The organism is Geodermatophilus sp. SYSU D01186, from assembly GCF_054050215.1.
This window is the reverse complement of record NZ_JBJGYW010000021.1, coordinates 1-55,651: the sequence shown is the minus strand read 5'-3', so window position 1 is coordinate 55,651 and position 55,651 is coordinate 1. Positions and strand designations below refer to the sequence as shown.

Here is a 55,651-nt window from a genome sequence, read left to right as displayed (position 1 = left end):
CCAGCCAGCGGGTCACCTCGTCGCGGCCGTAGAGGTCCAGCAGCCGGGCCAGGTCGTCGCGGCGGGTGCTCCAGGGCCGCAGCCGCAGCCGGGCGGTCTGCAGCACCCCGTCGGCGGCCGTCATCCGCCCTGCCTACCCCCGGGCGTCCCCGGCGGCCACTCGTGGCAGCGGCGTCAGTCGGCCAGGGACGCCGCCCGCGACGCGGCGGCCGCGCGGTCGGCCGCGACCGGATCCACCCCGCGGGCCCGCCACCACGCCCGTCCGCTCTCGGGGAGGGTCGCGATGGGGTCGTAGTAGGTGTAGCGGCGGTCGAGGGCGTCCTCGTCGTCCCGCTCGATGCCGGTGCGGTAGTTCTTCGTCCAGTAGCTGATGCCGCGCTCGCGGTCGTACTCGGCGACCTGGTGCACCCAGCGCTTCCCGACGTAGGGGACGTCGCAGACGATCCGCGGGGTGGCGAACCCGGGCAGGTAGCCCATCAGGTCGTGCTGCAGCGTCTGGGCCTCGGCCAGGGACACCCGCCAGTGCTCGGCGCTGGGCACCATGTCGCACATGTAGAAGTAGTAGGGCGTGATGCCCGCGCCGTCGAGCAGGGCGAAGCACAGGTCCAGCAGCGCCGGTGCGGTCGCGTTCACCCCGCGCAGGAGCACCCCCTGGTTGCGCACGTCGCGCACCCCGGCCGCGAGCACCGCCTGCGCCGCCTCGGCCACCAGCGGCGTCACCTGCTGCGCGGCGTTGACGTGCGTGTGCACGGCCAGCGACACCCCGCGCGCCCGCGCCGTCGCCGCCAGCCGGGTCATGCCCGCCACGACGTCGTCCTGCAGCCAGTGCTGCGGCAGGCCCATGAGCGCCTTGGACGCCAGCCGGATGTCCCGGATCGACTCGATCTCCAGCAGGCCGGAGACGAACGCCTCGAGGCTGCGGAACGGCAGGTTGGCGACGTCCCCACCGGAGACGACGACGTCCCGGACGCCGGGGGTGACCCGGAGGTAGTCGAGCATGGCGCCGTGCCGGTCGACCGGCTTGAGCGCGAAGCGGAGCTTGGCGACGGCGGGCGTGGAGTTGCCCACCAGGTCCATCCGGGTGCAGTGACCGCAGTACTGCGGGCAGGTGGGCAGCAGCTCGGCCAGCACCTTGGTGGGGTAGCGGTGGGTGAGCCCCTCGACGGCCCACATCTCGTGCTCGTGCAGGGAGTCGCGGGCGGCGTAGGGGTGGCTGGCCGCGTCGCCGGGCAGCCGGTCGGAGGCGACCGGCAGCATGTAGCGGCGAACCGGGTCGGCGCGCATCGCGGCGGCGGTCGGCACGGCTGTCCCGTCCCCACCCGCCGCCATCGTGTTGAGCATCTGCGGCGGCAGCAGCAGCGACATCGTGGCGCGGCCGGCCTGGTCGGCCGCGACGTCGGCGTAGAACGCCTCGTCGAGCAGGTCGCCGTAGACGCCGCGCAGCTGCCGCACGTTCTTCACGCAGTGCGCCCGCTGCCACTGGGCGCTGCGCCACTGCTGCCCCGTGACGTCGGCGAAGCCGGGCAACCGGCGCCAGTCGGGCTCGACGAGGGCGCGGGCGGTGTACTCGTAGGGCTGTTCCAGCACAGGGGTGCCTCCTGGTCTCCGCTCTCCCGCCGACCATACGGGAGGATTTCCCGTTCGAGGGCTTGAACGCGATAGGTTCTCCGGGATGGACGCGATGACGCACGCAGAAGTGCTGCCGACGGCGCGGGCCCTGGGTGTCCACCGGGTGCTCGAGCCGCCCGGCGTACTGCCCCAGGCGGCCACCCGGCTCGACGCCGACCCGGCGATCGGCGCCGACGAGGTGCGGATCGCGGTACAGCGACTGAACCTCGACGCGGCGTCCTTCCGGCAGCTGGCGGAGTCCTGCGGCGGCGACGGCGGCGCCGTGCGGGCGGCGGTGCTGAGGATCGTGGCCGAGCGCGGCAAGATGCAGAACCCCGTGACCGGCTCCGGCGGCATGCTGATCGGGGTCGTCGACGCGGTCGGGCCGCAGTCGCCGCTGGGCCTCGCCGTCGGCCAGCGCGTGGCCACCCTCGTCTCCCTGACGCTCACGCCGCTGTCGATCACCGACGGGCTGGCCCGCTGGGACGGCCGCAGCGAGCAGGTGCCGGCCGCGGGGACGGCGATCCTGTTCGCCCGCTCCATCGCCGCCGTCCTGCCCGGCGACCTGCCCGACGCGGTCTCCCTGGCGCTGCTCGACGTGTGCGGGGCGCCGGCGGCCACCGCGCGGGTGGTCCGGCGGTCGGGCGCGCGGTCGGTCGTCGTCCTGGGTGCGGCCGGGAAGTCCGGGTGCCTGAGCCTGGCCGCGGCGCGGGCGGCCGGGGCGACCGCGCTGACCGGCCTGGTACGCGACGAGCGGGAGGCGGCAGCGCTGTCCGCGGCCGGGCTCGCCGACCGCGTCGTCGTCGCCGACGCCACCGACCCGCTGGCCGTGGCCGCCGCCGTCGGCACCCCGGCCGAGGTCACCGTCGTGTGCGTCGACGCGCCGGGCGCCGAGCACGGAGCGGTCCTCGCGACGGCCGGCGGGGGCACCGTGGTCTTCTTCTCCATGGCGACGTCGTTCGCGCAGGCGGCGCTCGGAGCGGAGGGGATGGCGGCGGACGTGACCATGCTGATCGGGAACGGCTACACGCCGGGGCACGCCGCCCTGGCCCTGGACCTCTACCGGTCCACGCCGGGGGTGCGGGCGCTGGTGGACCCGCGGGTGTCCGGATGAGCCTGCTCGTCACCGACGTCACCGTGGGCGACCGGCCCGGCCGGGCCGTGCGGGTGGAGGAGGGCCGGATCGCCTGGCTGGGCGACGCCGCCGACGCCGCGCCGGCCGACCGGGTCGTCGCGGGCGAGGGGGCGCTGCTCACCCCGGCGTTCGTCGACGCCCACGTGCACGCCACCGCGACCGGGCTCGCCCTCACAGGGCTCGACCTCCACTCGAGCGTGAGCCTCCAGTTGGCGGTGGAGTCTCTCACCGCCCACGCCCGGACCGCGGCCGACGGCGTCCTGCTCGGCACCGGGTGGGACGAGACGGGCTGGCCGGAGGGCCGCGGGCTGACCCGGCACGACCTGGACGCCGTCGTCGGCGACCGGCCGGCCTACCTGGCCCGCGTCGACGTCCACTCCGCCACGGTCTCCACCGCACTCCTGGACCGGGTGCCGGGCATCGCCGCCCTGCCCGGCTTCGCCTCCGACGGCCGGCTGCGGCTCGACGCGCACCACGCCGCGCGGCGGGCCGCCTACGGCGCGGTCGACGCCGGCCGGCGCCGCGCGGCCCAGCGGGCCACGCGCGAGGCGGCCGCCGCCCTGGGCATCGGCAGCCTGCACGAGATGGCCGGCCCCGAGGTGTCCGGCGCCGACGACCTGGCCGGGCTGCTCGCCCTCGCCGCCGAGGAGCCCGGGCCGCTGGTCCTCGGCTACTGGGGCGAGCTGGCCGAGCGCGGCGGGCTGGCCGTCGTGCGCGAGCTGGGGCTGACCGGCGCCGGGGGCGACCTGTTCTGCGACGGCGCCTTCGGCTCCCACACCGCGGCGCTCACCGCCCCGTACGCCGACCGGCCCGACACCGCCGGCAGCCTGCGGTTCGAGACCGCGTCGCTGGTGCACCACGTGCGCGCCTGCACGCTGGCCGGGGTGCAGGCCGGCTTCCACTGCATCGGCGACGCCGCCGTCGAGCAGGTGCTCGCCGCCGTGGGCACCGTCGTCGAGGAGCTGGGCGCCGCCGCGGTGCGGGCCTGCCGGCACCGGCTCGAGCACGTGGAGATGGCCGGCCCGGCGGCGGTGGACCGGATGGCCGACTGGGGGATGGTCGCCAGCGTGCAGCCCGGCTTCGACGCGGCGTGGGGCGGGGGCGAGGGCATGTACGCCGAACGGCTGGGCGTGGTCCGCGCCCGGGACTGCAACCCGTTCGCCGACCTCTCCGACGCCGGCGTCGCGCTCGCGCTGGGCAGCGACGCCCCGGTCACCCCCATGGACCCCTGGGGCGGGGTGCACGCCGCCGTCGACCACCGCACGCCCGCCTCCGGCCTGCGGCCGTTCGACGCGTTCGACGCCGCCACCCACGGCGGCTGGCACGCCGTGCGCGCCGAGCACCCGCAGGGCCCGCTGGCCGTCGGCGCGCCCGCGCACCTGGCGCTGTGGGAGACGGCGCAGACCCTCTCCGCGGTCCTCGCCGAGCGGTCCCGCCCGGCCTGCCGCGCGCTCCTCGTCGACGGCCGGGAGGTCCTGTGACGCCCCTGCAGCTGGACCCGGTGCTCGTGGCGCGGGCGCGTGAGCTCGCCGTCCGCGCGGCGCAGCCGGTCGTCGACCTCGCCCGGCGGCACACCACCGTCTCCGTCGAGCGGGCCGTGCTGCGCCTGGCCGGGCTCACCGGCACCGACCCGGTCACCGGCGACGGCGCCGTGACCGACCGGGTGCCGTGGGTGAACCGCGTGGTGGACGCCGTCCGGGAGCAGGTGGGCCTGGAATCCGGCGTCGCGCTGCCGGTCTGGCACGCGCTGGCCGGCGGCGGCACCCTCGCGGACCTGGCCGAGCAGGTCGGGGCCGGGACGGCGCGCTTCACCGTCCCCACCGGGGCCGACGCCGAGCGCGCCCGGGAGGCCGCCCGGGCGGCGGTCGCCGGGGGCCTGGCCCGCATCGACGCCAACCGCGCCCGCCGCGAGGAGCTGGTCGCCACCCTCGGCGACCCACCGCGGCGGCCGTGGATCTACCTGATCGTGGCGACCGGGGACATCCACGAGGACATCCCGCAGGCCCAGGCCGCCGCGCGCGCCGGCGCCGACGTCATCGCCGTCATCCGCTCCACCGGGCAGTCGCTGCTGGACTACGTGCCCGAGGGCGCCACCCGCACCGGCTACGCCGGCACCTACGCCACCCAGGAGAACTTCCGGCTCATGCGGGCCGCCCTGGACGACGTCGGCGCGGAGCTGGGCCGCTACGTGCGGCTGACCAACTACGCCTCCGGCCTGTGCATGCCCGAGATCGCCGTCCTCGCCGGGCTGGAGCGGCTGGACATGATGCTCAACGACGCGATGTACGGGATCCTCTTCCGCGACATCAACCCGCAGCGCACCTTCGTCGACCAGCGGTTCAGCCGGATGGTGCACGCCCGCGCCGGGATCATCATCAACACCGGCGAGGACAACTACCTCACCACCGCCGACGCCGTCGACGAGGCGCACACCGTCACCGTCAGCCAGCTGCTCAACGAGACCCTGGCCAAGGAGGCGGGCCTCGCGGACTGGCAGCTGGGCCTCGGCCACGCCTTCGAGATCGACCCCGACCGGCGGGAGTCCTTCCGGCTGGAGCTCGCGCACGCGCTGCTGGCCCGCGCGCTGTTCCCCGGCGCGCCGCTGAAGTGGATGCCGCCGACCAAGCACATGACCGGCGACGTGTTCCGCGGCTACCTGCTCGACGGGTTCTTCAACCTGGCCGGGGCGCTCACCGGCCAGGGCATCCTGCTGGTCGGGATGATGACCGAGGCCGTGGTCACCCCGTGGCTGTCCGACCGGGACCTGGCCCTGCGCAACGTCCGCTACGTGCTCGACGCCGCCGGCGGCCTGGTGGAGGACTTCGCCCCTCCGCGGGGCGGGTTCATCGACCGCCGCGCGCACACCGTGCTCACCGAGGCGGTGCAGCTGCTGGAGAAGATCGCCGACGAGGGGCTCCTGCAGGCGATCGCCGACGGCACCTTCGGCATCACCAAGCGGCCGCCGGACCGCGGCAAGGGTCTGGACGGCGTCGTCCGGCTCGGCGCCGACGCGTACAACCCGGCGCTGGAGCTCCTGGAGCGTGAGGTGACCCGTGCCTGAGGGGATCGTGCGCCCGTACGGCGACACCACCGGCGACGGGATGGTGCAGCTGTCGTTCACCCTGCCCGTCGCCCCCGGCCCGCGGGCGGACGGCGCGGCGCTGCAGCTGGCGCGGAAGATGGGCCTGGACCCGGCGATGGTCGTGCACAGCCACGGGATGGGGGAGGGCTTCACCTTCTTCGTCGTCTACGGCAGCACCCGGCACCTGGTCGACCTGGACGCGGTGCAGGTGGAGGAGCGGGCCTATCCGCTGCTGTCGTCGTCGGAGATCAACGCGGCGATCCGCAGCGGGCTGCGCCGCAAGCTCGTCGTGCTGGGTGCGTGCATCGGCACCGACGCGCACACCGTGGGCATCGACGCGATCCTCAACCTCAAGGGGTTCGCGGGGGAGAAGGGCCTGGAGTACCACCGGGAGCTCGCCGTCACCAACCTGGGTGCGCAGGTGAGCGTGCCGGAGCTGGTCGCCCGGGCGCGGGCCGAGCGGGCCGACGCCGTCCTGGTCTCCCAGGTGGTCACCCAGAAGGACGCGCACCTGCGCAACACCCGCGAGCTCGCCGCCGCGTTCCGCGAGGCGATGGGGGACTCCCGCCCGCTGCTGGTGGTCGGCGGCCCCCGCTTCGACCCCGCGATGGCCGCCGACCTCGGCGTCGACAAGGTCTTCGGCCGCGGCACCACGCCCGGCGAGGTGGCCAGCTACCTCGTGTCCGCCCTCGTCCCCGCAGGAGCCGCGCAGTGACCGACCCGCGCCTCGGCCTCACCGTCACCCACCGCCGGTACGTGCCGCACGCGCACGCCCACTACGGCGGCAGCCTGGTGGACGGCGCCTACACCCTCGGCCTGTTCGGGGACGTCGCCACCGAGGTCGCGATCGTCCTGGACGGCGACGAGGGCCTGCTGGCCGGCTACACCGAGGTCCGGTTCCTCGGCCCGGTGCGTGCCGGCGACGTCCTGGAGGCCACCGCGGAGGTGGTGCGGATCGGCCGGCGCAGCCGCGAGCTGCGCTGCACCGCGCGGGTGGTGGCGCGGGCCGAGCCGGAGCGCGGCCCGTCCGCGGCGCGGGTGCTGGAGCCGCCGCAGACCGTCGTCGAGGCCACTGCCACGCTCGTCGTCCCAGGGCCAGCCGCCACGCCGTAACGAACAGGTCACGGTTCGTCACTGACCCCTCGGGGGCGGTCGCGGGCGACGGCGCGCTTCCTACAGTGCCTGCAGTTCCACTCCGGGAGCACCGGCACGTGCTCCTCCGGACCAGTCGCGCGGGCCCCCCGGCCGCGCGGACGGCGACCGCCGCCCGCGCCCCGGGTCGAGGGGGCCGGCGGCCGCCCGGGGGAGGCGCGGGCCGGGCACCCGGCGCAGACCGACCCGGCCCGCACCACCAGACAACGGCCCGCCGATCGCCGCCAGCGACCGGCCGCGCCGGCCCGAAGGTGCGGCGTCCGCGGCCCGGCCGGCGCCGGCGCGACCGGAGGCGCGGTACGGACGACACCCCGTGACGACGCCCCGTCGCGGCGGGCGGCCGGGGAACCGCTCCGGGATGGGATGCTGGGCTCGACCGCGGCAACGGCGCCGGCGGTCGGGGCCCCGTCCGACCGGCGCGGGGCGGTTGGCGCGGGAGCGCCGGGTGCACGGGAGGCGACGGTGGGCGCAGTCGCCCCGGACACGCTGGAGCGGCCGTCCGGCGCACCGCACCCGGCAGCCGGGACCCGCCGCCGGTCCCGCTGGCCGTGGCGCACGCTGCTCGCCGCCGCCGGCGGCCTCCTGCTCCTGCTCGCCTTCCCCGGGTACGGCCTCTGGGCCCTCGCCCCGCTCGGCCCGGCGGCCCTGGCACTGGCCGTCCGCGGGCAGCGGGCGCGCGGCGGCGCGTGGCTGGGGCTGGTGTTCGGCCTGGCCTTCTTGGTGCCGCTGCTGTCGTGGAGCGGCATCTACGTCGGCGCGTTCCCGTGGCTGGCGCTCGCGACGTGGGAGGCGGTGCACCTCGCGCTGCTGGGCGCCGCGGCCGCCGCCACCTCCCGACTGCCGCTGTGGCCGCTGTGGGGCGCGGCGCTGTGGGTCGCCGACGAGGCGCTGCGCGGCCGGTTCGTCCTCGGCGGGTTCCCGTGGGGCCGGCTCGGGCTGAGCCAGACCGACGGGCCGTTCCTCTCCCTGGCCGCCTACGGCGGGGTCCCGCTGGTCGGCTTCGCCGTCGCCCTCACCGGCACGCTGCTGGCCGCGGCCGTGGTGGGCCTGCGCCGGCGTCGCCGGGCCGCCGCGCTCGCCGCGGCCGGCGCCGTCGCGGTACCCCTGCTCGGCGGGCTGGCGTGGCTGCCGCTGCCCGGGCCGTCGCTCACCGAGGGCGGGCCGACGGCCACCGTCGCCGTCATCCAGGGCGACGTGCCGCAGCCGGGCCTGGAGTTCAACGAGCGGCGGCGGGCGGTCCTGGACAACCACGTCGCCCGCACCCTCGAGCTGGCCGAGGCGGTCGCCGCGGGGGAGCAGCCGCGGCCCGACGCGGTCATCTGGCCGGAGAACAGCTCCGACATCGACCCCTACCGCAACGAGGACGCCGCCCGGCAGATCAGCCGGGCCGCCGAGGCCATCGGCGCGCCGATCCTCGTCGGCGCCGTCGTGGACGGGCCGGGCCGGTTCATCAGCAACACCGGGATCGTCTGGGACCCGCAGGACGGGCCGGGCGACACCTACGTCAAGCGCCACCCGGTGCCGCTGGCCGAGTACGTGCCGGCCCGCGACTTCTTCCGCTTCTTCAGCGACAAGGTCGACCTCGTGCGCCGCGACTTCGTGCACGGCACCGAGGTCGGCGTGCTGGAGATGGGGCCCGCCCGGGTCGGCGACGTCATCTGCTTCGAGGTCGTCTACGACGGGCTGGTGCGCGACGTCGTCGAGGCCGGCGCCGGGATGATCGTCGTCCAGACCAACAACGCCACCTTCGGCTACACCGACGAGAGCGAGCAGCAGCTGGCCGCCAGCCGGCTGCGCGCGGTCGAGTTCGGCCGCACCGTGGTGGTCGCGGCCACGAGCGGCATCTCCGCGGTGGTGGCGCCCGACGGGTCGCTGGCCGCGCGCTCGGAGCTGTTCGAGCCGGCCGTCTTCGTCGAGGACGTCGCGCAGCGCGACTCGACCACGGTCGCCGAGCGCCTCGGCGCGGCGCCGGAGTGGGCGCTCACCGCGCTCGGTGCAGGCGCCCTGCTGGCCGTCGTCGTCCCGGGGATCGCGCGGCGGCGGGCCGCCCGGAGGTCGGCGTGAGCCCGGTGCTGGTCGTCGTCCCCACCTACGACGAGGTGCAGAACCTCGAGCCGATCCTGGAGCGGCTGCACCGCAGCGCCCCCGACGCGCACGCCCTCGTGGTCGACGACGGCTCGCCCGACGGCACCGGGGAGCTGGCGGAGAAGCTGGCCGCCCTCGACCCCCGGGTGCACGTGCTGCGGCGGACGGCGAAGGCGGGGCTGGGCCCGGCCTACGTCGCCGGCTTCCGCTGGGGGCGGGCCCGCGGCTACGAGGTCCTGGTCGAGATGGACGCCGACGGCTCCCACCACCCCGAACAGCTGCCGCAGCTGCTCGCCGCCCTGGACGACGCCGACCTGGCGCTGGGCTCCCGCTACGTGGCCGGGGGCCGGGTGGAGGACTGGCCGGTGCACCGGCTGCTGCTGTCGCGGGCGGGCAACCTGTGGACCCGGTGGGCGCTGCGGCTGCCGCTGGCCGACGCCACCGGCGGCTACCGGGCCGTGCGCGGGGAGCTGGTGGACCGGCTGCCGTTCGACGAGGTGGCCAGCCAGGGCTACTGCTTCCAGGTCGACTGGGCCTGGCGGGCCGTGCGCGCCGGAGCCCGCGTGGTCGAGGTGCCGATCACCTTCACCGAACGCCGGTTCGGCAGGAGCAAGATGAGCGGCTCGATCGTTGGAGAGGCGTTGGTACGGGTCACCTGGTGGGGCCTGCAGGACCGGCTGGCCGATCGGCTGCCGGGCCGGGTCCGCCGCCCCGTGCCGGGACGGGTCCGCGGTGGCGGGCGGTCGCGCACGGTCCGGTAGGCGGGCCGGGACCGCCGGCCCGGGCGGAGCGAGGAGAGCCGTGGGTCGCCGCGTGCGGATCGGAGCCGGGCTGCTGGCCCTGGCCGAGGTGGTCGTGTTCGTGCTGGTCGCCGGGTGGATCGGCGTCGGCTGGACGCTGCTGGCCACCGTGGCCACCAGCGCCCTGGGCTGGGTGTTGCTGGCCCGTCAGGGCACCCGGGCGCTCACCGAGCTGCGGGACCGGGCCCGGCGACGCCGGCCCTCCGGCCGCGCGCTGGGGGACGCCGGGCTGATCGCCGTCGGCGGGCTGCTCATGGTGCTGCCCGGCTTCCTCGGCGACCTCGTCGGCCTGCTGTGCCTGCTGCCGCCCACCCGCTTCCTGGTCCGCGGGCTGCTCACCCGGCTGCTGGCCTCGCGGCTGCCCGTGGAGCTGCGCGGGCCGGTGCACGTACGCAGCCGCCGGGCCGAGGGCGTGCCGTACGCCGCAGGGGCCGGGTACGCCGAGGGGCCGGGGTACGGCACCCCGCGCGGCGGGCGACCGCTGGTCATCGAGGGCGAGGTCGTCCGGGACGAGGCTCCCGGTCGCTGACCCCGGCACTCGTCGTCGATCACGGGGTCGGTGCCGGCGACATTCGCCGAGCGGCCCGGGGCCACGCCCGTGATCGACACCGGCCGCGGCGTCTCGGCCTGCACGGCCCCCAGGTCCGCCGCGTCCCGCCACGAACTCGTCCCGGACGCGGAGCGGCCCCGGTGGGACATCCCACCGGGGCCGCTCCGACGTGCTGTGGTGCCTCAGCTGGCGCGGGTCCGCCGGCCACGCAGCACCTCGAGGCGCTCGGCCAGGACCTCCTCGAGGTCCTCCACCGAACGGCGCTCGAGCAGCATGTCCCAGTGGGTCCGCGGGGGCTTGACCTTCTTGGGAGCCGGCTCGGCGCCACCGACCAGCTTGGCCGCGGAACCGTCGAACTTGCACTCCCAGGTGTCGGGGAGCTCGGCGTCGTCAGCGAAGGGCACGGTGAACAGGTGGCCCGAAGGGCACCGGTACTCCGCGTACTGACGCTCGATCGGCGCGGTGTTCCGCTCGGTCTCGTAGCTCACGCTGCCCAGTCGGCTGCCCCGCAGGGAACGCTCGCCCATGGCACACCGTCCTCTCGTGCTGGTGGTGTCGGTCGGATCTCGTCGTCGCAGGCGGGGATACCCACCGGATGACGGGGTCGAAAGAACCAACGACGGATTTCGCGGAGAGATTCCGCTGAGTCGGTTCACAATCATCGCATGGGGTGGTAAACGACCCGCGGGGCACCCCCCGAGGGGTGAGATCAGGACAGGGCGAGCTGTCCCGGGCCCACCGCGGCCGGCCCCAGCTGGCCCAGCACGTGGTGGCGCCGGCAGAGCACCTGGTAGTGCACCTCGGGCTCCGGGCCGGTCTCGTCCGGTGCCGGGGTGGGCGCGGTGTCGGCGACGACGACGGTCTCGCCCTCGCGCACCATCGCGCCCTCCACCACCCGGGCGTTGAGCAGCCCGGGCAGGCCGCACCAGCAGAGCACCTCGACCTGGATGCGCTGGACGTCGTCGGCGACCTCCAGCAGCCGCTGGGTGCCCGGGAACAGCCGGGCCCGGAAATCGGTGGTCAGCCCGAAGGCGTAGACGTCGACGTGCGAGTCGTCGACCAGCTCGGCGAGCTGGTCGACCTGGTCGGCGGTGAGGAACTGCGCCTCGTCGACGATCAGGTAGTCCACCCGGTGCCCCTCGGCCCACTGCGCGCGGACCAGCAGCCGCAGGTCGGTGCCCGGGCCGACCTCGGTCGCCTCCCGGCACAGCCCCACCCGGGAGCTGATCAGCGGCCGCGCCGACCGGTCGCCCTGGGTGAGCAGCAGCCCGCGCCGTCCCTGCCGGCTGTGGTTGTGGTCCACCTGCAGCGCCAGCGTCGACTTGCCGCAGTCCATCGGCCCGTGGAAGAACCGCAGGTGCGCGGGGGCCGGGTGCCGGCGGCGGTCGCCGGCCACCGGGACGACCGACACCCGCCGCTCGGTGCCCGCCTCGACGTCGGGCAGGGGACTCACAGGCGCTCCGGTGGGGTGTTGCCGGCCGCGACGACGGCGCGGCGGATGGGGAGGGCGGCCAGCGCCACGAAGCCGGCCACGAAGAACACGACCAGGCTGACGATCGCGTACCGGTAGGAGCCGGTCAGCTGGTAGGTGAGGCCGAACGCCAGCGGGCCCAGCCAGCTGGTGCCGCGGTCGCTGATCTCGTAGAAGCCGTAGTACTCGGCCTCCTTGCCGGCCGGGATCAGCTGGCTGAACAGCGACCGCGACAGGGCCTGCGTGCCGCCCTGCACCAGGCCGATGACCGCGGCGAGGGCGTAGAACTGCGCGACCGCCCCCTCCTGGAGGAAGAAGGCGGCCAGCAGCACACCGATCCAGGCCACCAGGCTGCCCAGCACGACCCGCTTGGCGCCGTACCGGCCGGCCAGCCGGCCCAGCCCGAGCGCCCCGGCGATCGCCACCACCTGCACCATGAGGATGGCGCCGGTGAGGACCGACTGGTCCAGGCCCAGCTCCTCGGTGGCGTAGGTCGCCGACAGCGCGATCACCGTCTGGACGCCGTCGTTGAACAGCAGGTACGCGCCGAGGAACCACAGGGTCAGCGGGAACGCCCGCATCTCCCGCAGCGTGGTGGCCAGCTGCCGGAAGCCGCTGCCCGAGACCGCCGCGGAGGCGCGGACCGGCCGGTTGCGCAGCCGCGACACCGTGAAGACGGTGAACCCGCCCCACCACAGCCCCGCGGTGGCCAGGCAGATCCGCACCGCCTCACCGGTGGTCAGTCCCAGGGACGGCGCCCCGAGCACCAGCCCCAGGTGGACGGCGAGCAGCAGCGCGCCGCCGACGTAGCCGAACGCCCAGCCGCGGCTGGAGACGGCGTCGCGCTCGTCAGGGCCGGCCAGGTCGGGCAGCCACGAGTAGTAGACGACCGTGGCCGCGCCGAAGCTGATGTTGGCCAGCACGAACAGCGCCGCACCCAGCAGGTAGCGGCCGTCGGCGACGAAGAACAGGCCGGTGGTGGCGAGCGCGCCCAGCGCGGCGAACCCGGCGAGCATCTGCCGCTTGGCACCGGTCCGGTCGGCCACCGCGCCGGTCAGCGGCAGCACCAGCACCTGCAGCACGACCGACAGCGACAGCACGTAGGAGAACCAGCTGCCCGGCGGGATGGACAGGCCGAGCACCGACAGCCGCCCGTCCGGGCCGGCGGCGTCCTCCGCGACCGAGGTCAGGTAGGGGCCGAGGAAGACCGTGGTGACGCTGGTGTTGAACACCGACATCGCCCAGTCGTAGGAGTACCAGCCGAACCGCTCGTGGCGCAGGGCCCGGTCGGCGGCGGGGGCGGTCGGGTGGGCGGCCGTCGTCACGGGCGCAGGGTGTCAGCCGGACGGGGACCGGTCCAGTACCGCGGGGCGCATCGCGTCACGAGCCGGTCACGGGATGTCGTCGGGGACGACGCCGCCGGGGAACGCCGCGGTCGCCGTCGTCGGCCGGGTCGGGTCCACGTAGGCGGGGCGGTCGGCGGGCTCCCCGGCCCGCAGCGGGACCAGACCGCGGGTGATCGCGGCGGCGATGCGGGTGCGGGCCCGGTTGGCGTCACCCACCCGGCCGGGCTGCAGGTCCTCGAAGAAGACCGGCGGGCCGATGTGCACCTTGAGCGCGGGCTGCCGCCAGAACGCCCACAGCAGGGTGCGCAGCTTGCCCCAGTCGTTGGCGTACTGGAGCACCTCGTGGGCACCCCACTGGCTGACCGGGATCACCGGGACGTCGGCGGCCAGCGCCATGCGGGCCAGCCCGGTACGGCCACGCTCGGGCCAACCGTCGGGGGACAGGCCCACCCGGCCCTCGGGATAGGCGACGACGTGGCCGCCGTGGGCCAGCGCCACCCGGGTCACGGTCAGGGCGTGCGCGGCGACGTCGGTGCCGCGGTCGACCCGGATCCCGCCGGAGCGCTCCAGCAGGGGGCCGGCGACCGGCGAGCGCATGATGCCGCCGGTGGCCAGGAACCGCGGCGTCACCCCGGCCTTGTGCAGCGCCACCGCGACGACGAACGTGTCGAAGTCGCCGATGTGGTTGGCCGCCAGCAGCAGCGGGCCCTTCAGCCAGTCCTCGCGGATCGAGCCGGTGACCTGCAGCCGGCCGAAGACGCTGGGCAGCCAGGAGAGCCAGCGCAGCGCGAACCGCCAGAACCACCACGGCGGGCTCGCCGCGATGGCCAGCTCCCGGGCGAACCACTCCGGGTCGTCGGGGCCGACCAGGTGCGCGACGTCCTCCGGCAGCCGCGGCGGCCTCGGCCGCCACGCCCGGATCCGCCGGCCCAACCCGCTCACCGCGGCGTCCACTGGCCGCGCTTCTCGAGCAGTTCGCGCAGCATGGCCGGGCGGTCGGTCATGACGCCGTCGACGCCGAGGTCCAGCATCGTCGTCGTCTCCTCCACGGTGTTGACCGTCCACACGTGCACCTGCAGGCCGCGGGCGTGGGCGGCGGCCAGGAACCGCTCGTCGACCAGGGCGCGGCCGCCGAGCTGCAGCGGCACCTGGGCGCAGCCGGCCTGGATGCGCACCAGGCCCGCGGCGCGGGGGGAGTAGGAGGACAGCCGCAGCGCGGCCACTCCGCGCGGGCCGAGCGAGGTGCACACCGACGGCCCGAACAGCCGGCGCGCCGCGGCGACGCGGGCGTCGGAGAACGAGCCGAGGCAGATGCGGTCCTCCACCTTCAGCCGCCGCACCGTGCGGACCAGGGGGGCCAGCACGCCGGCGGCCTTGATGTCGAGGTTGAACCGGATGTCCGGCCAGGCGCCGAGCAGTTCCTCCAGCCGCAGGATCGGCTCCCGGCCGCCGATGCGGGCGGCGGACACCTCCGACCAGGGCAGCTGGTCGACCCGTCCGGTGCGGTCGGTGACCCGGTCGAGGATGGCGTCGTGGAACACGATCGGCACGCCGTCGGCAGTCACCCGGACGTCGGTCTCCAGGTACCGGTAGCCCAGCGCCACGCAGGCCTCGAACGCCGGCATGGAGTTCTCCAGGTGCTCGATCGCACCGCCGCGGTGGGCCATGGCGATCGGGGTCGGCCCGTCGAGGAAGGCGTACCGGGCGGGGACCACGCCGACACGCTAACGCCGCGCGTCGCCGGGCTGGTCAGGGCCTCGGTGCACCGGCCACACCCGCCCCCTCCGCCCCGTGCGCACGGCGGTCGGGCGCGCGACGCCCGCCTCCGGCTCCGGCCGCCTCCGTCCGCCCCCCGCCTCCGCGTGTCGGGCGTGTCCCTCGGTGCTGTCGGTGGTGACGTCTACCGTGCGCAGCGTGGCCAAGCAGCACACCACCCAGGTGACCGACGAGGAGGCGACGACCGGTACCGGGCTCCCCAGCCCCCGGCAGGGGAGCGGAGCCGAGCGCCGCTGCGGCTGGTGCCGCCGGGTGCTCCCGCAGCAGGGCTCGGTGGGCCGCCCGCGGCAGTACTGCGGTCAGGCGTGCCGGCAGCGCGCCTACGAGCAGCGATCTGCGACGGCCAAGGCCGGCCTGTCCGGCGACGTCGTCCTCGTGACCCGGGCCGAGCTCGACGGCCTGCAGGACCGGCTGTACCAGCTGCGCTGCGCCCTCGAGGACGTGCAGACCCTGCTGACCGAGCGCCCCACCAAGGCCGAGCTGGAACGGTCGCTGTCCGACCTCGTGCGCTCCACCGGCCGGCTCGACCGGCTCTGGGTCACCGAGCGCGCCGGCTGACCAGCCGCCCGGCGATCAGTCCGGGTCCTGCTGGTCGTCGTTCTGGTCCTCGCCCGCGCCGTCCTGCTGGTCGGAGTTGTCCGGCACGTTGTCCTGCGACTCGTCGGACTCCTCGTTGGTCTCGGTGTTGACGCTCTCGTCGTCGCTGGTGCCGTCCCGTTGGTCCTGCCCGGCTGCCTGGCAGGCGGTCATCGTCGCGCCGCCTCCGAAGAGCGCCAGGGCGGTCATCAGTGCGGCGATCGGGCGTCGGAGTTGCATGTCCTCGACCCTATGCAGCGCCCGGGAACACCGCCCGTCGAGACCGGCGACCCGCCCCTGTTTACGTCACAGTGACGGAATGAGGGATGGGTCAGCGGGTCGGGGAAGGGGTGGACGAAAGGGGTCGGAGGGGCTGGTCGACCCGGGCGGCACGCGACGACCCGCGTGGCCGGGCCGTGCCGTTCATGATCATCCCGACTGTCGGCCGGACATGATCATGGGGGCGGTGACCGGCGGCCGGCGGAGTGCCGGCCGCCGACGCACACCGGCCGTACGCCGAGGACACCGCGGGTCGCCGGCCGCCGCGGAGACCCGGCGCGACGACGACGCGCCGGTACGACGACGAGACGGCACGGACGCACGACCTCGCGGCCGACCGATCCACAGGCCGGCCAGCAGGTGCTCCAGCCCCTTCTCGCCGCCTGGACCCGTGCCGCCGATAATGCACATTATGTCAACCAGTGCGGCGGGAGGGCGTCCCCCACCGGCCTACGCGAGCGTCCGCACGTCGTAGTCGGCGAAGCGGCGGTCCGCCGTCACCAGGACCAGTCGGCGCCGCCGGGCCTGGGCGATGAGCATCCGGTCGAACGGATCGTCGTGATGCCCGGGCAGGGCGCCGGCGGCCAGGCCGTCCTCGACGGTGACCGGCAACGGCTCGAAGCCGTGGTGGTCCAACTCCGCGACCAGGTCGTCCGGCGCCGCGAGTTTGCCGAGGGCCGCCTTGATCGACATCTCCCACGCCGAGACCGCGGACACCGCCACCGCCGCGCCCGGGTCGGCGATCGCCTCCCGCATCGTCGGGGTGAGCCGGTCGTCCTCGGCGAGCCACCACAGCAGGACGTGCGTGTCGAGCAGCAGCGTCACGAGCCGCTCTCGCCACGGAAGGCCGCCAGCACGCTCTCCGGCGTTTCGTCGAAGTCGTCGGCGATGACGACCCGGCCTCGCCAGCTGCCGGGGACGCGGGGCTCGCGGCGCACCGTCACGGGGACGAGCCGGGCGATCGGCCTGCCCGCCCGGGCGATGACGACGTCCTCCCCCCGCTCGACCGCCTCGAGCAGGCGGGACAGGTGCGTCTTCGCCTCGTGCACGTTCACCGTCTGGCCCATGCGCAGAGGGTATGACCAAGTCGGACTAAGTCAACCGCGGTCGCCTCCCACCGGGCACGCCGCCGTCCTTTCGTCACGGTGACGATGAATCGCGCGAGCCGTGCCGGTCGGACCGTCGACACCGCCGCGGACCCAGGGAGCACTCGTGCCGAGCACCATCCGCCCGATCATCGTGACCGCCGACCTCGACAGTCTGCTCGGCTTCTACACCGGTCTCCTCGGCGCGACCGAGCTCATGCGCTTCCCGGAGGACGGCCCCTTGTTCTACGTCGGCCTGGAGCTCGGCAACTCGGAGCTCGGCCTGTCCGCCGACGCCTCCGTGGTGCCTGGCGCCCCCGGCCGCATGCTGCTCAGCATCGAGGTCGACGACGTCGACGCGCTGCTCCCCCGTGCCCGGGAGCTGGGCGGCGAGGCGCCGGACCAGGGCAACGACATGCCGTGGGGACAGCGGGTGGCGCACATCAAGGACCCCGACGGCAACGTCGTCAACCTGACCCGCACGCTCTGACCGCGCCCCCGGGCTACCGGCTGGAGACGGCGACCCGGACGCCCAGGGCGATGAACACGGTGCCGCTGACCGCCTCCAGCCGTCGCCGGATCCGCGGCCGGCGGAACCAGGCGCCGGCCCGCGCCACGCCCGCCGCCAGCCCGAGGTAGAGGCCGGTCTCCAGGGCGATCTGCAGGAGGCCGAGCGTCGCGGTCGTGGCGAACACCGGGCCCTCGGCGGGAACGAACTGCGGATAGAAGGCGATCATGAAGACGGCGGCCTTGGGGTTGGCCAGCTGGACGACCAGCCCCTCGCCGAACGCCGTCCACCAGCGCCGCCGGCCCAGCGGCGCGGCGGGCGGCGCGGGGACGTCGGGCGCCCGGCGCTCCCCCACCGCCGTCCGCCAGGCCTTGACGCCGAGCACGAGCAGCACCGCGGCGCCGACGACGCGCAGCACCAGGAAGCCGACCTCGGACGCCGCGACGAGGGCGGCGAAGCCGGCGCCGGCGAACAGGGCCCACGCGTAGAGACCCAGCTCCAGTCCGAGCACGGTCGGCACCGCGCCGCCGAGGCCGCGGAGGGCCGCCCGGCGCAGGATCAGCGCCATCGCCGGCCCGGGCGAGGCCGAGATGATCAGGACGGCCAGCACGAACGCCGGCAGCGACCCGAGCAGCTCCACGCCGCGATGGTGGCAGCCCGGCGGGGCACGAGGCGACCGGTTTGCGCGGCCGCCGCTCGTTCCCTCCCCCGCTCCTCGGTGCGGATCCTTCTTCTAGCGGTTTTGCCACGTCAGTGTTGGGGATAACGGTCGAATGACCGGCTCGTCGCGCCACCGGCTCCCAAGCTCGTGCGGTTGACTCCCGGCCGTGGACGTCGTCGAGGGGTTCTGGGCGCGGGTCACCACCCCCGTGCCCGACCTCCCGACGCCGGTCCTGGTGGCCGCCCTGGTCGCGGCCGCGGTCGTCGTCGGCACCCCGGCGCTGTGGCGGCCGGCCCGGAACGTGGTGACCATCGCCCACGAGGGCGCCCACGGGGTGGCCGCCCTCGTGACCGGGCGGCGGCTGGCCGGCATCCGGCTGCACTCGGACACCTCGGGGCTGACGGTGTCAGCGGGCCGGCCGTCCGGCCCGGGCATGGTGCTGACCTGCGCCGCGGGTTACCTCGGCCCCGGCCTGTTCGGGCTCGGCGCCGCCGCGCTGCTGGCCGCCGGGCACGCCGTCGGGCTGCTCTGGGCGCTGCTGGCCCTGCTCGCGCTGCTGCTGGTGCAGATCCGCAACTGGTTCGGCCTGTGGTCGGTGCTGGCCACCGCCGCGGTGGTGTTCGCCGTGACCGAGTGGTTGCCGCCCGACGGGCAGGCCGCCTTCGCCGCCGCCGGCACCTGGTTCCTGCTGCTGGCCGCGCCGAAGACGGTGCTGGAGCTGCAGCGGGCCCGGCGGCGCCGCGCCGCGCCGGACTCCGACGCCGACCAGCTGGCCCGGCTCACCCGCCTGCCGGCGGTGCTGTGGGTCGGCCTGTTCCTGCTGGCCGACGTCGGGGCGCTGCTGCTGGGCACCTGGTGGCTGCTCGGGGCGCGCTGGACCGGCTGAGCCGGCTCACTTGCGCCCGCGCCGACGGGGCGCGGCGCCCTCCGGCTGGGACACCGGCTCCACCTCCGGCGCCGGCGGGATCTCGGCGACGACCTCCTGCTCCCCGACGGTGATGCACCGGCCGTGGTGGTGGACGTCGAGCGGGTCGCCCTCCGAGAGCCGGTAGGTCGCCTCGCCGGGGCTCACCGACACCAGCAGGCAGCGACCCTGGTAGTTCAGCCGGAACCGCAGCCGGGTGATCCGCTCGGGCAGCCGCGGGGCGAACTGCAGCCGCCCGTCGTGGTCGCGCATCCCGCCGAACCCGGCCACCGCCACCGTCCAGCCCCCGGCCAGCGAGGCGATGTGCAGCCCGTGCCCGGAGTTGCCGTGCAGGTTCTGCAGGTCGGTGAGCGTCGCCTCGCCCCAGTAGTCGTAGGCGAGCTCCAGGTGCCCGGTCTCGGCGGCGACCACCGCCTGCTGGGTGGCCGACAGGGAGGAGTCGCGCACCGTGCGCGCCTCGTAGTAGGCGAAGTCGGCGACCTTCTCCTCGTGCGTGAAGGCGTCGCCGCGCAGGTGCAGGGCCATCACCAGGTCGGCCTGCTTGACCACCTGCTTGCGGTAGATGTCGAAGTACGGGTAGTGCAGCAGCAGGGGGTAGCACTCCGGCGGGGTGTTCTCGAAGTCCCACTCCTCGTGGTGGGTGAACGCGTCGGACTGCATGTGCACGCCCCGCCGGGTGTCGTACGGCACTGCCATCAGGGCGGCCGCCCGCTCCCAGACCGCCACCTCGTCGGCGGTCACCTGCAGCCGGCCGGCGACGTCGGGCTGGCGCTCCACCGCCGCGGCCGCCTCGCGCAGGTTCCGCTGCGCCATGAGGTTCGTGTAGACGTTGTTGTCCACGACCGCGGTGTACTCGTCCGGGCCGGTCACCCCGTCGATGCGGAAGCCGTGCTCGTCGTCGAAGTGCCCGAGCGAGGCCCACAGCCGCGCGGTCTCGATGAGCAGCTCCGCGCCGTGGTCGCGGTCGAACTCCTCGTCGAGGGTGGCGTTGTGGTACCGGACGACGGCGTCGGCGATGTCGGCGTTGATGTGGAACGCCGCCGTCCCGGCCGGCCAGTACCCGGAGGTCTCCTCGCCGCGGATGGTCCGCCACGGGAAGGCCGCGCCGTGCAGCCCGAGCACCCGCGCCCGCTCCCGGGCCAGCTCCAGGGTCGAGTGCCGCCACCGCAGCGCGTCGCGCGCGGCCTGCGGGGCGATGTAGGTCAGCGCCGGCAGGACGTAGGTCTCGGTGTCCCAGAAGGTGTGCCCGTCGTAGCCCGGGCCGGTCAGCCCCTTGGCCGGGATCGGCTGCCGCTCGGCCCGCAGGCCGGCCTGCAGCAGGTGGAAGACGCCGACCCGCACCGCCTGCTGCAGCTCCTCGTCGCCCTCGATCTCGACGTCGGCGTGCAGCCAGTGGGCGTCGAGCACCTCGCGCTGCTCCCGCAGCAGCCGCTCGAAGCCGGCCAGCTTCGCCGTGGCCAGCGCGCCCTCGACCTGGTCGCGCAGCGCGGCCGACGAGCGCCGCGAGGACCACCCGTAGGCCAGGTACTTCACCAGCCGCACCGCCGAGCCCTGCGGCAGCCGGGCGGCGAGGGTGAACCGGGCGAGGTCCTCCCCCGCCTCGATGTCCTCGGTGTAGGTGTCGGGCACCTCGATGACGTGGTCCATGCCGGCGGCCATGCGCAGCCGGCTGCGTCGGGTCCGGTGCACCAGCACCGCCCGCTGGCCGCGGCCCACGGCCAGCTCGCTGACCAGCGGGCGCGCCAGCGCGGCGGCGGCGCGGGGGTCATCCCCCTCGCTGCCGCTGTCGACCGGCTCGTTGGCCAGCAGGTCCGACTGGAGGGCGACGTAGAGGTCGCCCTGGCCGTCGGTGCACTCCACCGCGTACTCGATGGCGGCGATCGAGCGCCGGCGCAGCGAGACCAGCCGGGTGCTGGTGACCCGCACCGTGCGGCCGTTGGGTGAGCGCCACTCGGTGGTGCGGCGCAGCACGCCGCGGCGCAGGTCGAGGGACCGGCGGTGGGAGACGATCTCGCCGTAGTCGAGGTCCAGCGGGGTGTCGCCGACCAGCAGCCGGATCAGCTTGCCGTCGGTGACGTTGACGACGGTCTGCCCCTGCTCCGGGAAGCCGTAGCCGGCCTCGGCGTAGGGCAGCGGCCGCTCCTCGAAGAACCCGTTGAGGTACGTCCCGGGGACGACGATCGGCTCCCCCTCCTCGAACGAGCCGCGCATCCCGATGTGCCCGTTGGCCAGGGCGAACACCGACTCGTGCACCGCCAGCGAGGCGTGGTCGAGGCCGATCTCGGTGAGCGACCACGGCTCGACCGGGAAGGTGGGGCGCCCCTCCGTCATGGCCGGCCCTCCAGGAGCTGCTCGAGGTCGGTGACGACGACGTCGGCGCCCGAGGCGACCAGCTGCTCGCCCTGCCCGACCCGGTCCACGCCCACGACGAAGCCGAACCGCCCCGCCCGGCCCGCGGCCACCCCGGCCAGGGCGTCCTCGAACACCGCGGCCTCGGCCGGCTCGACGCCCAGGGCCTGGGCGCCGGCGAGGAAGGTGTCGGGGGCGGGCTTGCCGCGCAGCCCGCGCTGGGTGGTGACCACGCCGTCCACCCGGGTGTCGACGAGGTCGGCGAACCCGCCGGCGGCCACCACCTGTCCCCCGTTGGCCGAGGCGGTCACGACCGCGGTGGCCAGCCCGGCGTCCTTGACCGCCCGCAGGTAGCGCAGGGAGCCGGGGTACACCTCGACGCCGTGCTCGGCCAGCTCGGCGAGGACGAGCTCGTTCTTGCGCAGGCCGACCCCGTGCACGGTCTCCGCGTCGGCGGGGTCGCCGTCGGCGCCCTCGGGGAGGGTGATGCCGCGGCTGGCGAGGAAGTCGCGGACGCCGTCCAGCCGCGGTTTGCCGTCGACGTAGCGGTTGTAGTCGTCCTGGGTGAACTCCGCGGCAGCGGGGTCGCGGCGGTGGAGGAACTCGTCGAAGGTGCGCTTCCAGGCCGCCATGTGCACCGTCGCGGTGCGGGTCAGGACGCCGTCGAGGTCGAACAGGCAGGCGCGGATGGAGGCGGGGAGTCCGAGCACGGTGCGACGCTACCGGCGCCGGCCGCCGCCTGCCGGGCCGGGAAACGTGCTGTTCACCGACGCGCGGCCGGGGTCCCCGCTGCCTAGGGTCGGGACCGGGGCGCGCCCCGCGCGCCGCCTCCCGCGGGACGCCGTGTCCCGCCGTCCGAGCCGAGGAGAGGACCACCATGGCCGAGCGCCCGACGCCGCCGAGCCCGTTCGACTTCCTGCCCCAGGTGCCCGGTTTCGAGGTCACCAGCACCGACTGCGCCCACGGCCGTCCGCTGGACCCCCCGCTGGTCAGCGGGGTCATGGGCGCCGGCGGTGAGGACCGGTCGCCGCAGCTGTCCTGGTCCGGCTTCCCCGAGGGCACCCGCAGCTTCGCCGTCACGGTCTACGACCCCGACGCCCCCACCCAGAGCGGCTTCTGGCACTGGGCGGTGGCCAACATCCCGGCCTCGGTGACCGAGCTGCCCAGCGGCGCCGGCGACCAGGGCGGCACGGGGCTGCCGGCGGGCGCGGTGCAGCTGCGCAACGACGCCGGGTTCGCCGGGTACGTGGGCGCCGCTCCGCCGGCCGGGCACGGCCCGCACCGCTACCTCATCACCGTGCACGCGGTGGACACCGACGCCCTCGACGTCACGCCGGACACCACCCCCGCCGTCCTGGGGTTCAACCTGTTCGGCCACACGCTGGCCCGCGCGACGCTGGTGGCGACCTACGAGCAGTCCTGACCCGTCCGGGTGAGGCGGGCTCGACGCTGCGCGAGCCCGCGTTCGCGCTCGGCCACCGACACGCGTCCTGTGGTTGAAGCCTGAAGTTCCTGGTCGCCGGGTGGGCACCATGGACCCATGGCGACAGCAGCGTCGCACCGCTCCCGCCCGCGGACCGCGGGCGCCCTGGCGGTCGTCGCGCTGCTCCTGGTGCTCACCCTGCCGCTGCTCGCCGGCCCCGCGTCGGCGGGCGGGACCGCGGCCGCGGCACCGGCCGACGTCGTCTCGGCCGTCACCGCGGCCTACGGGACGACCGGCACCGTCGCCGTCGCCGTTGCCCCCCAGGAGACCCGCGCCACCGGGCTCTCCCCGCGCGCCGCCGAGGCGCGCAGCGCCGAGCTGGCGGCGGCCGCCGCCGGCAACGACCTCGCCGGCCGGCCGCTCCCGACCGCCTCGCTGGTCAAGCTGTTCATCGCCGAGGACCTCCTGCACATGGCCCGGCAGGGGGCGGTGACCCTCACCCCCGACGACCGGGACCGCATGGCCGAGATGGTCCGCCGGTCCTCCGACCCCATCGCCTCGGACCTGTGGGTCCGCTTCGACGGCGACCGGCTGGTCCGCGACGTCGCCGCCCGTTACGGGCTGCGCGCCACCGCCCCGCCCCCCGTGCGGGGCCAGTGGGGCGAGACGACGACGACCGCGCGCGACCTCGCCAGCTTCCTGGCCCGGCTGCCGGTGGTCGCGCACCCGGACGACGCGGCGGCCCTGACCGCCTGGATGCGTGAGCCGGCCCCCGCGGCGGCCGACGGCTTCGACCAGCGGTTCGGGGTGCTGGGCGCCGTCCCGGCCGGCGCGGCGGTCAAGCAGGGCTGGATGTGCTGCCTGGGCGGGATGCGCCACCTGCACTCGGTGGGCGTCGTGGGGACGCACGTCGTGGTGCTGCTCAGCGAGGTGCCGGCCGCGGTGGGCTGGGACGCCGCGCGGGCGTCGCTCACCGCCGCTGCGGCCGCGGCGCCGTCCGGCCGCTGAGCCGCCGGCGGCCGCGCCGTCCTCAGCCCGGCAGGCCGGTGGCGGTGGAGACGGCGGCCGGCGGCTCGCCGTCCGGGAGGTCGGCCACCCCGACGGTGGCCAGCCGGGCGAAGCCGATCCGCTCGTAGACGCGGGCCACGTCGTCGTCACCGGCGACGAGGAAGACCAGGTCGGCGGTCTCGCGGGCGTGCGCGGCCAGGGCCGAGGCGAGGCCGGCGCCCAGGCCGCGGCCCCGCAGCCGCGGCAGCGTGGCCACGCCGGTGATCTCGCTGACCTCGGTGCCGCCGACGTCGACCGGGTGGTGCGCGCCGACCGCCACCGGCTCCCCGCCTTCGACGGCCACCATCATCACGGTGCGGCCGGTGGCGATCCGCTCCCGCAGCAGCGCCGTCTGCGGCGACTCGGGCACCGCCCCGACCGAGGCGTCGCCGACCTCGGCCCGCGGGCCCGGGTGGGCGAAGGCGATCGAGGCCAGCCGCTGGTAGCGGGGCAGCTCGGGGTCCTCGGCGCCCACGAGGTACAGCCGCACCCCGTACGGGAGCAGCAGGTCCACCGGGTCGGCGGCGACCAGCAGGGGCGACTCCTCCACGGCCAGCCCGGCCTCGCGCACCGCCGCGGCGGCCGTGGGGGTGGACTCGCACACCCACTCCAGCGCGACCGGCAGGCCGGCGCGGCGCTGCACGCCGACGGCGGCGCGGACGTCGTCGGCCGTGACCTTCTCGCCCTGGCGCGGCCGGGCCGGGTAGGGCCAGTCGGGGCTGCCCACGGGGACGTCGAGGGCGCCGGCGTTCTCGATCCGGGCATCGGGCAGCGGCGCGGCGGCGAAGTACCGCTCGATGCACTCGAGCAGCCCCGGTGTCGTGGGCACACGGGCACCCTAGACGGGCGGGGTCGCCGGACCGGTCCAGCCGGCTCCGCCGACCCCCGGGCGGGTGAGCTCCCCCGCCTGCCCGGCACGATGGTGCCGTGACGGCAGGCACACGACCCCAGGTCTCGCCCTACGCGGTGTTCGACCGCGACTCGTGGCGGGCCCTCGCCGCGGGCGCGGCGCTGCCGCTGGACGAGGGCCAGCTGCGCGGACTGGCCTCGCTGGGCGACCGCATCGACCTCGACGAGGTGGCGACGGTCTACCTCTCCCTCGCCGGCCTGCTCCACCTGCACGTCGACGCCAGCCGGCGGCTGTGGGCCGCCCGCAGCGAGTTCCTCGGCGACTCCACGGCCAAGGTCCCCTACGTCATCGCCGTAGCCGGCAGCGTCGCCGTCGGCAAGAGCACCACCGCCCGGCTGCTGCAGACCCTGCTCGCGGCCGGCCCCAGCGCCCCGCGGGTGGACCTCGTCACCACCGACGGCTTCCTGCTGCCCAACGCGGAGCTGGAGGCGCGCGGGCTGCTGGGCCGCAAGGGCTTCCCGGAGAGCTACGACCGGCGCGCGCTGCTGCGGTTCCTCGCCGCGGTGAAGTCCGGCCGCGGCGCGGTCACCGCCCCGCTGTACGACCACCAGACCTACGACATCGTCCCCGGCGGCCAACAGGTGGTGGACGGCCCCGACATCCTCGTCCTCGAGGGCCTCAACGTGCTGCAGGCGGGCCGGCGGGCCGACGGCAGCACCGCCGAGGTCTTCCTGTCGGACTTCTTCGACTTCTCCGTCTACGTCGACGCCGCGGAACCCGACATCCAGCAGTGGTACGTCGACCGGTTCCTCGCCCTGCGCCGGACGGCGTTCCAGGACAGCTCGGCGTACTTCCACCGGTTCGCCGACCTCACCGACGAGCAGGCCCGGGAGACCGCGCGGGGCATCTGGGCCGCCGTCAACGGCCCCAACCTGCGCAGCAACATCGCCCCCACCCGCTCGCGGGCCCGGCTGGTGCTCCAGAAGGCCGCCGACCACAAGGTCCGCCGCGTCCTGCTGCGCAAGATCTGACGCGCCCGGCCGGCCATGGCGACTCCTGACGACCCGATGGGATGAGGTCGTGAGGTTCGTCACCTGACAGCGGCGGGGACGGCGCCCACACTCGGGATCGTCCGGTCACCGGATCACCACACTCAGTGAACCCGGCCCCCGCCGGGCCGAACGGAGAGATCCCGATGTGCTCCCACGTATCCCCCTGCCCTGACGCGACCAGCGACCTGCGGGACCTCGCCGCGGTGGTGAGCAGCCACCCCGAGCAGGGCTGGAGCCTGCTGTGCAACGGCGTCGTCCTGTTCGACGACGACGGCGAGCTGCTGCCCGACGGCCGCGTGGTCGCCGACCACCGCGCCTGGCTCGCCCCCCAGTTCGCCGCGCACTGACCGCGCCGGTGCCCGCGAGGCCCGGCGCGGGCACCGGCCGCTCCCCGTCGTCGCTGCTCTCGCCCGCGCGCTGGATGACCAGTGCCGTGTTGGGGATAACGGTAGTCGGGAAGGGCCGGCGCACCCGCTGGGAGCAGCCCGCTCACCCCTCCTCGGGCTCGCGCTCCTTGCGTCGCAGCAGCCAGGACGTCACGCCCAGCAGCGCCACGAGCACACCCAGGACGCCGATCTCGACCATGCGGTGGACGAACTCGTCCCCGCGCCCGACGACGCCGGCCGCCTCCACCGAGAGGACGACGATCTCCTTGATCGAGGCGATGATCCCGATGATCAGGAACGGCTCGGCCACCAGCTCCCGCCGCTCCACCGTCGCCCGCACGGCGAAGAGCAGCTCGACGAAGATGAAGACGAGCAGGAGCACGTCGAGCATCTCCAGCAGCGGCGCCTGCGAGAAGTCCTCGAGCAGCGCGACCGTCTTCAGCCCGGCCACGACCAGCAGGAGCAGCGACCCCACGATGAGCAGGACCGCGATCCCCGCGTAGACCACGTTCTCCGCGATCTCCAGCGTCCGCGTGCCGACCCGCCCGAACCCCGGCGGCGGTGTGCGGTCCTCGACGTCGCGCTGCTCCCGGCGGGCCACGGTGCGGATCCTGGTGCATCCGGGCACCGGTCGGCTGGGTCGCGGCCCTCCGGTCAGCCGTTCGGGCGGTGCCGCGTCAGGCCTGGGCGCCGGCGGGCAGGGCGTCGGCCGCGGTGCCCATGTCGTCCGGTGAGCCCTCGGCCCGCCCGGGCACGCGGGCTTCCACCGCCCGCGCGGGCTCCGGCTCCTCGAAGGCCTCCGGCGGCGGGCACGAGCACACCAGGTTGCGGTCGCCGTAGGCCTGGTCGATGCGGCGCACCGGTGACAGGTAGCCGCGTCCGCGCAGCGCCGGCACGGGGAAGACGGCGTCCTCGCGCGGATAGGGGCGGTCCCACTCCCCCGCGAGCATCTTCAGCGTGTGGGGGGCGTTGCGCAGCGGGTTGTCGGTGCGGTCGTACTCGCCCGCGGCTACCTTCCCGATCTCGGCGCGGATGGCGACCATCGCGTCGACGAACCGGTCCAGCTCGCCCTTGTCCTCGCTCTCGGTCGGCTCGACCATCAGCGTGCCGGCCACCGGGAAGCTCATCGTCGGGGCGTGGAAGCCGAAGTCGACCAGCCGTTTGGCGATGTCGTCGTTGGTGATGCCGGTGGCCTTGGTGAGCGGCCGGATGTCGAGGATGCACTCGTGGGCGACCAGCCCGCCGGCGCCGGCGTAGAGCACCGGGTAGTGCTCGCGCAGGCGCGCGGCCAGGTAGTTGGCCCCCAGGATGGCGTGCTCGGTGGCGCGGGTCAGCCCGTCGGGGCCCATCAACCGCAGGTACGCCCAGGAGATGGGCAGGATGCCCGCCGAGCCCCACGGCGCCGCGGAGACCGCGGGGCCCTGCGCGCCGGTGTCGACGACCGGGTGGCCCGGCAGGAACGGCACCAGGTGCTCCCGGACGCCGATCGGCCCGACCCCCGGACCGCCGCCCCCGTGCGGGATGCAGAACGTCTTGTGCAGGTTGAGGTGGCTGACGTCGGAGCCGAACCGGCCGGGCCGGGCCAGCCCCACCATCGCGTTGAGGTTGGCGCCGTCGACGTAGACCTGGCCGCCGGCGTCGTGGACCGCCGCGCAGATGTCCTGGATCTCGGTCTCGAACACCCCGTGCGTCGACGGGTAGGTGATCATGATCGCGGCCAGCCGCTCGGCGTGCTGGTCCACCTTGGCCCGCAGGTCCGCGACGTCGACGTTGCCGGCGTCGTCGCAGGCCACCACCACGACCCGCATGCCGGCCATCACCGCGCTCGCCGCGTTCGTGCCGTGCGCCGACGACGGGATGAGGCAGACGTCGCGGTGCGCCTCGCCCCGGGAGTGGTGGTAGCCGCGGATGGCGAGCAGGCCGGCGAACTCGCCCTGCGAGCCGGCGTTGGGCTGCACGCTGACCGCGGCGTAGCCGGTGATCTCGGCCAGCCCGGTGCACAGCTCGTCGATCAGCTGCCGGTAGCCGCGGGCCTGCTCGGCGGGGGCGAAGGGGTGCAGCTGGGCGAACTCCGGCCAGGTGATCGCGGCCATCTCGACCGCCGAGTTCAGCTTCATCGTGCAGGAGCCCAGCGGGATCATCGTGCGGTCGAGCGCGAGGTCCTTGTCCGCGAGCGACCGCAGGTAGCGCATCAGCTCGGTCTCGGAGCGGTGCGCGGAGAACACCGGGTGCGTGAGGAACGGGGTGCGGCGGCGCAGCTCGGGCGGGAGCGCGTCGGCACCGTCGTCGTCCGCGGTCGCGTCGTCCGCCGGGACGCCGAAGGCCGCGGCCACCAGGCGCAGCGTGTCCAGCGTCGTCGTCTCGTCGCAGGCCACCCCGACGGTGTCGGCGTCCACGAGGCGCAGGTTGACCCGCCGCTCGGCCGCGGCGGCGACCACCTCGGCCGCGCGGCCGGGCACCCGCGCCTGGACGGTGTCGAAGAACCGGTCGGCGACCACCTCGACACCCCCGGCGCGCAGCCAGGTGGCGAGGGTCTGCGCGCTGCGGTGCACGCGGGCGGCGATCGCGGTCAGCCCCTCGGCGCCGTGGTAGACCGCGTACGCCCCGGCCACGACGGCGAGCAGCACCTGCGCGGTGCAGATGTTGCTGGTCGCCTTCTCCCGGCGGATGTGCTGCTCGCGAGTCTGCAGCGCCAGCCGGTAGGCGACGTCGCCGTCGGCGTCCACCGACACCCCGACCAGCCGGCCGGGGAGCTGGCGGGCCAGCCCCTCGCGCACCGACAGGTAGCCGGCGTGCGGCCCGCCGTACCCCATGGGGACGCCGAAGCGCTGGCTGCTGCCACAGGCGACGTCGGCGCCCCACTCCCCCGGCGCCTCCAGCACGGTCAGCGCGAGCAGGTCGGCGGCCACGACCACGGCCGCGCCGGCGTCGTGGGCCGCGGCGGCCAGGGCCCGGTCGTCCCGGACCGCGCCGCTGGCCCCGGGGTAGGACAGCAGGACGCCGAAGGCGCCGGCCTCGGGCAGGTCGGCCGGCCACCCGGCGGACAGGTCGGTGACGTGCAGGCGGATGCCGAGCGGCTCCGCGCGGGTGCGGAGGACGGCGAGGGTCTGCGGGAGCGTGTCGGCGTCGACGACGAAGACGGCGTCGGCCTTCGCCCGTCCGGCGCGGCGCACCAGGGTCATCGCCTCGGCGGCCGCGGTGGCCTCGTCGAGCATCGAGGCGCCGGCAACCGGCAGCCCGCTCAGGTCGGCCACCATCGTCTGGAAGTTGATCAGCGCCTCGAGGCGGCCCTGGCTGATCTCCGGCTGGTACGGGGTGTAGGCGGTGTACCAGGCGGGGTTCTCCAGGACGGTGCGCTGGATGACCGCCGGGGTGACGGTGCCGGAGTAGCCCAGCCCGATCATCGAGGTGTAGACGTCGTTGGCCGCCGCGCGCTCCCGCAGCACCCGCAGCACCGTGGCCTCGTCGGCGGCCGCGGGGAGGTCCAGCGGCGACCGGTCGTGCACCCCCTCGGGCAGCGCGGCATCGACCAGCGACTGCAACGAGGGGTGGCCGACGGCCGCGAGCATCGCCTCGGTCTCGTCCGGCCGTGGGCCGATGTGCCGGGCGGCGAAGGACCCCGACGGGTCCAGCGCGGAGAGTGCGGGCAGGGACTCAGGAGCACGGTCCGCCATTACATCGACGCTACCAGCGCTCCGGCCCCGGCCAGATCGGCGATCTCGCGGCCTTCAGGGCGCGCGACGCAACGAGATCGGCGATCTCGCGTGGAGAGGCGTTCGGTCAGACCGCGGCGCGGCGGCGCCGGCGCAGGGACAGCTCGTCGTCGGCCGGGTGCACGGTGCCCCCGTCGATGCGCTCGGCCGGCAGCTCGGCGAGCTCGCCGGACAGCTCGCGCAGCGCGCCGGAGACGGCGATCCCGAAGACGCCCTGGCCGCCGGCGAGCAGGTCGACGACCTCCTCGGCGGAGGTGCACTCGTACACCGTGGCGCCGTCGGAGAAGAGGGTGACGTTGGCGAGGTCCTTGATGCCGCGGTTGCGCAGGTGGTCGACGGCCTTGCGGATGTTCTGCAGCGAGACCCCGGTGTCCAGCAGCCGCTTGACGACCTTGAGCACGAGGATGTCGCGGAACGAGTACAGCCGCTGTGTGCCCGAGCCGGTGGCGCTGCGCACCGAGGGGGCGACGAGCCCGGTACGGGCCCAGTAGTCCAGCTGGCGGTAGGTGATGCCGGCAGCGGCGCACGCCGTCGGGCCGCGGTACCCGACCAGGTCGCTGTCGACCTCGTCGTAGGACGGCGCCCCCACAGCGGCGTCGCTGAAGAGCTGACCCTGGGAGCCGTTGCTCTGGTCGCTCACGTCAGCGTCCTCCTCTGCGTCCCGCAGCGTTCGCCGCGGTGACCCGGCGGGCGCACCGTCGTCCGTGTCACTGCACGTCCCAGGTGTCACACCGGTGTTGTTCGCCGACCGTAAGCCGGGCCCAGGGGTCGGTCAACTGAGGCGGGCGGCGTGTCGCCGCACTCATCCTTCCGAGGGGTATCGGCAGGTGGTGCGGCGGACTTGAGCCGTTCCGGTACGCCCGTGGCTGGTGTGACTGGAGTGACCACGGAGGTGGGAGAGGCGGGTCAGGGGGTGCCACCGGAGCCGGAACCGGCGCCGAAGTCCTCCGGGGAGATCTGGTCGAGGAACTCGCGGAACTTCTCGACCTCGTCCTCCTGCTCGTCGGGGATCTCGATCCCGACCTCGTCGAGCAGGTCCTCGGCGCCGAAGATCGGGGCACCGGTGCGGACGGCGAGGGCGACGGCGTCCGACGGGCGGGCGCTGACCACGCGGTCGTTGCCGAAGACCAGTTCGGCGATGTAGATGCCGTCGCGCATCTCGGTGATGTTGACCGCCTCGAGGGTGGCCCCCAGGGCACGGACGACGTCCTTGAGCAGGTCGTGGGTCATCGGCCGGGCCGGCCGCACCCCCTGCTGCTCGAAGGCGATCGCGGCGGCCTCCACCGCGCCGATCCAGATGGGCAGGTACCGCTCCCCCTGCGCCTCCTTGAGCAACAGGATCGGCTGGTTCCCGGGCAGCTCGACCCGGACCCCGACGACTCTGAGTTCCTGCACGGTGGGGCTCCCTCAGCTGCGGGCCCGCTAGGGGCGGTGGATCGGTCGGGCGGCTGGTGGACGGGTCGGGTGCCGACCCCCCAGGCGGGGGGGTCCGACGGCGACCACGGTACGCCGGAGTCAGGGACGCAGGAGATCCCGGAGCCGTGCCTCCAGGAGTGCGCTGTGCAGCTGCGCCGACAGCTGCGCCAGCTCCTGGAGCTTCTCGGTGGCGCGGGTCCGCGCCTCCTCCGACCGCGCCCGCAGGACGGGGGCGACCAGCTGCTCCACCAGCCCGGCCTCCCGCTCGGCCCCGTTCTGGTAGACGCGCAGGTGCCGCGGCTCGATGCCGTGCCGGGCCAGCCCCGCGGCCGCCCGCGCGATGGGCAGGTCGGCGGTGGGGTGGCGGCCCTCGGCGTCCGCGGCGAGCAGGCCGAACTGCACGCAGTCGGCCAGCTGCCCCGGCTCCAGGCCGGCCGCCCGGGCGAACTCCTCGGCCGGCAGGCTGCCGGCCGAGGGCCGCTCGGGTGCGGCTCCGGCCGGCGCCGGCGCGGACCCGGGCAGCGGCTCGCCCCGGTCCAGCGCGTCCAGGTGCTCCTTGATGACCTTCAGCGGGAGGTACTGGTCGCGCTGGGCGGCCAGCACGTACCGCAGCCGGGCGACGTCGGCCGAGGAGAACTTCCGGTACCCCGACGGCGTGCGCTGCGGGTGGACGAGGTCCTCGGACTCCAGGTACCGGATCTTGCTGATCGTCACGTCGGGGAAGTCGTCGCGCAGGACGGTCAGCACCTCCCCGATGGTCAACCGGGGGGTGTGCTGGTCGTCGGCGTCCCCGAACGCGCTCGCGCGCGAGGCCACCGCGCTCACGCTGCCGAGGGCGCCGGGGCCGGCCCCCGGGAGCGGTGCGCCCGGGGGGTCACGGGCGAGGAGCGGGCTCGCCCGTGCGCGGACCGGTGAGGTACACGAGCCGGAACTTGCCGATCTGCACCTCGTCACCGCCGGCCAGCGAGGCGACGTCCACCGGCTCGCGGTTGACGTAGGTGCCGTTGAGGCTGCCGACGTCGTGCACCGAGAAACCGCCGCCCTCGCGGTGGAACTCCACGTGCCGGCGGCTGACGGTGACGTCGTCGAGGAAGATGTCGCTGTCGGGGTGCCGGCCGGCGGTCGTCACGTCCTGGTCGAGCAGGAACCGGCTGCCGGCGTTCGGGCCGCGCTTGACGACCAGCAGCGCCGAGCCCGCGGGCAGCGACTCCACCGCGCCGGCGTGGGCCTCGGTCTCGGTGACCTCGGGGGTCTCCGCGGAGTCCTCGCCACCCACCTTGGGGATGACGCTGGTGGACTCGCCGATGCGCTCCTGGGACAGCGCCGCGCCGCACTGCGCGCAGAAGCGACTGCCCTCGGGGTTGTTGTGGCCACAACGAGTGCAGTGCACGTCTGTCTCCTCCGGTGCAGGGGTGGCACCGCCGCGGGCCATGTCGAGTGGCCGCGGGCGGCCGGCGGACGACGGGCCGGACAGCCCGTCGCGGGTCGACCGCCGTGTGGGTCACGGCGGGCCGTGGGTCATGGAACCAGTCGGCCGACCCGAGGGTCAACCGGACGTTCAGGGTGGGTCCGCGGCGCCTGCGTGGGGTGCCGCGGTGTCCCGCCCCAGGTGAGCATAGTGATCGCTTCGCGGGGCTCCGGCGGGGTCGGCCGGTGGCGCGCGGGCCGACCCCGCGTGCCCGTGCGGGCCTGCCTGCCGCGCCCCGTGCGACCGTCAGCCGGCGTCGACCAGCGCCTGGTAGGCGGCGGCGTCCAGCAGCTCCTCGGTGGGGTCACCGGCGTCGTCCGGGAGCCGGATCTCCACGAGCCAGCCCGCGCCGTACGGGTCGGCGTTGATGGTCTCGGGGGCGTCGGTGAGCGCCTCGTTGACGGCGCTGACCACCCCGGACACCGGCGAGTAGACGTCGGACACCGACTTGGTGGACTCCACCTCGCCGATCGGGTTGCCCGGGGCCACCTCCGCGCCGACCTCCGGCAGCTGCACGAAGACGATGTCGCCCAGCGCGTCCTGCGCGTGGTCGGTGATGCCGACCCGGACGACGGCCGCGCCGCCGCCGTCCTGCAGCTGGGCCCACTCGTGCTGGTCGGTGTAGCGGCGGTCGTCGGGTGTGGCCATGCGGCGTCGTCTCCAGTCGCGGGTGGGGGAAGAGCGGGCGTCAGTCGTCGCCGTCGTCGTCCGGCGCAGCGTATTGAGGCGTGTCCAGCGGCCGCAACGCGTCGACGACGACGTCGTCGGACTGCTGGATCTCCACCGTGCCGCCCTGGCGGCCCACCCGGTCGACGACGCCGCCGGGGATGTTCATCGCCGTCTGGAGGTCCTGCGGGGAGCCGATGACCAGCACCTCGTAGGGGCTGCTCACCTCCTCGCCGTCGATCCGGAGCTGCCCCGGCTCGCCGGTGACGGCGGTGGAGACCCCGACCCGGACGTCGTCGATCTGCATCGTCTCCGCGCCGGCGCCGCGCAGCTCCTGGACGGCGTCGAGCAGGTCGGCGACGCGGACCCGGCCCTCCGGGTCACGGATGGTCATCACCAGGCCGGGCCCCTGGGCGGCCACGGTGCCGTTGAGGATGCCGAGCGCCTCCGCCCGGTCCCGGGCCTCCTGGAGGGCCGCCTCGGACCGGCTGTCGGAGTTGGTCAGCTCCCGCAGCGCGGCGCGCTGGTCGGCGATCAGGGCCCGCAGGCGGTCCTCGCTGGCGTTGAGCTCGTCGAGGATGCGCACGAGGTCCTCCTCGCGGGCACCGGCGAGGTCCTCGCCGGTGCCGGTGTTGCGCACCTGGACGGCGAAGGCGAACCCGAGCAGCAGCGTCAGCACGGTGATGACCAGGGCGGCCAGCGGGTCGCGCCGCCGGCGGCGGGCGGGCGCGGCCGGGCTCCCGGCGGCAGCGGGCGCGGTGTCCCCGTCCCCCGGCGCGGTCCCGGCGCCGGCGTCCGGCGGGGTCCCGGCGTCGGCCGGGGTCTCCGCCGGCTCGGCGGTCCCGGGCGTGTCGTCGTCCGCCCGCGGCCCGGGCACCCCGGGCGCCGGCGCCTCCCGGGCCTCGCCGTCGCCCGGCGGCCGGGGGGTCTCCTCCGGCGCGCCGGCCGGCCGGTCCTCGGCGCTCATGCCCGGAAGACGTGCCGCCGGATCGCGGCGGCGTTGCCGAAGATGCGGATGCCGAGGACGACGACGACCGCGGTGGACAGCTGCGCGCCGACGCCGAGCTGGTCGCCGAGGAACACGATGAGGGCGGCGACCACCACGTTGGACACGAAGGAGATGACGAACACCTTCGCGTCGAAGATGCCGTCGAAGCGCGCCCGGACGCCGCCGAAGACCGCGTCCAGCGCGGCGACGACGGCGATCGGCAGGTAGGGCTGCAGCCACAGCGGCACGGTGGGGTCGAAGACGAGGCCGAGCACCACGCCCACCGCCAGACCGATGACGGGGATCACGGCTCAGCCTCCGGGCGTGGGGTCGGTCGCGGGCGCCTCGGGCTCCTCGGACAGCGGCACGGCGGATCGGAGTTCCATGGAGCTCCCGGCGGGCAGGGACAGGTCGTCCTCCTCGGCGAAGTCGAAACGCAGTCCGAAGGACTCGGAGTAGCCGGCCAGGGCGACCACCTCGGGGCTGGCCAGGAACCGGGAGCGCAGGGTGCCCGGGTCGCCGATGGCGCTGATCAGGTACGGGTTGGCGACGGGCCGGAAGTCGACCAGCACCGCCTCGCCGGCGAACCGGATGGCGGTGGTCGGCCCGAGCCGGCGGCCGTTGATGCCGACCGCCTCGGCGCCGGCCGCCCACAGCGCGTTGACCACCACCTGCAGGTCGCCGTCGATCACCTGGCCGCGGGGGTCCTCCTCCCCCGTCCCGCCGACCGGGTCGGCGTCGGCGTCGGGCTCGGCGTCGGCGAGGGTGACCAGCAGCCCCGGGCCGGTGACCGGGTCGAGGGCGCTGGCCATCTCGGCGTCGGCGAGGTCCTCGAGGGCCCGCTGGCCGACGGCGGTGGCGGCCAGCGCGTCGTCGCGGGCGGCGCTGACGTCGCGGCGCAGCTGCTCGAACTCGGCGGCCAGCCCGTCGGTGAGCTCGGACTGCTCCTCGATGTCGTCGATCAGCGCCTCGCGGACCTCCTCCCGGCCCTGGGCACCGGCGGCGGCCTGGTCGTAGGTGACCGCGGCGAGCACGCCGGTGACGGCCATGACCAGCGCGACCGCGCCCTGCCCCCAGCGGCGGCGCCGCGGGGAGCGCTCCTCCCCCGCCGCGGCGCGGGCCGCGGCGGCGTCGGCGGCCTGCCGGTAGGCCGGGTCGAGGGTCTCGGCCAGCACCTGGTCGAGCAGCGAGGCGCCCAGCGAGCGGGGGCCCCCGCCGCGCTGCAGCGTCGAGGTCACGGCCCCGTCCCGGTGCGCTCGGCGCGGAGGATGCCCACCACCTGGACGACGTAGAAGGCGCCGGCCAGGACGTAGAGCACCCCGCCCCAGATCGTCAGCGCCCACGCCAACGGCTGGGCGACCGCGGCGACCGGGCCGTCGCCGTCGGCGAGCAGGAGGAGGGGGAAGGCGTAGAGCAGGATGAACGTGGCCGCCTTGCCCAGGTAGTGCACCTGCAGCGGCGGGTACCCGTGCCGGCCCAGCACCAGCAGCGCCAGCCCGAGCACCAGCTCGCGGCCGACCAGCACGGCCACCACCCACACCGGGACGACGTCGCGCAGGACGAACGCGATCAGCGTGGCGATGATGTAGAGCCGGTCGGCGGCCGGGTCCAGCAGCGCACCCAGGCGGCTGGACTGCCCCAGCGCGCGGGCGAGCTTGCCGTCGGCCCAGTCGGAGACCCCGGCGAGCGCGAGCACCAGCACCGCCCAGCCGTCGGCCTCCGGGCCCAGCAGCAGCCACAGGAACAGCGGCACGCCGAGCAGCCGCAGCACCGACAGCGCGTTCGGCAGCGTCCAGACCCGGTCGGGCAGCTCGTTCCGGTCGGGGAGGCGGCCGGCCGGCTCGCCGTCGGCGAGGGGTGCCGGGACAGCCGCCGACGAACCGTTGGACGACGTCACGAGACCTCCAGCCTGCTGAACACCGCCTGCGAGGCTAGTGCCCCGATCGGACACTCCTTCGCAGCGGCGCACCGGGCCCCCGCGTCCCGCCCCCGTCCCCGCCCCCGTCCCCGCGCCCAGCCCGGCCCTGCGCCGGGACGGGCCGGACGGGTCCGCCCCTACGCCGGCACGGCGGTCAGGTGGGCCGGCGCCGGCTCGTAGCCCAGCGGCCGGCGGGTGAAGCTGCCGGTGCCGTGGGAGACCGAGCGCAGCGCCCCGGCGTAGGTCAGCAGCTCCACCTCGGGCACCTCGGCGCGGACCGTCGTCCGGTCGCGGTCGGGGTCGGCGTCGCTGCCGGTGACCCGCGCCCGCCGTCCGGACAGGTCGCTCATCACCGCCCCGACGTACTCCCCCGGGACGACGACGTCGACCTCGCACCACGGCTCGAGGACGCGGGTGCCGGCCGCGGCCACCGCCTCCCGGACCGCGAGCGCTCCGGCGGCCTGGAAGGCGGCGTCGGAGGAGTCGACCGAGTGCGCCTTGCCGTCGACGAGCGTGAGGTGCACGTCGACGATCGGGCGGTCCCCGGAGACGCCCCGCTCGGCCTGGGCGCGGACGCCCTTCTCCACGCTGCCGTGGAACTGGCTGGGCACCGTGCCGCCGACGATCCGCTGGTCGAAGACGACGCCGGACCCGGGCGGGCCCGGCTCGGCCTCCACCACCACGATCGCGTACTGGCCGTGGCCGCCGGACTGCTTGACGTGCCGGCCGGTGACCCGGGCGGGGCCGGCGAGGGTCTCCACCATCGGCACCCGGACCGGCACCGTGGTGACCGAGACGCCGTGCCGCACGCGCAGCCGCTCCAGCAGCACCTCGGCGTGGGCCTCGCCGACGCACCACAGCAGCAGCTGGCCGGTGTCGGGCCGGCGCTCCAGGCGCACCGTCGGGTCCTCGGCGACCAGCCGGGTCAGCGCGGTGGCCAGCCGGTCCTCGTCGGAACGGGACGCCGCCTCGAGGGCGACCGGCAGCTGCGGGGTGGGCAGGTCCCAGGGCGGGACCAGGCGCGGGTCCTCCGGCGAGGACAGGGTGTCGCCGGTCTCGGCGGAGGCGAGCCGGGCGACGGCGCAGACGTCGCCGGCCGGGCAGGCGGCCACGGGGCGCAGGGTCGAGCCCAGCGGTGAGGACACCGCGCCGATGCGCTCGTCGACGTCGTGGTCGGGGTGCCCGCGGTCGGCCATGCCGTGGCCGGAGACGTGGACCGGGGCGTCCGGGCGCAGGGTGCCGGAGAACACGCGCACGAGCGAGACGCGGCCGAGGTAGGGGTCGGTCGTGGTCTTGACCACCTCGGCGACCAGCGGGCCGTCGGGGTCGCAGGACAGGGCGGGCGCCGGGGAGCCGTCGGGCCGGGTGGCCGGCGGGCAGCCGTGCTCCATGGGGCACGGGAACCCGTTGACCAGCAGGTACAGGATCGACTCGATGCCGATGCCGGCGAGGGGGGCGGCGCAGAGCACCGGGTGGAAGTGGCCGCGGGCGACCGCGGTCTCCAGGTCGCTCATCAGGTCGCCCTGCACGAGCTCGTCGCCGGCGAGGTAGCGCTCCATGAGCGCCTCGTCCTCGCTCTCGCCGATGATCCCCTCGATCAGCTCGCTGCGCAGGCGGTCGGCGTCGGGGCCCCTGGCGCCGGGCTCGAGCAGGTTGACCACGCCGGCGACGGCGCCGTCCGGGCCGCGCTCGACCAGGTGCACGGGGTAGACGCCCTCGCCGAGCATCGTCTGGCACAGCCGGACGGTCTCCTCGACGTCGGCGCGGGCGCGGTCGAGCTGGGTGATGACCACCGCGCGGGGCATGCCGACGGCGGCGCACTCCTCCCACAGCTGCACGGTGCCGGCGTCGACGCCGCCCACCGCGGAGACCACGAACAGGGCGGCGTCGGCCGCGCGCAGCCCGGCGCGCAGCTCCCCCACGAAGTCCGGCGAGCCGGGGGTGTCGAGCAGGGTGATGCGGTGGTCGGCGTGCTCGACGGTGGCCACGCCGAGGGAGACCGACCGCTGCTGGCGGACCTCCACCTCCTCGTTGTCCAGGCAGGTGGTGCCGTCCTCGACCCGGCCGGCGCGGGGCAGCGCCCCGGTGGCGACCAGCAGCGCCTCGGCGAGGGTGGTCTTGCCTGCTCCGGCGTGGCCCACGAGGGCCACGTTGCGCACTTTGCTCGCCGGTCGCGGGGCCGGCGCGGTCGCGGTGTCCTTCGCCACCGGTCAGCCGTTCGCCGGCTCGGGGACGACGGCGCAGGTGCCGGCCGGGTAGAAGACCCCGGTGTGCCCGTCGGGGTCCCACTGGACGACGTAGGGCGGTCCGCCGCCCTGGCCCCGTACCTCGACCACCCTGCCGGTGCGCTCCGGCTCTCCCTGGTGGGTGGAGTGGACGACGATCCTGTCCCCGACTCGTGCTTCCACGGCAGCCTCCCGGCACTTCCCGGTGTGTGTGGTGTGGCTCACAGCCTGCCCGCGGGGCGGGGCACGATCAAGGGCCCGCGAGCCCCCTCGCGCCGGGCCGGTCCTCCGTGTGCGGCGAGCTCCCGTCCCGGCGGCGACCGGTCAGCGGCCGAGCAGCTCCGCGAGGGTCAGCCGGCCGGCCCGCTCCCGGTCGACGACGAGGGCGGGCGCCGGGTCCGGGCCGGCGGTGGCGCGCAGCGCGGCCCACCGGGCGGCGTGGCGCCGCATCGAGCGGGCGGGGACGCGCCGGCCGCGCGCCACCTGGCCGCGCGCGGCCAGCTCCGGTGAGACGTCGAGCAGCACCAGCCGCACCTGCCGGCCGGCCCGCCGCGCGGCCCGCAGCACCAGGCCCCGCCACCGCGGCCGGGTCCAGGGGTCGGTGAGGACGACGACCGGAGCCGGTCCCCCGACGCTGCGCAGGACCCGCCACCGGTGCCGGCCGTGCACCCACGGGCGCCGCAGCCGGTACGGGACCCGCGGCCGGGCTCCGCCGGGGACCCGCTCGGAGTCCAGGCCGACGACGCCGGGCGCCTCCACGGCCAGCAGCCGGCGCAGCAGCGTGGTCTTGCCGCTGCCGGGCAGCCCGCCGACGACGACCAGCAGGCGCCTCCCGTCCGCATCCGGCGCACCCGGCGGCCGCTCCTCCAGCACGGCCGGCACACGCCCCACCTCTCCTCCCGGGGGCCGCCACGGTCCGCCTCCCGCCTCGGCGTTCCCGGTGCGCTCGCTGGGTGCTGCCTGTGAGGTGCCCCGGCGGCCCGCACCCGGGCGCCCCCGCACCGGCCGGTCGGCCGGGTCCCGGACCGGCTGCCCTCCCGCCAGCGGGAGACCGGGGCACCGCCGTGCGGTCAGGCGGCGGGCACCACCCGGTCCAGCCAGCCGAGCAGGTCGGCGACGACCTCGTCCCGGTTGGTCTCGTTGAACACCTCGTGCCGGGCGCCCTCGTAGACCCGCAGCGTCACGTCGGTCAGTCCGGCGTCCCGCAGCCGCTGCACCAGCCCGTCGACCAGGGCCAGGGCGCCGTTCACCGGGTCCTGGTCACCGACCGCGACGTACACCGGCAGGTCCCCGCGCAGCCCGCCCAGCCGCGCCGGGTCGGCCAGCTGCCGCGCCGAGACGAACATCTGCCGGCCGTCCTCCTGGGACAGCCCGAAGCCGCACCGCGGGTCGGCCACGTAGGCGTCGACCTGCGCCTCGTCCCGGGAGAGCCAGTCGTAGTCGGTGCGCGCCGGGGCGAAGGCCGCGTTGAACGCCGCGAGGTCCAGGGGCGCGTCGAGGTCCAGGGCCGGCTCCAGCAGGTCGAGGGCCGCGGTGCCGGTGAGGACCAGACCGGCCAGCTCGTCGCCGTGGTCGAGCACGTACTGCTGCGCGGCGAAGGACCCCATGCTGTGGCCCAGCAGCACCAGCGGCAGGCCGGGGAGGTCCGCCCGGGCGCGGTCGGCGACCCGGCCGATGTCGCGCACCAGCTCGTCCCAGCCGCCGGGGCCCAGCTGCCCCCACCCGCCGTCGCGCGCGGTGGCGCCGTGCCCGCGGTGGTCCTGGCCGACGACCACGAACCCCGCCGCGGTGAGGTCGGCGGCCAGCGGCTCGTAGCGCAGCAGGTGCTCGCCCATGCCGTGGGTGAGCTGCACGATCCCGCGCGGCGGGCCGGCGGGGTCCCAGCGGTAGGCGGTGACGGCGATGTCGTGCGCCGAGGGGATCTGCAGTTCCGTGGGAGGCATGCGCGGAGGCTACGGTCCCGCCGCGGTCACCAGCCCGGTCGTCGGCGCGGGCGCGTCCCCGGCCGGCGGCGCGGCCGCCCGGTCCCGGCCGGTGGCGACGGCGGTGGCGTTGGCCAGCACGACCACGGCGATGCCGATCCACTCGTGCAGCTCCAGCAGCTGGCCCAGCAGCACGATGCCGACCAGCGCCGCGAGGACCGGGTGGACGCTCATGAACACCCCGAAGAACCGCGGCGGGACGACGCGCAGCGCGGCCAGGTCGGCGGCGTAGGGCACCGCCGAGGACAGCAGCCCGGCCGCGACGGCGTACAGCAGCGGCGCCCCGGCGAGCTGCCCCCGGACGGCCAGCACCGCGAGCACCGGCACGGAGGCCAGCGCGCACACCGAGACCGCCACCGCGGGGCCCTGCAGCCCGGGCAGGCGCGCGCCGACGACCCGGTTGAGCAGGATGTAGGCCGCCCAGCAGGCGCCGGCCAGCGCGCCGGCCGCCAGCCCGGGGACGTCGCTGGAGGACCCCGGCAGGACCAGCACGTAGACCCCGGCGGCCGCGGCGACCGCGATCAGCAGGTCGCGGCGGGACCGCGAGCCGGCCAGCGCCACCCCGAGCGGCCCGAGGAACTCCAGGGTGACCGCCAGCGCCAGGCCGACGCGGTCGACCGCCGTGTACAGGGCGAGGTTCATCGTCCCGAACACGACCGCCAGCGCGAGCACCGGCGCCCACTGCGACCGGGTCATCCGGCGCAGCGGCGGCCGGGCGACGGGCAGGAGGACGGCAGCGGCCACCACCTGCCGCACCGCGACCACCCCGACGGGGCCGACGGCGTCGAAGGCGTGCGCGCCGACCCCGGCGCCGACCTGGTTGCTCAGCGCGCTCCCGGTCATCGTCACGACGCCGCGCAGCGTCCCGCCCTCCGCACCCACCCGACCGAGTCTGGGCACGCGCCGGCCGCGAGGGAAATGCCGATGTCGGCACCGTCGATACGGTCGGCGTATGGATCTCGAGCTGCGGCACCTCCGGACGCTGCTCGCCGTCGTCGACGCCGGCACGTTCACCGGGGCGGCCGCGGTGCTGCACACCTCGCAGGCGTCGGTGTCGCGGACGGTGGCGGCGCTGGAGCGGGCCCTCGGCGCCCGGGTGCTGCGGCGCACCACGCGGGAGCTGTCCCTCACGCCGGTGGGGGCACGCGTCGTCGGTCACGCGCGGCGGGTGCTCGAGGAGGTGGCCGCGATGCGGCGCGCCACCGACGAGGCCCGCGGCGAGCTGCGGGTGGGGTACGCGTGGGCGGCGCTGGGCCGGCACACCACCGTCGTCCAGCGGCGGTGGTCGGCGGCCCACCCCGGAGCCGCGCTGGTGTTCGTCCAGTCCAACAGCCCGACCGCGGGCCTGACCGAGGGCGCCGCCGACGTCAGCGTGCTGCGGCGCCCGGTCGCCGACCGGCGGCTGGCGACCGCGCTGCTGGGCACCGAGCGGCGCTACGCCGCCATTGCGGCCGACGACGCCCTCGCCGGCCGCCGCAGCGTCGCCCTCGGCGACTTCGCCGGCCGCACGGTGGCCCTCGACACCCTCACCGGGACGACGACCGGCGAGCTGTGGCCCGGCCCCGGGGCCCCGGCGGGGGCGCGCGCCGTCCGCGGGGTCGACGAGTGGCTGACCGTCATCGCCGCGGGCCAGGCGGTCGGCATGACCGCCGAGGCCACCACCCGCCAGCACCCCCGCCCCGGGGTGGTCTACCGCCCCGTCCGGGACGCCCCACCGGTCGAGGTGTGGCTGGCCTGGTGGGCCGGCGGCCCACCGCCGGGGCTGGAGGCGTTCCTCCAGCTGGTCCGCGAGCAGTACGCGTCCGCCGGGACGCCGCCCGGCGCCGCCCCCGCGGGGGGTGACGCCGCCCGGTGCCGTCGCCGGTGCCGGCCGGCGGCGGGCTCGCAGAGCCGCTGACGCTCTCGCGGCGTTCCGTGTGCTCCCGCGGCGCTGCACGACCGCAGGAGCACCCGGAACACCGCAACAGGGTGCCCGGCCGGCGCGGTCAGCCGCCGGACCGGTGGCCGCCGCGGGAGGCCGGGCCGGTGCTGTCGACCTGCTGGTCGATGCGCTCGCCCAGGCCGGCCAGCCGCTCGTCGGCCTCCTCCTGGGTCAGCCGCCCCTCCTCGACGGCGGCGGCGATGCGCTCCTGCGCCGCCTCGGTCAGCGCGGTGACCAGCGTGTCCCGGGCGACGCCGCGGTCCTCGGCGACCGACGCGAGCGTGGCGCCGTCGGCCGCCAGGGCGGTGCGCAGCTCCTCCCCGGTCAGGCCGAGCGCCGTGGCGGCCGCCGAGAGGCCGAGCCGGCCGCCGTGGTCGCCACGGCTACCGAGGCCGGCCTCGCCCAGGGTGCTGGCGACCTCGTCCGCCTGCTCCTCGGTGAGGGAGCCGTCGGAGACCAGCCCGGACAGCGCGTCCCGGATCCGGTCCGCCGCGGACGACGACGCCGTCGCGGTGCCGTCGGTCTCGGCCAGTGCGGGCACGGCCACGGCCAGGCCGGCCAGCGCCAGGGCGCCGGCCGTGGTGGTGGTGATGACGAACTTCCTGCGCATGGGATCTCCTCGTCGGTGGGGGTGGTCCCGAGCGTCCGGGGCGCGGCTGTGGCGGTGCTGGGAGGCACCCCCGGCCCGGCTGTGGGGAGGGCGGTCAGTTCGCCGCGGGGTCGCCGGGGCGGCCGCCGCCGAGGCCCATGCCGGCCGCGAGGCCACCGACGTCGTCCCCGGACGCCGTCCCGCCGGTGGACACCGTGTACGCGGCGCCGCTCTCGACGGCGGCGGAGGAGTGCACGAGCGAGGCGGTGTCCTTCGCCGCGGTGCAGGTGGCGACGAGGTCGTGCCCCAGGCGGCTGTGGGACCCGGGTCACCCGCCGCCGGCGTCCACGGCGGCGGTGTGGCCGGCGATCAGCTCGGCCAGCGGCCCGACGACGGCGGCCGGCAGCGCGTGCCCCATCCCCGGCACGGTCACCAGCCGGGCCGAGCCGAGGACGGCGGCCAGGTGCGCGGCGTGCGGCGGCGGGTCGACCGGGTCCTCCGGCGCCTCGACGACCAGCGTGGGCACCCGGACGGCGGCCAGCTCCGCGCCCCGGTCGAGGCCGGACCGGTCGGCCAGCGCGTGCGCGACCGGGCCGCGCGCGGTGCCGCTGTGGGCGAGGACCCGCTCCTCCAGCGCGCGGAACTCCGCGGGGTCGAACGGCACGCCGCTCCCGTTGAGCAGCCGCCAGTGCTCCACCCGCCAGGCGAGCTCGGCCTCGGCGTCCCGCTCCTGCCCCATCGACGCCCAGTACGCGAGCACGTGCTCGGCGGGCCCGGGCAGGTCGCTCTCCCCCGCCAGGCCGGTGCCGAGCGCGCAGGTGCACAGGAGGGTGGCGCTGCGCAGCCGGCCGGGGGCGTCGAGCAGCAGCAGCTGGACGAGGATGCCGCCCATCGACATGCCGACCACGTGGGCCCGCTCGATGCCCAGGGCGTCGAGCACCCGGACGGCGTCGGTCGCGAGGTCCCGGATCGCGTAGGGCCGGGCGTCGAAGGCGCGGGTGGAGCGGCCGGTGTCGCGGTGGTCGTAGCGCACCACGCGGTGCTGCCGGGCCAGCCGGTCGACCAGCGCGTCGGGCCAGGTGAGTCCGCTGGCGTTGGCGCCCATGACCAGCAGCAGCGGGCTGGAGGCGGGGTCGCCGCGCTCGTCCGCCCAGAGCTCGAGGCCGTCGTCCACGGGGATGCGGTGTTCCACCCGCCCACCGTGACCCGCGGCCGGGCGCCGCGTCGACCGCTCCCGGCGGCCGGTCATGCTGGGCGTCATGACGAGCAGCGACCACGTGGCCGGCCGGGAGCAGGAGTCCATGCGGGCGCACGCCGTCCCCCGCGCCGACGCCGACGGCCCGCCGCCGTGGGTGGCGCTCTGCGGCACGCCGGTCGCCGTCGTCCAGGGCAGCTGGAGCGGGCGGCGGGGGCTGGGCTCCGACGACGTGTGCCCGCGGTGCCGGGAGCAGGCCCTGAGCTGACCCGGGCGCGGTTGCCGGTGCCGGCGGCCCGGGTGTCCACTGGCGGAGGCGCCCCGTGGTCGCCTCCGCCGAGCCTCACCGGTCCGCCGGGGCTCCGTCCGCAGGCCGAGGGAGGACGTCGATGCCGCGTCGGAGGACGGGAGTGCAGGAGGAGCTGCTCCGCCTGCTCCAGCCGCCGGTGCCCCGGCGGGCCGAGCTGCCCAGTGAGCGGGTGGCCCCCCGGCTGGCCGAGATCGGCGACGCCCTGGCCGGCCGCCCCGCCGACGAGGTGTTCGCCGCGCTGGCAGCCGCGGTGCGGGAGGTCGGCGCGACACCGGACCCGGCGGCGCTGCGGGAGTTCGCGACCCTGATCGAGGCCGGCGAGAACCCCTTCACGTGATGCGGCCGTGCCGGGTGCCCGCGCCCCGCGAGGGGCCGGGCGGCGGCGGTCAGGAGGCGCGGAACAGGTCCCGCTGCGCCTGGCGGCTCAGGATGTCGGCGGCCAGGCTCTCGCCGGCGCCGCGGCCGTCGAGGAGGGCGGCCAGCTCGTCGCGGTCGGCGACGGTGGCGTAGTCGGCGAGCTCCCGCTCGAGGGCGCGGAAGGTGCGGCCCAGCGACGAGCGGCGACCGAAGGCGGAGGGGCGCCCGAGGGCGACGGCGAGGGTCATGGTGGATCTCCGTACGAGGTGGGTGCGCGGCGTCCGGCCGCACTCCCATGTTCTGACATCCTGACTGGCAGATCTCGTTGCCGCGGTGTGAGAGTCCCCACCTCCCGTTGGCACATGTGGCCGGGGCCACCCCACCGGTGCCGCCCCGGCGTCCGCAACTCGTGCCGACGGAGACCCGTCAGCGGCCGACGAGCGTCGTCTCGAAGTCGTACCGGGAGGCGCGGTAGACGTGCCGGCCGTGCTCGATGGCCACGCCCTGGTCGTCGAACGCGGTGCGCGACATGGTGAGCAGCGCCGACCGCGGCGGCTCGTCCAGCAGCCGGGCCTCCTCGGCGCGGGCCAGCCGCGCACCGATCCGCTGGTGGGCGACCCGCAGGTGCACCCCCTGGGCGCGGAGGTACTGGTAGAGACCGCGCTCGGTGAGGTCCTCGATCGTCGGGTGGAAGCGGCCCGGCAGGTGGTTGGTCAGCAGCGCCAGCGGCTCCCCCCGGGAGCGGCGCAGCCGGCGCACCACGACGACGTCGTCGCCCTCGGCGACGTCCAGCTCCTCCGCGATGTCGGCCGGTGCGGGCAGCCGCTCCAGCGACAGGACCTCGGTGGTCGGCGCCTCCCCGGCCCGTGACAGGTCGTCGTAGAGGCTGGTGAGCTCCACGGAGCGGCGGACGTGCGGCTGGATCACCTGGGTGCCGACCCCGCGCTTGCGGACGAGCAGCCCCTTGTCCACCAGCTCCTGCACCGCGCGCCGCACCGTGGGGCGGGACAGCCCGTACCGCTGGGCCAGCAGGATCTCGTTCTCCAGCCGGGAGCCGGCCGGCAGGGCGCCGCCGGCGATGGCGCCCTCGATCGCCTGCGCCAGCTGGAAGTACAGCGGCGTGGGGCTGGAACGGTCGATGTCGAACGTGAGCACGGGTGCCACCGGTCCCTCCTCGGATCGGGCGCCGAGGGGATCCGGCCGGCCGCCCGCCTGCCCATGGTCGCACCTCCACCCCCCGCCCTGTCCTCACCTCGACGGGGCATGACGTCATCGCCACGTCCTGTTGCCCGTATGTCCTGACAAAGTATTGACAGTCGTGTGTGGCCCGGAGCACAGTTCTCGGGACACCGACCGACGACGCAGGGGATGGAGCGCCGTGGCAGACGCCCTCGACATGGTGGTGATGGGCCGCAGCGGGGTGGACGTCTATCCCCTGCAGGCCGGCGTCGGACTGGAGGACGTCGAGACCTTCGGCAAGTTCCTCGGGGGCAGCGCCGCCAACGTCGCGGTCGCGGCCGCGCGGCTGGGGCGCTCCACCGCCCTGGTCACCGGCGTCGGCGACGACCCCTTCGGACGGTTCGTCCGCCGCGCCCTGCGCGACCTCGGGGTGGACGACCGGTTCGTCGTCGTGGACCCCGAGCACCCCACCCCGGTCACCTTCTGCGAGATCTTCCCGCCCGACGACTTCCCCCTGTACTTCTACCGCCGGCCGACCGCCCCCGACCTGCAGCTGACACCTGCCGACCTCGACCGCGCCGCCATCCGGGACGCCGGGCTGTTCTGGGCGACGGTGACCGGCCTGTCGGAGGAGCCCAGCCGGTCGGCGCACCACGCTGCCTGGGAGGCCCGCGGGCGCCGCCGGCACACCGTGCTCGACCTGGACTACCGGCCCGTGTTCTGGGCCTCCCGCGAGGAGGCGACCGCGCAGGTCCGCGCCGCGCTCCCCCACGTCACCGTGGCCGTCGGCAACCGCGAGGAGTGCGAGGTCGCCGTCGGGGAGACCGACCCGGACCGGGCCGCGGACGCGCTGCTCGACGCCGGGGTGGAGCTGGCGATCGTCAAGCAGGGCCCGAAGGGTGTGCTCGGCAAGACGCGGTCCGAGCGGGTCGTCGTCCCGCCCACGCCGGTCGAGGTGGTCAACGGCCTCGGCGCCGGCGACGCGTTCGGCGGCTCCCTGGCCTCCGGGCTGCTCACGGGGCTGCCGCTGGAACGCATCCTCCGCAACGCCAACGCCGCCGGCGCGATCGTCGCCTCCCGGCTGGAGTGCTCCACCGCGATGCCGACCGCCGCCGAGGTGGAGACCCACGTCGCCGCCGCCCCGGCGGTCCTGGAGGGAACCCGTGTCTGACACCACCCTGTCCCCTCCCGACGTGCTGGGCCGCCGGGCGCCGTGCCGGAGCTACGCCGAGGTGACCGAGCTGCGCAGCCGCGACCCGGAGGCCATCCGCCGCGCACTGGCCGCCCGGTCCCGGCGGCCGGCGTTCCTGCCGGAGGACGGGCAGCTGATGCTGATCGCCGCCGACCACCCCGCCCGGGGGGCGCTCTCGGCGCAGGGCCGGCCGACGGCGATGAACAGCCGCACCGAGATGCTCGACCGGCTGCGCACCGCCCTGGCCCGGCCCGGCGTGGACGGGCTGCTGGCCACCGCCGACGTCGCCGAGGACCTCCTGCTCCTCGGGGCGCTGGAGGACAAGGTCGTCGTCGCCTCGATGAACCGCGGCGGGCTGGCCGGCGCCACGTTCGAGCTCGACGACCGGATGACCGGCTACGACGTGGCCGGCGTCGTCGAGGCCCGCTTCGACGCGGCCAAGATGCTCAACCGGATCGACCTGGACGACCCCGGGACCGTGGCCATGCTGGAGACCTCCGGCCGGGCGATCACCGAACTGGCCCGCGCCGGCGTCGTCGCGATGCTCGAGCCGTTCCTGTCCCGCCGGGTCGAGGGCCGGGTGACCAACGACCTGAGCCCCGACGCGGTCATCAAGTCCGTCCACATCGCCCAGGGCCTGGGCGCCACCTCCGCCTACACCTGGCTCAAGCTCCCGGTGGTGGCCGAGATGGAGCGGGTCATGGACGCCACGACGCTGCCCACCCTGCTGCTGGGCGGCGACCCCTCCCGCAGGCCCGAGGAGACCTACGCCGGCTGGCGGGCGGCCCTGGCCCTGCCGTCGGTGCGCGGGCTGGTCGTGGGCCGGACCCTGCTCTACCCGCCGGACGACGACGTGGCCGGCGCCGTCGACACCGCCGTCGCCCTCGTCCACTAGAAGGGCCAGCCGATGACCGCGACCACCCAGTCGCTGCACCTGCCCGCCGGCACCGCCGCCGCCGGCCCCTACGCCCTCGAGGTGACCCCCGAGTCCGCCGGCTGGGGACACTCCGGCCTCCGGGTGCTCGAGCTGCCCGCGGGCGGCCGGCACACCCTCGACACCGGCCCCGACGAGGTCGTCGTCGTCCCGCTGGAGGGCGGGCTGACCGTCGCGTGCGAGGGCGAGGTGCTGACCCTGGCCGGGCGCAGCAGCGTCTTCGCCGGGCCGACCGACTTCGCCTACCTGCCCCTGGGGGGAACCGCCGAGCTGTCCAGCCGGGACGGCGGGCGGTTCGCGCTCTGCAGCGCCCGGGCGCGGCGCCGGCTCCCGGTGCGGTACGGCCCGGCCGCCGGCGTCCCGGTCGAGCTGCGCGGCGCGGGCCGGTGCAGCCGGCAGGTCAACAACTTCGCCACCGCGGACGTGTTCGAGGCCGACGCGGTCATCGCCTGCGAGGTCATCACGCCGGGCGGCAACTGGTCGTCGTACCCGCCGCACAAGCACGACGAGAGCTCCGACGTGGAGAGCGAGCTCGAGGAGATCTACTACTTCGAGGTCGCCCCCGGGCCGCAGGGCCGGCCGGGCCTGGCCTACCACCGGGTCTACGGCACGCCGGAGCGGCCGATCGACGTCCTCGCCGAGGTCCGCGACCGCGACGTCGTCCTGGTGCCGCACGGCTGGCACGGGCCGTCGATCGCCGCCCCCGGCCACGACCTCTACTACCTCAACGTCATGGCCGGCCCCGGCCCCGAGCGGGCCTGGCGGATCGTCGACGACCCCGCGCACGCCTGGATCCGCGGCACCTGGGACGACGAGCCGGTCGACCCCCGCCTGCCCCTGCACTCCCCCGCCGGCACCGAGCAGAACGGAGCCCCCCGACCGTGAGCCAGTACCCGCCGCCGGCACGGACCGAGACCGTGCGCCTGACCGTGGCCCAGGCCGTCGTCCGCTTCCTGGCCAACCAGCACACCGAGCGCGACGGGCAGCGGCAGCGCCTGTTCGCCGGGTGCTTCGGCATCTTCGGCCACGGCAACGTCGCGGGCCTGGGCCAGGCGCTGCTGCAGGCCGAGATCGACGAGCCCGGCGCCCTGCCCTACGTGCTGGGCCGCAACGAGCAGGCCGTGGTGCACACCGCCGTCGCCTACGCCCGGGCCAGGGACCGGCTGCAGACGTGGGCGGTCTCCCCCAGCGTCGGCCCCGGCTCGACCAACATGCTCACCGGCGCGGCGCTGGCGACCATCAACCGGCTGCCGGTGCTGCTGCTGCCGGCGGACACCTTCGCCACCCGCTCGGCCGGCCCGCTGCTGCAGGAGCTCGAGCGTCCCGACAGCGGCGACGTGACCGTCAACGACGCCTTCCGCCCGGTGTCGCGCTACTTCGACCGCATCTGGCGGCCCGAGCAGCTGCCCGGCGCCCTGCTCGGCGCGATGCGGGTGCTCACCGACCCGGCCGAGACCGGCGCGGTCACCCTCTGCTTCCCGCAGGACGTGCAGGCCGAGGCGTTCGACTGGCCGGTGGAGCTGTTCGCCGAGCGCACCTGGCACGTGGGCCGGCCGCTGCCCGAGCGGGCCGCCCTGGCGCGGGCGGTCGAGGTGATCCGCTCCGCCCGCCGGCCGCTCCTCGTGGCCGGCGGCGGGGTCGTCTACTCCGACGCGACCGGGGCGCTGGACGCCCTCGCCTCGGCCACCGGCATCCCGGTCGGCCAGACCCAGGCCGGCAAGGGCGCGCTCCCCTACGACCACCCGCAGTCGGTCGGCGCGATCGGCTCCACCGGGACGACGGCGGCCAACGCGCTGGCCCGCGAGGCCGACGTCGTCATCGGGATCGGCACCCGCTACCAGGACTTCACCACCGCCTCGCACACCGCGTTCAACGACCCCGGCGTGCGGTTCGTGAACGTCAACGTCGCCGCGATGGACGCCGCCAAGCACGCCGGCGTGACCGTGCAGGCCGACGCCCGCGAGACGATCACCGCGCTGGCCGAGGCGCTGGCCGGCTGGTCGGTCGACGACGCGTACCGCGCGCGCACCGCGGAGCTGGCCGCCGCGTGGGAGGCCACCGTCGAGGCCGCCTACCACCCGGAGACCCCGAGCGCGGGCGAGGGCGGCCGGCTGACCCAGAACGAGGTCATCGGCGTGGTCAACGAGGTGTCCGGCCCCCGGGACGTCGTCGTGTGCGCCGCCGGCTCGATGCCCGGCGACCTGCACAAGATGTGGCGGGTCCGCGACCGCAAGGGCTACCACGTCGAGTACGGCTACTCCTGCATGGGCTACGAGATCCCCGGCGGCATCGGCGTCCGGATGGCCGACCCGGACCGCGACGTCTTCGTGATGGTCGGCGACGGCTCCTACCTGATGATGCCGACCGAGCTGGTCACCGCCGTCCAGGAGGGCGTGAAGATCATCGTCGTCCTGGTGCAGAACCACGGCTTCGCCTCGATCGGCGCGCTGTCGGAGTCGCTGGGCTCCCAGCGCTTCGGCACCCGCTACCGCTACCGATCGGCGTCCGGCCGGCTCGACGGCGACGTCCTGCCGGTCGACCTCGCCGCCAACGCCGCCAGCCTCGGCGTCGACGTCCTGGTCGCCCAGGACGGCCCGAGCCTGGAGGCGGCGCTGCGCAAGGCCAAGGCCGGCGACCGGGCCACCGTGGTGCACGTCGAGACCGACCCGCTGGTGGACGCGCCGTCCAGCGAGTCGTGGTGGGACGTCCCGGTCAGCGAGGTCGCCACGCTGCAGAGCACGCAGGACGCCCGCGCCGTCTACGACCGCTGGAAGTCGGTGCAGCGACCGGCCTACCTGACGCCGTCCGAGACCGGCACCCCCCAGCCCTGATCCACCCGCCCGCCCCCGGAGGAGAGAAGACATGACCGCGCAGCACCCCGCGGCTGGCCGCGCCCGGATCCGAGTGGGATCGGCGCCCGACTCGTGGGGCGTCTGGTTCCCGGACGACCCGGAGCAGGTGCCCTGGCAGCAGTTCCTCGACGAGGTCAGCGCCTGCGGCTACGAGTGGATCGAGCTGGGCCCCTACGGCTACCTGCCCACCGACCCCGAGCGGCTGTCCGACGAGCTGGGTTCCCGCGGCCTGCGGGTGTCGGCCGGCACGGTGTTCGAGCACCTGCACCGGCCGGACTCGTGGGACGCCGTCTGGGGCCAGGTCAAGGACGTCGCCGCGCTGACCGCGGCCATGGGGGGCACCCACGTCGTCGTCATCCCCGACACCTTCCGCGACCAGAAGACCGGCGCCGACGTGGAGTCCCGCCACCTCACCCCCGAGGCCTGGACGGCGAAGACCAGCGGCGTGACCCAGCTCGGCAGGGCGGTGCAGGAGGAGTACGGGCTGTCCATCGCCTTCCACCCGCACGCGGAGACCCACGTCGGGTACCAGGCCGACATCGAGCGGTTCCTCGCCGACACCGACCCGCGGTACGTGCCGCTGTGCCTGGACACCGGGCACGTCAGCTACTACCGGGGCGACAACCTGGACCTGATCCGCCGCTACCCGGAGCGGATCGGCTACCTGCACCTCAAGCAGGTCGACCCGGCCGTGATCGACCGCGTGCTGGCCGAGGACATCGTCTGGCCCGAGGCGGTGCGGATGGGGGCGATGACCGAACCGCCGGGCGGCGTGCCCGCGTACCCGCCGCTGTTCGAGGCGATCGAGGAGCTCGGCCTGGACGTCTTCGCGATCGTCGAGCACGACCTGTACCCCTGCGCGCCGGACGTGCCCCTCCCGATCGCCCAGCGCACCCACCGCTACATCGGCTCCTGCGGCTTCCCCTCGCTGGAGCTGGGCGCCCCGAAGAGCCGTCCGACCGTCGAGGAGACCCGGGCATGACCACCACCGAGACCGCCGCCGGCGTGCTGCCCGAGATGGCCGAGGTCCCCGCCGCCGAGCTGCGCGTCGCCGTGCTGGGCGTCGGCCTCATGGGCGCCGACCACGTGGCCCGCCTGCACAGCCGGATCTCCGGCGCACGGGTGACCGTCGTCAGCGACGCCTTCGCCGACAAGGCCGAGGAGGTCGCCGCGACCGTGCCCGGCTGCCGGGTGGTCGGCGACCCGCTGGCCGCGATCGCCGACCCCGAGGTCGACGCCGTCGTCATCGCGACCCCCGGCCAATTCCACCAGGAGCAGGTGCTGGCCTGCATCGAGCACGACAAGCCGGTGCTGTGCGAGAAGCCCCTGACGATGGACGCCGACAGCTCGCTGGCCGTCGCCCGCGCCGAGGACGCCTACGCCGAGCGGACCGGCCGGCGGCTGGTGCAGGTCGGCTTCATGCGGCGCTTCGACCCCGAGTACGCGCAGCTGCGGGCGCTCATCGGGTCCGGTGAGATCGGCGAGCCGCTGGTCGTGCACTGCGCGCACCGCAACGCCGCCGTCCACCCGCACTTCACCACCGAGATGATGATCACCGACTCGGTGGTGCACGAGGTCGACGTCACCCGCTTCCTGCTCGACGAGGAGATCGCGGCGGTCACCGTGCTGCAGCCCCGGGCCACCCGCCACGCGCGGGAGGGGCTGTCGGACCCGCTGCTGGTGCTGTTCGAGACCACCGGCGGCCGGGTCGTCGACGTCGAGTGCTTCGTCAGCACCGGCGTCGGCTACGAGGTGCGCACCGAGGTCGTCGCCGAGGACGGCAGCGCCACGATCGGGCTGGACCTCGGCCTGGTCCGGCACTCCGGCGGGTCCGGCGGCGCGGCCCGCGGCACCGCGATCGCCCCCGACTTCCGGGTGCGTTTCGGCCGGGCCTACGACATCGAGCTGCAGCGCTGGGTGGACGCCGCCCGCCGCGGCACGATCGACGGCCCCGGCGTCTGGGACGGCTACGCCGCCTCGGCCGTGTGCGCCGCCGGTGTCGAGGCGCTGCGCAGCGGACGGCGCACCGAGGTGCGGCTGGCCGCGCGGGAGGGCGGGGCGTCATGAGGATCGCCCTGGACCCGCAGATGCTGCGGGCCACGCCCCTGCTGGAGCTGCCCGACGTCGTCGCCTCGATGGGCTACGAGTGGATGGAGCTCTCGCCGCGCGAGGACTTCGTGCCGTTCTTCAAGCACCCGCGGGTCGACCTCGCCACGGTCCGGGCGTTCCGCTCGAGGCTCTCCTCCGCCGGCGTCGGCGTCACCTCCGTGCTGCCGGTGATGCGCTGGTCGGGCCCCGGGGAGGTGGAGCGGCAGGCGGCGGTGCGGTACTGGCGCCGGGCCATCGAGATCTGCGTCGAGCTCGGCGTGGACACGATGAACTCGGAGTTCAACGGCCGCCCGGAGGCACCCGAGCTCGCCGAGGCGATGTTCTGGCGGTCGATGGAGGACCTGCTGCCGGTGTTCGAGCGGGAGGGCGTGAAACTGGCCCTCGAGCCGCACCCGGACGACTTCATCGAGCTCGGGCACCCGGCCGTGGACATGGTCCGCGGCATCGACAGCCCGAACGTCTCCTTCCTGTACTGCCTGCCGCACACCTTCCACCAGGGCGACGACGCGGCCGGGATCATCGCGCACGCCGGCGACCTGCTCACCCACGTGCACGTCGCCGACTCGATGGACCACACCGCCTCCGACGGGCTGCGCTACATCACCAACCCGCCGGGCAACCCGATCCGCGTCCACCAGCACATGGAGATCGGCCGCGGGGACGTCGACTTCGACGCCGCGTTCGCCGCCCTGGCCGGCGCCGGCTTCGACGGCGTCCTCACCACCTGCGTCTTCGGCTGGGACGACCAGGCCCGCGAGTCCGGCACCCGGATGCTCGCCGCCATCCGCGAGCTGGTGACCAAGCACTTCCCCGACAGCACCCTTCCCTGAGAGGCAGCACCATGCCCCAGCACATCCCCCACTGGATCGACGGCGCCCGCCGCGACGGCGCCGGCGGCCGCACCGGCGAGGTGACCGACTCCGCGACCGGCGAGGTCACCGGCGCGGTCGCGCTCGCCGACGTCGCCGAGGTCGACGCCGCCGTCGCCGCGGCCACCGCCGCCTTCCCCGGCTGGCGCGACACCTCGCTGGCCAAGCGCACCGCCGTCCTCTTCCGCTTCCGGGAGCTGCTCAACGCCCGCAAGCCGGAGCTGGCCGCGATCATCACCGCCGAGCACGGCAAGGTCCTCGACGACGCCCTCGGCGAGGTCTCCCGCGGCCAGGAGGTCGTCGAGTACGCCTGCGGCGTGCCCTCGCTGGTCCGCGGCGGGTTCACCGAGAACGCCTCGACCGGCGTCGACGTGCACTCCATCCGCCAGCCGCTGGGCCCGGTGGCGATCATCAGCCCGTTCAACTTCCCGGCGATGGTCCCGATGTGGTTCTTCCCCATCGCGATCGCCACCGGCAACACCGTCGTCCTCAAGCCCAGCGAGCAGGACCCGTCGGCGGCGCTGTGGATGGCCGAGCTGTGGCAGGAGGCCGGGCTGCCCGACGGCGTGTTCAACGTCGTCCAGGGCGACAAGGTCGCCGTCGACCGGCTGCTGGAGCACCCCGACGTCAAGTCGGTGTCCTTCGTCGGGTCCACCGCGATCGCCCGCTACGTGTACGAGACCGGCACGAGGCACGGCAAGCGCGTGCAGGCCCTCGGCGGGGCGAAGAACCACATGGTCGTGCTGCCCGACGCCGACCTCGACCTCGCCGCCGACCAGGCCGTCAACTCCGGGTTCGGCTCGGCCGGCGAGCGGTGCATGGCCATCAGCGCGGTGCTCGCCGTGGGCGGCATCGGCGACGACCTGGTCGCCCGGATCGCCGAGCGCACCCACACCCTGCGCACCGGCGACGGCCGCAAGGGCTGCGACATGGGCCCGCTGATCAGCCGGAGGCACCGCGACCGGGTGGCGTCCTACGTCGACGCCGGCGAGGAGCAGGGCGCGAAGATCGTCGTCGACGGCCGCCGAGTGCAGCCCGACGGCGGGGAGGACGGGTTCTGGCTCGGCCCCACCCTGGTCGACCACGTCGAGCCGCACATGAGCGTCTACACCGACGAGATCTTCGGCCCGGTGCTGTCGGTGCTGCGGGTGGACACCTACGAGCACGCCGTCGAGCTGATCAACCGCAACGAGTACGGCAACGGCACCGCCATCTTCACCAACGACGGCGGCGCGGCCCGGCGGTTCCAGAACGAGGTCGAGGTCGGGATGATCGGCATCAACGTCCCCATCCCGGTGCCGATGGCCTACTACTCCTTCGGCGGGTGGAAGAACAGCCTCTTCGGCGACTCCCACGCGCACGGCGCCGAGGGCGTGCACTTCTTCACCCGCGGCAAGGTCGTGACCAGCCGGTGGCTCGACCCCAGCCACGGCGGCCTGAACCTGGGCTTCCCGCAGAACGCCTGAGAGAGGACCTCCCTGCCCCCCGCCATGGAAGGACCCCGTCCCCCTCATCCCTCGCACGCTCGGGACGAGCCTCTGGACGGGGCCGGCGGCGGGCCCCTGCGGGGAGGCCGTGATCGACCGGCGCCGGCGAGACACGTCTCCGCCGGCGCCGGTCCC

Annotated in this window: 61 protein-coding genes (1 of these 61 cut by a window edge); 26 read left to right on the top strand and 35 right to left on the bottom strand. The window is 75.5% G+C overall.

All coding sequences use genetic code 11. The annotated features are described in order from the left end of the window. Both ACI784_RS16195 and ACI784_RS16190 read right to left on the bottom strand, forming a co-directional pair. On the bottom strand, positions 1 to 124 hold the beginning of the coding sequence (locus ACI784_RS16195; protein ID WP_457014140.1) for a GNAT family N-acetyltransferase. It extends 407 nt beyond the left edge of the window; the window shows 124 of its 531 coding nt (coding positions 1-124); the start codon lies at positions 122 to 124; the stop codon falls past the left edge of the window. A gap of 50 nt (positions 125 to 174) precedes the next feature. Continuing rightward, positions 175 to 1,587: a KamA family radical SAM protein gene (locus ACI784_RS16190; RefSeq protein WP_457014139.1), complete on the bottom strand. Its 1,413-nt coding sequence runs from the start codon at positions 1,585 to 1,587 to the stop codon at positions 175 to 177. A gap of 94 nt (positions 1,588 to 1,681) precedes the next feature. On the opposite strand from ACI784_RS16190, the gene kdd reads away from it, so the two are divergent. From kdd to ACI784_RS16150, 8 genes are all read left to right on the top strand, one after another. Beyond that, entirely contained in the window at positions 1,682 to 2,722 is a 1,041-nt protein-coding gene (gene kdd / locus ACI784_RS16185; protein WP_457014138.1) for an L-erythro-3,5-diaminohexanoate dehydrogenase, read from the top strand. Next, entirely contained in the window at positions 2,719 to 4,224 is a 1,506-nt protein-coding gene (locus ACI784_RS16180; RefSeq protein ID WP_457014137.1) for an amidohydrolase, read from the top strand. The genes kdd and ACI784_RS16180 overlap by 4 nt, the downstream gene beginning before the upstream one ends. Continuing rightward, positions 4,221 to 5,804, top strand: coding sequence for a lysine 5,6-aminomutase subunit alpha (gene kamD, locus ACI784_RS16175; protein ID WP_457014136.1), 1,584 nt, complete (start codon positions 4,221 to 4,223; stop codon positions 5,802 to 5,804). The genes ACI784_RS16180 and kamD overlap by 4 nt, the downstream gene beginning before the upstream one ends. Next, positions 5,797 to 6,540 (top strand): lysine 5,6-aminomutase subunit beta, encoded by a 744-nt coding sequence (kamE, locus tag ACI784_RS16170; RefSeq protein WP_457014135.1) that lies wholly within the window; start codon positions 5,797 to 5,799, stop codon positions 6,538 to 6,540. The genes kamD and kamE overlap by 8 nt, the downstream gene beginning before the upstream one ends. After that, positions 6,537 to 6,938: a 3-aminobutyryl-CoA ammonia lyase gene (gene kal, locus ACI784_RS16165; protein WP_456924041.1), complete on the top strand. Its 402-nt coding sequence runs from the start codon at positions 6,537 to 6,539 to the stop codon at positions 6,936 to 6,938. Before kamE ends, kal begins: the two co-directional genes overlap by 4 nt. A 501-nt stretch (positions 6,939 to 7,439) precedes the next feature. Continuing rightward, on the top strand, positions 7,440 to 9,041 hold the full coding sequence (lnt, locus tag ACI784_RS16160; RefSeq protein WP_457014133.1) for an apolipoprotein N-acyltransferase: 1,602 nt from the start codon (positions 7,440 to 7,442) through the stop codon (positions 9,039 to 9,041). Beyond that, complete coding sequence (locus ACI784_RS16155; RefSeq protein WP_456924039.1) at positions 9,038 to 9,823, top strand: polyprenol monophosphomannose synthase; 786 nt, start codon at positions 9,038 to 9,040, stop codon at positions 9,821 to 9,823. Before lnt ends, ACI784_RS16155 begins: the two co-directional genes overlap by 4 nt. A gap of 40 nt (positions 9,824 to 9,863) precedes the next feature. Beyond that, complete coding sequence (locus tag ACI784_RS16150; RefSeq protein ID WP_457014132.1) at positions 9,864 to 10,391, top strand: FxsA family protein; 528 nt, start codon at positions 9,864 to 9,866, stop codon at positions 10,389 to 10,391. 203 nt (positions 10,392 to 10,594) lie between these two features. On the opposite strand, the gene ACI784_RS16145 is transcribed toward ACI784_RS16150, so the two are convergent. The 5 genes from ACI784_RS16145 to ACI784_RS16125 all read right to left on the bottom strand — a co-directional run bounded on the left by ACI784_RS16145 (position 10,595) and on the right by ACI784_RS16125 (position 14,944). After that, entirely contained in the window at positions 10,595 to 10,939 is a 345-nt protein-coding gene (locus ACI784_RS16145; RefSeq protein WP_091322337.1) for an RNA polymerase-binding protein RbpA, read from the bottom strand. Positions 10,940 to 11,121: 182 nt separating this feature from the next. Then, complete coding sequence (locus ACI784_RS16140) at positions 11,122 to 11,865, bottom strand: thymidine kinase (RefSeq protein WP_457014131.1); 744 nt, start codon at positions 11,863 to 11,865, stop codon at positions 11,122 to 11,124. After that, positions 11,862 to 13,208 carry an MFS transporter gene (locus ACI784_RS16135; RefSeq protein ID WP_457014130.1) on the bottom strand — a complete coding sequence of 449 codons (1,347 nt, stop codon included), beginning with the start codon at positions 13,206 to 13,208 and terminating at the stop codon, positions 11,862 to 11,864. Before ACI784_RS16135 ends, ACI784_RS16140 begins: the two co-directional genes overlap by 4 nt. A 66-nt stretch (positions 13,209 to 13,274) precedes the next feature. After that, the gene (locus tag ACI784_RS16130; RefSeq protein ID WP_457014129.1) at positions 13,275 to 14,171 is read right to left on the bottom strand and encodes a lysophospholipid acyltransferase family protein; all 897 of its coding nucleotides are present in this window, start codon (positions 14,169 to 14,171) and stop codon (positions 13,275 to 13,277) included. After that, the gene (locus tag ACI784_RS16125) at positions 14,168 to 14,944 is read right to left on the bottom strand and encodes a glycerophosphodiester phosphodiesterase family protein (protein WP_456924034.1); all 777 of its coding nucleotides are present in this window, start codon (positions 14,942 to 14,944) and stop codon (positions 14,168 to 14,170) included. Before ACI784_RS16125 ends, ACI784_RS16130 begins: the two co-directional genes overlap by 4 nt. Before the next feature lie 199 nt (positions 14,945 to 15,143). Between ACI784_RS16125 and ACI784_RS16120 the strand changes: the two genes are divergently transcribed. After that, positions 15,144 to 15,563: a hypothetical protein gene (locus tag ACI784_RS16120; protein ID WP_456924033.1), complete on the top strand. Its 420-nt coding sequence runs from the start codon at positions 15,144 to 15,146 to the stop codon at positions 15,561 to 15,563. Between the two features lie 15 nt (positions 15,564 to 15,578). On the opposite strand, the gene ACI784_RS16115 is transcribed toward ACI784_RS16120, so the two are convergent. From ACI784_RS16115 to ACI784_RS16105, 3 genes are all read right to left on the bottom strand, one after another. After that, the gene (locus ACI784_RS16115) at positions 15,579 to 15,821 is read right to left on the bottom strand and encodes a hypothetical protein (RefSeq protein WP_456924032.1); all 243 of its coding nucleotides are present in this window, start codon (positions 15,819 to 15,821) and stop codon (positions 15,579 to 15,581) included. Positions 15,822 to 16,310: 489 nt separating this feature from the next. Continuing rightward, positions 16,311 to 16,685: a type II toxin-antitoxin system VapC family toxin gene (locus ACI784_RS16110; RefSeq protein WP_457014127.1), complete on the bottom strand. Its 375-nt coding sequence runs from the start codon at positions 16,683 to 16,685 to the stop codon at positions 16,311 to 16,313. After that, positions 16,682 to 16,927, bottom strand: coding sequence for a type II toxin-antitoxin system Phd/YefM family antitoxin (locus ACI784_RS16105; protein ID WP_456924030.1), 246 nt, complete (start codon positions 16,925 to 16,927; stop codon positions 16,682 to 16,684). Before ACI784_RS16105 ends, ACI784_RS16110 begins: the two co-directional genes overlap by 4 nt. A gap of 145 nt (positions 16,928 to 17,072) precedes the next feature. On the opposite strand from ACI784_RS16105, the gene ACI784_RS16100 reads away from it, so the two are divergent. Then, positions 17,073 to 17,435 carry a VOC family protein gene (locus tag ACI784_RS16100; protein ID WP_456924029.1) on the top strand — a complete coding sequence of 121 codons (363 nt, stop codon included), beginning with the start codon at positions 17,073 to 17,075 and terminating at the stop codon, positions 17,433 to 17,435. A 13-nt stretch (positions 17,436 to 17,448) separates the two neighbouring features. Here the strand turns inward: ACI784_RS16100 and ACI784_RS16095 are convergent, their stop codons facing one another. Then, positions 17,449 to 18,093, bottom strand: coding sequence for a LysE family translocator (locus ACI784_RS16095; protein WP_457014126.1), 645 nt, complete (start codon positions 18,091 to 18,093; stop codon positions 17,449 to 17,451). A gap of 187 nt (positions 18,094 to 18,280) precedes the next feature. On the opposite strand from ACI784_RS16095, the gene ACI784_RS16090 reads away from it, so the two are divergent. Then, entirely contained in the window at positions 18,281 to 19,000 is a 720-nt protein-coding gene (locus ACI784_RS16090; protein WP_457014125.1) for a M50 family metallopeptidase, read from the top strand. 6 nt (positions 19,001 to 19,006) lie between these two features. On the opposite strand, the gene ACI784_RS16085 is transcribed toward ACI784_RS16090, so the two are convergent. Both ACI784_RS16085 and ACI784_RS16080 read right to left on the bottom strand, forming a co-directional pair. After that, the gene (locus ACI784_RS16085) at positions 19,007 to 21,370 is read right to left on the bottom strand and encodes a glycoside hydrolase family 65 protein (protein WP_457014124.1); all 2,364 of its coding nucleotides are present in this window, start codon (positions 21,368 to 21,370) and stop codon (positions 19,007 to 19,009) included. Beyond that, positions 21,367 to 22,098, bottom strand: coding sequence for an HAD family hydrolase (locus ACI784_RS16080; RefSeq protein ID WP_457014123.1), 732 nt, complete (start codon positions 22,096 to 22,098; stop codon positions 21,367 to 21,369). The genes ACI784_RS16085 and ACI784_RS16080 overlap by 4 nt, the downstream gene beginning before the upstream one ends. 167 nt (positions 22,099 to 22,265) lie before the next feature. On the opposite strand from ACI784_RS16080, the gene ACI784_RS16075 reads away from it, so the two are divergent. Both ACI784_RS16075 and ACI784_RS16070 read left to right on the top strand, forming a co-directional pair. After that, entirely contained in the window at positions 22,266 to 22,811 is a 546-nt protein-coding gene (locus tag ACI784_RS16075; RefSeq protein WP_456924016.1) for a YbhB/YbcL family Raf kinase inhibitor-like protein, read from the top strand. Between the two features lie 117 nt (positions 22,812 to 22,928). Then, positions 22,929 to 23,819, top strand: a complete 891-nt coding sequence (locus tag ACI784_RS16070; RefSeq protein ID WP_457014122.1) for an LppW family protein — start codon at positions 22,929 to 22,931, stop codon at positions 23,817 to 23,819. 22 nt (positions 23,820 to 23,841) lie between these two features. On the opposite strand, the gene ACI784_RS16065 is transcribed toward ACI784_RS16070, so the two are convergent. Next, complete coding sequence (locus tag ACI784_RS16065) at positions 23,842 to 24,687, bottom strand: GNAT family N-acetyltransferase (protein WP_457014121.1); 846 nt, start codon at positions 24,685 to 24,687, stop codon at positions 23,842 to 23,844. 98 nt (positions 24,688 to 24,785) lie between these two features. On the opposite strand from ACI784_RS16065, the gene coaA reads away from it, so the two are divergent. Then, entirely contained in the window at positions 24,786 to 25,739 is a 954-nt protein-coding gene (gene coaA / locus ACI784_RS16060) for a type I pantothenate kinase (RefSeq protein ID WP_457014120.1), read from the top strand. Between the two features lie 164 nt (positions 25,740 to 25,903). Continuing rightward, positions 25,904 to 26,107, top strand: coding sequence for a DUF5999 family protein (locus ACI784_RS16055; RefSeq protein ID WP_456924012.1), 204 nt, complete (start codon positions 25,904 to 25,906; stop codon positions 26,105 to 26,107). A 142-nt stretch (positions 26,108 to 26,249) separates the two neighbouring features. Here the strand turns inward: ACI784_RS16055 and ACI784_RS16050 are convergent, their stop codons facing one another. The 16 genes from ACI784_RS16050 to ACI784_RS15975 form a co-directional block, all read right to left on the bottom strand. Next, a complete protein-coding gene (locus tag ACI784_RS16050; RefSeq protein WP_456924011.1) occupies positions 26,250 to 26,747 on the bottom strand; it encodes a phosphate-starvation-inducible PsiE family protein in 498 nt (165 codons plus the stop codon). 76 nt (positions 26,748 to 26,823) lie between these two features. Continuing rightward, on the bottom strand, positions 26,824 to 29,820 hold the full coding sequence (gene gcvP, locus ACI784_RS16045; protein ID WP_457014119.1) for an aminomethyl-transferring glycine dehydrogenase: 2,997 nt from the start codon (positions 29,818 to 29,820) through the stop codon (positions 26,824 to 26,826). 106 nt (positions 29,821 to 29,926) lie between these two features. Then, positions 29,927 to 30,499 carry a MerR family transcriptional regulator gene (locus tag ACI784_RS16040; protein ID WP_456924009.1) on the bottom strand — a complete coding sequence of 191 codons (573 nt, stop codon included), beginning with the start codon at positions 30,497 to 30,499 and terminating at the stop codon, positions 29,927 to 29,929. Between the two features lie 266 nt (positions 30,500 to 30,765). Next, entirely contained in the window at positions 30,766 to 31,254 is a 489-nt protein-coding gene (locus ACI784_RS16035; protein ID WP_456924008.1) for a bifunctional nuclease family protein, read from the bottom strand. Positions 31,255 to 31,374: 120 nt separating this feature from the next. Beyond that, entirely contained in the window at positions 31,375 to 32,091 is a 717-nt protein-coding gene (gene ftsR, locus ACI784_RS16030) for a transcriptional regulator FtsR (protein ID WP_456924007.1), read from the bottom strand. Positions 32,092 to 32,149: 58 nt separating this feature from the next. Continuing rightward, positions 32,150 to 32,665 (bottom strand): oxoglutarate dehydrogenase inhibitor Odhl, encoded by a 516-nt coding sequence (odhI, locus tag ACI784_RS16025; protein ID WP_456924006.1) that lies wholly within the window; start codon positions 32,663 to 32,665, stop codon positions 32,150 to 32,152. 324 nt (positions 32,666 to 32,989) lie between these two features. Then, a complete protein-coding gene (gcvH, locus tag ACI784_RS16020) occupies positions 32,990 to 33,391 on the bottom strand; it encodes a glycine cleavage system protein GcvH (RefSeq protein WP_456924005.1) in 402 nt (133 codons plus the stop codon). 40 nt (positions 33,392 to 33,431) lie between these two features. Then, on the bottom strand, positions 33,432 to 34,376 hold the full coding sequence (locus ACI784_RS16015; RefSeq protein WP_457014118.1) for a DUF881 domain-containing protein: 945 nt from the start codon (positions 34,374 to 34,376) through the stop codon (positions 33,432 to 33,434). Continuing rightward, a complete protein-coding gene (locus ACI784_RS16010; protein ID WP_456924003.1) occupies positions 34,373 to 34,705 on the bottom strand; it encodes a small basic family protein in 333 nt (110 codons plus the stop codon). Before ACI784_RS16010 ends, ACI784_RS16015 begins: the two co-directional genes overlap by 4 nt. Before the next feature lie 3 nt (positions 34,706 to 34,708). Next, positions 34,709 to 35,635: a DUF881 domain-containing protein gene (locus tag ACI784_RS16005; RefSeq protein WP_457014117.1), complete on the bottom strand. Its 927-nt coding sequence runs from the start codon at positions 35,633 to 35,635 to the stop codon at positions 34,709 to 34,711. After that, positions 35,632 to 36,294 (bottom strand): CDP-alcohol phosphatidyltransferase family protein, encoded by a 663-nt coding sequence (locus tag ACI784_RS16000; protein ID WP_456924001.1) that lies wholly within the window; start codon positions 36,292 to 36,294, stop codon positions 35,632 to 35,634. The genes ACI784_RS16005 and ACI784_RS16000 overlap by 4 nt, the downstream gene beginning before the upstream one ends. A 158-nt stretch (positions 36,295 to 36,452) precedes the next feature. Next, complete coding sequence (locus tag ACI784_RS15995; protein WP_456924000.1) at positions 36,453 to 38,522, bottom strand: elongation factor G-like protein EF-G2; 2,070 nt, start codon at positions 38,520 to 38,522, stop codon at positions 36,453 to 36,455. Positions 38,523 to 38,525: 3 nt separating this feature from the next. Continuing rightward, on the bottom strand, positions 38,526 to 38,723 hold the full coding sequence (locus tag ACI784_RS15990; protein WP_456923999.1) for a DUF1918 domain-containing protein: 198 nt from the start codon (positions 38,721 to 38,723) through the stop codon (positions 38,526 to 38,528). 141 nt (positions 38,724 to 38,864) lie between these two features. Continuing rightward, positions 38,865 to 39,422, bottom strand: coding sequence for an AAA family ATPase (locus tag ACI784_RS15985; protein ID WP_457014116.1), 558 nt, complete (start codon positions 39,420 to 39,422; stop codon positions 38,865 to 38,867). A 188-nt stretch (positions 39,423 to 39,610) separates the two neighbouring features. Further along, entirely contained in the window at positions 39,611 to 40,483 is an 873-nt protein-coding gene (locus tag ACI784_RS15980) for an alpha/beta fold hydrolase (RefSeq protein ID WP_457014115.1), read from the bottom strand. Between the two features lie 9 nt (positions 40,484 to 40,492). Continuing rightward, positions 40,493 to 41,404, bottom strand: coding sequence for an EamA family transporter (locus tag ACI784_RS15975; RefSeq protein WP_457014114.1), 912 nt, complete (start codon positions 41,402 to 41,404; stop codon positions 40,493 to 40,495). A 70-nt stretch (positions 41,405 to 41,474) separates the two neighbouring features. On the opposite strand from ACI784_RS15975, the gene ACI784_RS15970 reads away from it, so the two are divergent. Next, positions 41,475 to 42,419 (top strand): LysR family transcriptional regulator, encoded by a 945-nt coding sequence (locus ACI784_RS15970; RefSeq protein ID WP_457014113.1) that lies wholly within the window; start codon positions 41,475 to 41,477, stop codon positions 42,417 to 42,419. Positions 42,420 to 42,507: 88 nt separating this feature from the next. Here the strand turns inward: ACI784_RS15970 and ACI784_RS15965 are convergent, their stop codons facing one another. The 3 genes from ACI784_RS15965 to ACI784_RS15955 form a co-directional block, all read right to left on the bottom strand. Continuing rightward, positions 42,508 to 43,053, bottom strand: coding sequence for a hypothetical protein (locus ACI784_RS15965; protein WP_457014112.1), 546 nt, complete (start codon positions 43,051 to 43,053; stop codon positions 42,508 to 42,510). 94 nt (positions 43,054 to 43,147) lie between these two features. Then, positions 43,148 to 43,288, bottom strand: coding sequence for a hypothetical protein (locus tag ACI784_RS15960; RefSeq protein ID WP_457014111.1), 141 nt, complete (start codon positions 43,286 to 43,288; stop codon positions 43,148 to 43,150). A 72-nt stretch (positions 43,289 to 43,360) separates the two neighbouring features. Further along, positions 43,361 to 44,224, bottom strand: a complete 864-nt coding sequence (locus ACI784_RS15955) for an alpha/beta fold hydrolase (RefSeq protein WP_457014110.1) — start codon at positions 44,222 to 44,224, stop codon at positions 43,361 to 43,363. A 67-nt stretch (positions 44,225 to 44,291) separates the two neighbouring features. On the opposite strand from ACI784_RS15955, the gene ACI784_RS15950 reads away from it, so the two are divergent. Then, positions 44,292 to 44,495 carry a hypothetical protein gene (locus ACI784_RS15950; protein WP_457014109.1) on the top strand — a complete coding sequence of 68 codons (204 nt, stop codon included), beginning with the start codon at positions 44,292 to 44,294 and terminating at the stop codon, positions 44,493 to 44,495. Positions 44,496 to 44,637: 142 nt separating this feature from the next. After that, positions 44,638 to 44,874, top strand: coding sequence for a hypothetical protein (locus ACI784_RS15945; protein WP_457014108.1), 237 nt, complete (start codon positions 44,638 to 44,640; stop codon positions 44,872 to 44,874). 49 nt (positions 44,875 to 44,923) lie between these two features. Here the strand turns inward: ACI784_RS15945 and ACI784_RS15940 are convergent, their stop codons facing one another. Then, positions 44,924 to 45,142 (bottom strand): hypothetical protein, encoded by a 219-nt coding sequence (locus ACI784_RS15940; protein ID WP_457014107.1) that lies wholly within the window; start codon positions 45,140 to 45,142, stop codon positions 44,924 to 44,926. Positions 45,143 to 45,320: 178 nt separating this feature from the next. Further along, entirely contained in the window at positions 45,321 to 46,058 is a 738-nt protein-coding gene (locus ACI784_RS15935) for a GntR family transcriptional regulator (RefSeq protein ID WP_456923988.1), read from the bottom strand. A 214-nt stretch (positions 46,059 to 46,272) separates the two neighbouring features. Here ACI784_RS15935 and iolC point away from each other — a divergent pair, with 214 nt between their 5' ends. Genes iolC through ACI784_RS15895 form a run of 8 tightly spaced genes read left to right on the top strand, consistent with a single transcriptional unit; the run spans position 46,273 to position 55,495 of the window. Then, positions 46,273 to 47,244, top strand: a complete 972-nt coding sequence (gene iolC, locus ACI784_RS15930) for a 5-dehydro-2-deoxygluconokinase (protein ID WP_457014106.1) — start codon at positions 46,273 to 46,275, stop codon at positions 47,242 to 47,244. After that, complete coding sequence (locus ACI784_RS15925) at positions 47,237 to 48,160, top strand: class I fructose-bisphosphate aldolase (protein WP_456923986.1); 924 nt, start codon at positions 47,237 to 47,239, stop codon at positions 48,158 to 48,160. Before iolC ends, ACI784_RS15925 begins: the two co-directional genes overlap by 8 nt. 12 nt (positions 48,161 to 48,172) lie before the next feature. Beyond that, a complete protein-coding gene (gene iolB, locus ACI784_RS15920) occupies positions 48,173 to 49,084 on the top strand; it encodes a 5-deoxy-glucuronate isomerase (protein ID WP_457014105.1) in 912 nt (303 codons plus the stop codon). Then, the gene (iolD, locus tag ACI784_RS15915; RefSeq protein ID WP_456923984.1) at positions 49,081 to 51,030 is read left to right on the top strand and encodes a 3D-(3,5/4)-trihydroxycyclohexane-1,2-dione acylhydrolase (decyclizing); all 1,950 of its coding nucleotides are present in this window, start codon (positions 49,081 to 49,083) and stop codon (positions 51,028 to 51,030) included. The genes iolB and iolD overlap by 4 nt, the downstream gene beginning before the upstream one ends. Before the next feature lie 31 nt (positions 51,031 to 51,061). Further along, positions 51,062 to 52,033 (top strand): sugar phosphate isomerase/epimerase family protein, encoded by a 972-nt coding sequence (locus ACI784_RS15910; protein ID WP_457014104.1) that lies wholly within the window; start codon positions 51,062 to 51,064, stop codon positions 52,031 to 52,033. Beyond that, positions 52,030 to 53,118 carry a Gfo/Idh/MocA family protein gene (locus tag ACI784_RS15905; RefSeq protein WP_456923982.1) on the top strand — a complete coding sequence of 363 codons (1,089 nt, stop codon included), beginning with the start codon at positions 52,030 to 52,032 and terminating at the stop codon, positions 53,116 to 53,118. Before ACI784_RS15910 ends, ACI784_RS15905 begins: the two co-directional genes overlap by 4 nt. Next, a complete protein-coding gene (locus ACI784_RS15900) occupies positions 53,115 to 53,990 on the top strand; it encodes a sugar phosphate isomerase/epimerase family protein (protein ID WP_456923981.1) in 876 nt (291 codons plus the stop codon). The genes ACI784_RS15905 and ACI784_RS15900 overlap by 4 nt, the downstream gene beginning before the upstream one ends. An 11-nt stretch (positions 53,991 to 54,001) precedes the next feature. After that, positions 54,002 to 55,495, top strand: coding sequence for a CoA-acylating methylmalonate-semialdehyde dehydrogenase (locus ACI784_RS15895; RefSeq protein WP_456923980.1), 1,494 nt, complete (start codon positions 54,002 to 54,004; stop codon positions 55,493 to 55,495). The last annotated feature ends 156 nt before the right edge of the window (positions 55,496 to 55,651 follow it).

Coding starts and splice junctions, on each gene's coding strand:
- ACI784_RS16085 (WP_457014124.1), bottom strand. CDS start 21,370: ATGACGGAGGGGCGCCCCACCTTCCCGGTCGAGCCGTGGTCGCTCACC.
- ACI784_RS16015 (WP_457014118.1), bottom strand. CDS start 34,376: ATGAGCGCCGAGGACCGGCCGGCCGGCGCGCCGGAGGAGACCCCCCGG.
- ACI784_RS16070 (WP_457014122.1), top strand. CDS start 22,929: ATGGCGACAGCAGCGTCGCACCGCTCCCGCCCGCGGACCGCGGGCGCC.
- ACI784_RS15905 (WP_456923982.1), top strand. CDS start 52,030: ATGACCACCACCGAGACCGCCGCCGGCGTGCTGCCCGAGATGGCCGAG.
- ACI784_RS15980 (WP_457014115.1), bottom strand. CDS start 40,483: ATGCCTCCCACGGAACTGCAGATCCCCTCGGCGCACGACATCGCCGTC.
- iolB (WP_457014105.1), top strand. CDS start 48,173: ATGACCGCGACCACCCAGTCGCTGCACCTGCCCGCCGGCACCGCCGCC.
- ACI784_RS16145 (WP_091322337.1), bottom strand. CDS start 10,939: ATGGGCGAGCGTTCCCTGCGGGGCAGCCGACTGGGCAGCGTGAGCTAC.
- ACI784_RS16180 (WP_457014137.1), top strand. CDS start 2,719: ATGAGCCTGCTCGTCACCGACGTCACCGTGGGCGACCGGCCCGGCCGG.
- ACI784_RS15940 (WP_457014107.1), bottom strand. CDS start 45,142: ATGACCCTCGCCGTCGCCCTCGGGCGCCCCTCCGCCTTCGGTCGCCGC.
- gcvP (WP_457014119.1), bottom strand. CDS start 29,820: ATGGCGGACCGTGCTCCTGAGTCCCTGCCCGCACTCTCCGCGCTGGAC.
- ACI784_RS15895 (WP_456923980.1), top strand. CDS start 54,002: ATGCCCCAGCACATCCCCCACTGGATCGACGGCGCCCGCCGCGACGGC.
- ACI784_RS15900 (WP_456923981.1), top strand. CDS start 53,115: ATGAGGATCGCCCTGGACCCGCAGATGCTGCGGGCCACGCCCCTGCTG.
- ACI784_RS15950 (WP_457014109.1), top strand. CDS start 44,292: ATGACGAGCAGCGACCACGTGGCCGGCCGGGAGCAGGAGTCCATGCGG.
- gcvH (WP_456924005.1), bottom strand. CDS start 33,391: ATGGCCACACCCGACGACCGCCGCTACACCGACCAGCACGAGTGGGCC.
- ACI784_RS16115 (WP_456924032.1), bottom strand. CDS start 15,821: ATGCAACTCCGACGCCCGATCGCCGCACTGATGACCGCCCTGGCGCTC.
- kdd (WP_457014138.1), top strand. CDS start 1,682: ATGACGCACGCAGAAGTGCTGCCGACGGCGCGGGCCCTGGGTGTCCAC.
- ACI784_RS15970 (WP_457014113.1), top strand. CDS start 41,475: ATGGATCTCGAGCTGCGGCACCTCCGGACGCTGCTCGCCGTCGTCGAC.
- ACI784_RS15965 (WP_457014112.1), bottom strand. CDS start 43,053: ATGCGCAGGAAGTTCGTCATCACCACCACCACGGCCGGCGCCCTGGCG.
- ACI784_RS16105 (WP_456924030.1), bottom strand. CDS start 16,927: ATGGGCCAGACGGTGAACGTGCACGAGGCGAAGACGCACCTGTCCCGC.
- ACI784_RS16055 (WP_456924012.1), top strand. CDS start 25,904: ATGTGCTCCCACGTATCCCCCTGCCCTGACGCGACCAGCGACCTGCGG.
- ACI784_RS15910 (WP_457014104.1), top strand. CDS start 51,062: ATGACCGCGCAGCACCCCGCGGCTGGCCGCGCCCGGATCCGAGTGGGA.
- ACI784_RS16075 (WP_456924016.1), top strand. CDS start 22,266: ATGGCCGAGCGCCCGACGCCGCCGAGCCCGTTCGACTTCCTGCCCCAG.